Here is a 55,930-nt window from a genome sequence, read left to right as displayed (position 1 = left end):
GACGCGTTGCTGCGCTACGCGCAGCTGCTCTGCGGCGATCGCGAGGATGCCGCCGATCTCGTCCAGGACGCGCTCGTGCGCACCTTCGGTCGCCTGCGCAACGGGTTCTCGATCGAGAGCGCGGAATCCTACGTGCGACGAGCCATCCTGAACGGGGCCGTCGATCGAAGCCGCCGCCGGTCGAGGTGGCGCCGCATCGCCCCCCTCGAGTACCGACCCGATGAACAGGAACCCGACTCGCTGGCGAGCGAGACGCGCCTCGACTTGCACGACGAACTACGCAAGCTGAGCCCGCGCGAACGCGCCTGCATCGTGCTGCGCTACTACGACGATCTCAAGGTCGACGACATCGCCGCCGAACTCGGCATCAGCGCCGGCACCGTCAAGCGCTACCTGAGCGACGGTCTGGCCAAGATGGCGATCACCCTCGCCGACGATGGCACTCGCGCCGACCGTCTGGGCCCCGCGGGAGCGATGCCGCCGCCGGCGTCGCGCTCGCTGACCGACCGTGGAGGACTCCGTGGCAACTGAATCCGACCTTCGCCACCGTTTCCGCGACCCCGACGCTCCGGCCGGCACGGTCGACGTCGAGGCCGTGATCCGTCGGGCCCGCGCCCGGCGCCGCCCGCGCGCGATCGCGGCGGCGGGCGCCTCGACGCTGGCCGCCGTGGCGATCGTCGTCCCGCTCACGCTCGTCGGCATCGGCTCCCTCACCCCGACGGAACCGGACGCGACGCTCGCGGGCGGCGCGGCCGACTCGGCCCTCGGGACCGACGAAGTGCAAGAACGCGCGCCCGTGTCCCGCATCAATCTGTGCGAGGGCACCATCGCCGAGGCCGCCCCGTTCGACAGCGGACTCGCTCTCGCGCTGCCGACCACGGCCGTCGAGGCGGGGGGCGATCCGGTCATGATCGATGTCACGCTCATCAACACGAGCGATGCCGAGATCCGCGGGACCGTCCTCGGCGAGCCCGCCCTCACCCTGAGTGACGAGGGCATCGTCGTCTGGCACAGCAACGGTCCGAGCACCGCCACCGGCGAGGCGCGGCCGTTCGCGCTCGAGCCGGGCGAATCGGCGACCTTTGCGGCGCGCCTCGACCTCGTGCAGTGCTCCATCGAGGACGACGAGGGCGAGGAGTTCCGACCGGATCTCCCGGCGCTGCCGGGGGGCGACTACGCCCTCACCGCACTGCTGGAGATCGACCTCGGCGACGGCGCGGGGCCGATCCTGGTCGGGGCGCCTGCCACAGCGATCCGCGTCGAATGATCGGTCGCGGCCGCCCGGAGTCGCCGAAGAACACGCGTCGAAACGTCACCTTTTCTCGATAGGATTCCTCCCACATGCCATCGGGAGGAGCCCGGATGCTCGGCCGCACCAGCGCTGTCCTTGCCGCCGCGGGAATTATTGTGGCGAGTCCGCTCGCCGCCGCGGCCGCCCCACTGACCGATCCGGTGGATCTGGGCGGAGCCTATGTGTACGACTCCACCGGGGTCGTCGGCACCGACAACGCGGCCGTGACCGCGGCGCTCGACGAGCTTTACGAGTCCACCGAGTCGCAATTGTTCGTCGTCGTGGTCGACACGTTCACCGGCGCCGACGACGCCCAGACCTGGGCCGACGAGACGGCCGCCGTGAGCGGACTCGGCGACGCCGACGCCCTGCTCGCGATCGCCGTCGACGATCGCACGTTCCGCTGGTCGGTCAGCGAGAGTTACCCGGTCAGCGACGCCGCGCTCGACCAGATCGCGAGCGAGCGCCTCATCCCCGAATTGCGCGACGATCGCTGGACCGAGGGCATCATCGCCTTCGCCGAAGGGCTCTCCGACGAGATGACCAGCGGCCCCTCGCTGCTCCTCCCGGTCGTCGGCGGCATCGCGGTGCTCGGCATCGGCACCGCCGTCGTCGTCGGCGTGCGTCGGCGCCGTCGCGGCAGCGCACGGGCACCCGAGGAGCAGAGCCAGGCGCAACTCGATCGCACCGCCGGAAGTCTGCTCGTCGAACTCGACGATGCGCTGCGCGAGAGCGACGAGGAGCTCGGCTTCGCCGAAGCCCAGTTCGGCGCGGCCGCGACCGCCGAGTTCCGTGCCGCGCTGCAGTCGGCGCGCGAGCAGGTGCAGCGCGCCTTCGCGATCCGCCAACGACTCGATGACGCCGAGGCCGAAACCGCCGAGGAGCGCCGCGCCCTGACCGTCGAGCTGATCGAGCTGTGCACCGCGGCGGATGCCGCGCTCGACGCGCACGCGGACGCCTTCGAACAGCTGCGCGACCTGGAGGCGAACGCCGCCGCGGTCGTGACCGACCTCACCGCGGCCCACGCGGCGCTGCCCGCCCGACTCGCCGCGGCCGAGACCACGCGGAGCAGGCTCGCCGAGCGCTTCGGCGACGGCGCCGTCGCCACCGTCGCGAGCGCGGTCGAGCAGGCCCGCGAACTCGAGGCCTTCGCGGCGACATCCCTCGCCGCCGCCCGCGACCAGCTCGCGGCCGGAAGTTCCAGCGAGTCCGCACTCTCGGTGCGCGCGGCGCAGCAGTCGATTGCCCAGGCTGAGCAACTCGCCCAGAGCGTCGAGACCCTCGATGCCGAGCTTCCGAAGATTGTCGAGCGGCGCGACGCCGCGGCGACGGAGCTGCGCACCGACCTGGCCGAGGCGCGGACGCTCGCGGCTGGCAGCAGCGGCTCGGCCGATGCCTCGGCACTCGCGGCCGCGGTCGCCGACGCCGAATCGGCATTGGACGCCGTCGACGACCACGACCCGTCGAGCGCTCTCGCCGCCCTGGACGCGGCGGATGCGGCGCTCACCGCCGCGCTCGCGACGGTACGGGAGCGGCACGAGCGCCAGGCTCGCGCGCAGCAACAACTCGGACGCACGCGCGAGACCGCCCTCGAACAGCTCGCGGCAGCGCAGTCGTTCATCTCGACCAGGCGCGGCGGCATCGGCGCCGCGGCCCGCACGCGCGTCGCGGAGGCCGAACGTCACCTCGATCGCGCCGCGAGCCTCGAGGCCGACGACCCCGAGGCCGCCCTCGCCGAAGCGCGACTCGCGGCCGACAACGCGCGCGAGGCGCTCCGTGTGGCGCGCTCCGACGTTGCCGGATTCACCGGGGCGAGCGGCTCGAGCGCCGCACCCCAGCTCGCCACCGCGGTGCTCGGCGGGCTCCTCGGCGGCAGCCTCTCCGGCTCGGGCGGCGGACGGCGACCGAGTAGTGCGCGCGGCACCTCGCGCGGGGGATTCGGCGGCACGTCCCGACGCGCCTCCGGCTCGACGCCGCGGCGCTCCACCCCGCGTGCCCGCAGTTCCTCCCGCCGCGGAGGCGGCGGCCGTTTCTAGACCCCATCCATCCACTCAGGAAGGCACACCATGGCAAAGCAATCGATTCTGGGCCGCATCTCGCAGCTCATGCGCGCCAACATCCACGCACTGCTGGACCAGGCCGAAGACCCCGAACTCATGCTCGATCAGCTCGTGCGCGACTACACGAACTCCATCGCCGAGGCAGAAAGCGCGGTGGCGCAGACGATCGGCAACCTGCGTCTGATGGAGCAGGACCACGCGGAAGACGTCGCTGCTGCCACCGATTGGGGCCGCAAGGCTCTCGCGGCGAGCACCAAGGCGGACGAGCTGCGCGCGGCCGGCGACACCGGCGACGCCGACAAGTTCGACAAGCTCGCGAAGATCGCCCTCGGCAAGCAGCTGGCGGCGGAGAACGAAGCGAAGTCGGCCGAGCCGACGATCGCCTCGCAGAACGAGGTCGTGGCCAAGCTCAAGGACGGCCTCGACGGCATGCGGTCGCGCCTGGGTGAGCTCACGGCCAAGCGCAACGAACTGGTGGCGCGATCCAAGACGGCGGCCGCGCAGAGCCAGGTCCACGACGCGATCAAGAGCATCGACGTGCTCGACCCGACCAGCGAGCTGGGGCGGTTCGAAGAGAAGGTCCGGCGCGAGGAGGCGAAGGTCCTCGGCCAGCAGGAACTTGCGGCCTCGAGCCTGGATGCGCAGTTCGAAAGCCTCGAGGATCTCGACAAGCAGACCGAGATCGAGGCCCGACTCGCGGCGCTCAAGTCGGGTGGCGCGCTCGAGTCGTAGCAGGATCGAGACGGAGCATGCCGTGACGGCGCACATCCTCGGGGCCCGGCCAGGGTCCCGACGTAGAGTGACGGGGTGAGCGTGCGCTATCTCGTCGTGCCGCAGTGGCAAGGGTCGCCGTCGGATCGAGCAATGACGCTCATCGACGGCGCCCGGGCCATCGCGAACGACCTCCCCTCGTCCGTGACGACGACCCTCGACGTGCCGCTGGAGGCGGGCGACGCCGAGGGCACCGGAATCCATCGCCACAGTTCCCTTCGCCTCGTGCAGGAGCGCTTCGCCCGGGCGCTGCATGACGAGCACTCCCCCGTGATCGTGATCGGCGGCGACTGTGCGGTGAGCTACCCGGCGGTGCGGCACGCCGCTGCGACCGGGGATGCGGGCGACCTCGCCCTCGTCTGGTTCGACGCCCACGGGGATTCGAACTCCGTCGAGTCGTCGGGCTCGAAGGCCTTCGCCGGGATGACGGTCCGCGCGCTCGCCGACGACGGCATCGTCGGAGGCTCCCGCATCGTGCTCGCGGGCACTCGCGCCTGGGACGACGCCGAGCGGGCGTGGGTCGCCGAGGCAGGCGTGAGCGCGATCCAGGCCGACGCGATCGCTGGGACAGGTCCGCTCCTCGATGCCGTCGCCGCGAGCGGGGCTGCGCGCCTGTATCTGCACATCGATGTGGATGTTCTCGACCCCTCCGAAATCACGTCGACGGCCTGGGCCGAACCCTTCGGCGCCAGCCTCGAGGGGCTCCTCGCCGCCGTGCGCGCCCTACGCGAACGCTACGCGCTGGCCGGGGCCACGATCGCGGGATTCTCTCCGCGCGATCCGGAGTCGACCGCGGGCGATCTCGCCACCGTGCTGCGCCTGCTCGGCGCGCTCACCGCGCGCGGAGGTCAGCCAACGGGAACCACCGAGGGCTAGCTTCGACAGATGACAACGCGAGAATTCGACGTCATCGTGATCGGGGCGGGCGCGATCGGTGAGAACGTCGCCGATCGCACCGTGCAGGGGGGCCTTCGCACGGCCATCGTGGAGGCCGAACTCGTCGGCGGCGAGTGCTCGTACTGGGCCTGCATGCCCTCGAAAGCGCTACTGCGCGCGGGAGCGGTCCTGCGCGCCGCGCGCGCCGTGGAGGGCGCGAGCGCCGCCGTCACGGGTGCGCTCGATCCGCGCGGCATTCTGGCGCGCCGCGACCGGATCGTGCACGAGTGGAACGACGACTCCCAGGTGGCCTGGCTGAACGGGGCCGGGATCGAGCTCGTGCGCGGCCACGCCCGACTGACCGGCGAACGCACGGTGGCGGTCACGGCGGCCGACGGCACCGTGACCGAGCTCACGGCTCGCCACGCGGTGGCGATCAGCACGGGCAGCGCCGCGGTGCTGCCGGAGATCCCCGGCCTCGCGGATGCCTCGCCCTGGACGAGTCGCGAGGCGACGAGCGCGAAAAGCGTTCCCGAGCGGCTCGCAATCATCGGCGGCGGTGTCGTCGCCGCGGAGCTCGCGACCGCGTACGTCGATCTCGGTTCGACGGTCACCCTGCTCGCGCGCAGCACGCTGTTGAGCGATCAGGAACCGTTCGCCGGCGACGCGGTCGCCGACGCTCTCCGCGCGCGCGGCGCGACCGTCTCGCTCGGGACCGTGCCGGTCTCGGTCTCGCGCGACGAGGCGGGCGTCCACCTGGAGCTCGATGACGGATCAGTTCTCGACGTCGATGAGGTGATCGTCGCGACTGGCCGCGTGGCGCGCACCGAGGACCTCGGGCTCGAGGCCGTCGGTCTCGCCCCGGGCGACTGGCTCGAGGTCGACGACACGTTGCGCGTGCGCGACTTCGACTGGCTCTACGGCGTCGGCGACGTGAACCACCGTGCGCTGCTGACGCATCAGGGCAAGTATCAGGCCCGTGCGGCCGGGGACGTGATCGTCGCGCGCGCGACGGGCGCCGACGTCGACGACGCCCCGTGGGGCCGCCACGTGGCGACGGCGGATGCCCGGGTCGTGCCCCAGGTGACGTTCACCGATCCGGAGGTGGCCTCGGTCGGGCTGACGGCCGCCGCCGCCGAGCAGGCCGGGATCCGCATCCGCGTTGTCGACTACGACCTCTCCTGGGTGGCCGGCGCCACCGCGCAGTCGGACGACTACCAGGGCCACGCGCGGGCGGTCATCGACGAGGACCGTCAGGTGCTGGTGGGCGTGACCTTCGTCGGGCCCGGCGTGGGCGAGATGCTGCACGCGGCAACGATCGCCATCGCGGCGGAGGTTCCGCTCGAGCGGCTCTGGCACGCGGTTCCGGCGTATCCCACCGTGAGCGAAGTCTGGTTGCGGTTTCTGGAAACCTATGGCCGCTGACGGGCGCCTTCGCCGCGCGGCGCGGGCGGTCGTGTGCTGGCCGCCGATCGCCCTCGCGGGGTTCGCGGTCGCGACGGTGCTCGCCTTCTCGTGGGGGTGTCTGTGGCTCGGGCACTACCAGCACCGCGCCGGAGTGCACTTCTTTCAGAACCTGCCGCGTTGGGCGTTCGGCCGCGGCGGCACCACGATCGGTGCGGTCTACCTGACGCGCACCAACACGAGCGACCGTGTGCTGGAGCATGAGCGCGTGCACGTCGAGCAGTGGCGGCGCTACGGACTCGCGTTCGTCCCGCTCTACCTCGCGGCGGGGCGCGAGGCGACGCGCAATCGATTCGAGATCGAGGCGGGGCTGGAACTCGGCGGCTATCGGCCGCGGCGCGCTACTGGTTCGTGAGGGTGCGGGCCGCGCGGTCGCCGGAGAACCAGGCGTAGACGCGATGGGTGCGCTCGACGTCGGTGGGTAGCATTTCGGCGAGCCAGGCCTCCGCCGCCGCCGCCGCGGTCTGCCCGCGATCGGCGTCGAGCCAGGTCACGCACACCCGACCGGGAGCCCGGAGCGCACGCGGATCGGCGCCCCCGTTGGCCTGCACGAAGACCCGGCCGCGGCTGCGCGGCGGCAACGTCGCGAGCACCGTCTCGACCAGCTCGAGGTCGTCGGCCGTCGCGGCGAGCAACACGACATCGCCGGGAGCGGGGTTCCAGGCGATCGTGGCGGGCAGCAGGTCCGAAAGCAGCATCGCCCTCAGTATAGGTAAGGCTTGGCTAACTTGTCTGGCAGGTGACCGTGACCGCCGCGGGAGTGCCGCCGAGGGATCACCACGGTAGTCACCACTGCGGCGGATGCACGCGGTGCCAGCCGAGCCGGCGCTCCAGTTGCGCACCGATCGCAAGCAGCACATCCTCGCCGCCGGGTCGTCCGATCAGCTGAACCCCCATCGGAATCCCCGCAGCGGTGCGGTGCACGGGAAGGGCGAGAGCAGGAAGGCCCGCCACGTTGACCATGCTCGTGAAGGGACTGACCCGGACCTGCTGGGCGAAGTTGCGCTCGGCATCCGCCGCGTCATACCAGCCGAGTTCGGGAGGCACGACCGCGAGCACCGGCGTGAGCACGGCATCGTACCCGGAGAGCTGGGTGATCAGACGGCGCTCGAACGCGACGGCGAACTGCAGCGCCTCGCCGAGCTGGCGCGCGCTCAGCTCGCGCCCGCGGGCGATCAGCCAGCGGGTGAGAGTCTCCGCGAGCCCCACGGCGTCGCCCTCGAGCGGGACGCCGGCCGCCGCCGCCTGCCACAACCGCAGGAACATCCGCGGATAGTCCGGCTCCGGCTCGAGCCCGAACTCCTCGACGCCGTGCCCGAGCGCGGCGAGTTCGGTCGTCGCGAACGCGAGCGCCGCGCGCGCCTCGGGCTGGAGTCCCACCTCGAATTCCGTCGCCCAGGGCGAATCGGCGGTGACGCCCACCTGGAACCGGCCCTCGCCGCGCACGGCGGCGTTGAGGAACGCTCCCCCCTCCCACGACGGGGCGGCCGTGGCGTGACGATACGGGGCCGCCCCGACGAGCGCGTCGAGCACGAGCGCCGCATCGCCGACGGTGCGAGCGAGCGGGCCGTGCGTGACGAGCCCGCCGAGGGAGGCGAATCCTGCCGCGCTCGGGATGCGTCCGCGTGAGGGCTTGAGTCCGACGAGACCCGTGGCGGCGGCAGGGATGCGGATCGACCCGCCGCCATCGGATCCGGGCGCGAACGGCAGCAGCCCGGCGGCGACCGCGGCCGCCGCTCCCCCGCTCGAGCCGCCCACGCCGAGCGCGAGATCGTAGGGATTCCGCACCGGCCGGCCCGCGAGCGGCTCGGTGTAGCCACTGAGGCCGAACTCGGGGGTCGCGGTCTTGCCGAGACTTACCGCTCCGGCCGCGTCGAAGGCGAGGGCGATCTCGTCGGAGGCCTCGGGCACGACGTCGGCCATCGCGCGCGATCCGAAGCGCGTCGGAACCCCGGCGCGCGCGACGAGATCCTTGTCGGCGAAGGGCAACGCCCACAACGCCGACGCGCGTGAGACCGGCGAGCTCACGCTCTGAAGCCACGCCGCGCGCTCGAGCGCGCGATCCGCCGTCACCTCGACGAAGGCACCGATCTCGGGATCGAGACGGGCGATGCGCTCGAGATAGTGCGCGGTGAGTTCGCCTGGCGTCCAGTCTCCGCGGCGCACGCCGTCGAGTTGCTCGTTCGCGGTGAGGTGATGCAATTCGAACACGGGTCGAGCCTAGGTCGCCGACCGCACCGCCGCCGCACGATGCCCGCACTTGACATCTCCGCGCCAGCCTGATTGGTTAGTTACATGACTAATGAACCCGTGGAGCCTGGGCGCCACGGATCCCGCCGAAGGGAGGGCGCCGATGGATGAAGGCCGACCGATCTTCCTGCAGATCGCTGAGCAGATCGAGAACGACATCATCGCGCGGGCGCTCCCCGAAGAATCACAGGTCCCCTCGACGAACGAACTCGCCGCGTTCTTGCGCATCAACCCGGCCACCGCCGGGAAGGGCGTCAACCTGCTCGTCGACGCCGGGATCCTCTACAAGAAGAGAGGGATCGGCATGTTCGTCGCATCCGGCGCCCGCACTCGGCTCATCGCCGAACGGCGTGAGCGGTTCCGCGACCAGTACCTCGTCCCGCTGTTGGCCGAGGCCGCCAAGCTCGACATTTCGGCCGAGCAGCTCGCGAGCATGATCCGCGACACCCCTCCGACCCCCTGATCCGCACAAAGGACACACCACGATGACCACCATCGCCCGGGTGACGAACGTCACCAAGCGGTTCCGCCACGTCACGGCGGTCGACGACGTGAGCTTCTCCCTCGACGAGGGGAAGATCTACGGCCTGCTCGGTCGCAACGGCGCCGGCAAGACGACGCTCATGTCGCTGCTCACCGGCCAGGAGTTCGCCAGCTCCGGCTCGATCGAGCTCTACGGCGCCTCGCCCGTCGAGAACGCTCGCGTGCTCGAACACATCTCGTTCATCAAGGAGAGCCAGCGCTACCCCGACGACTTCAAGGTCAAGCACGTCTTGCGCAGCGCCCCCTGGTTCTTCACCAACTGGGATGCCGAGTACGCCCGCAGTCTGGCGCACGACTTCCGCGTCCCGGTCGATCGCAGGATCAAGAAGCTCTCCCGCGGACAGCTCTCGGCGGTCGGCGTGATCGTCGGACTCGCGTCGCGCGCTCCCCTCACCTTCTTCGATGAGCCCTACCTCGGGCTCGACGCCGTTGCGCGGCAGCTGTTCTACGACCGCCTGCTCGCCGATGTGGGTGAGCACCCGCGCACCGTCGTGCTGTCGACGCACCTGATCGACGAGGTGAGCGAACTGCTCGAACACGTGCTCGTGATTGACGAGGGCCGCATCCTGATCGATGAAAGCGCCGAGGACCTGCGCGGCTCGGCGACGACCCTCGTCGGCGCTGCCACGGTGGTCGACGGCTTCACGGCGGGCCGCGACGTGATCCACCGCGAGGGCATCGGCGGCCTGGCCTCGGCCACCGTCGGCCGCTTGACGGAGGCCGAGCGCGCCGAGGCGCGCACCGTCGGCCTCGAGCTGGCCCCCGTGTCGCTCCAACAGCTCATCGTCCGCCTCACCAACTCCAGCGAGAAGGAGTACCTCGCATCATGACCGCCCTAGATACCTCGAGCCCGCTCCGCCCGGCGCCGACCGCGCTCCGTCGACTCTGGAACGTGGTGAAACTGCACGTCGCGAATCCGGCAACGGTGATCGTGCTGCCGCTCATCATCCTGGCGACGATCTTCGTGCTCAACATGCTGATCTGGTGGCTGCTTCGCGCGACGCTGCCGGAGGGAGGCGAGCTGGCCGCGACCGACGGCACCGAGTGGAGTGGCGCGAGCTCCTTCGTGTTCGTCTACATGCTCATCGTGGCCGTGCAGGCGATGAATGCGACCTTCCCGCTCGCGCTCGGCTATGGCGCCACGCGACGGGACTTCTACCTCGGCAGCTCCCTGGCCTTCGTCCTGCTCTCGGCCGGCTGGGCCCTGCTCCTCGGCCTCCTCGCGTTCGTCGAGGACGCCACGAACGGCTGGGGCCTCGGCGGAACGATGTTCACGAGCGTCTACTTCGGCGACGGCGGAGCGCTGGAGCGGACGTGGATCTTCTTCGTCCTGCTGGTGTTCTTCTTCTTCACGGGAGCCGCGGTGGCAGCCCTCTACGTCCGATGGAAGCAATACGGGCTGATCGGCTATTTCGTGACCCTTGCCTTCGGTCTTGTCGGAGTGATCGCCCTGATCGTGGTGACGGACAGCGGCGATGCCCTCGTCGAGAGCCTCGTCTCGCTCGGATTCGCGGGGGCCTACGCGCTCTTGCTCGTCCCGACGGCGCTCTCGGCGCTCGCCGGGTTCGCGCTGCTTCGCGGGGCGACTCCGCGCGGCTGATCACCGTTCGCCCGCCGGTTCTCGTCGGCGGGCGAACGACGTAAAACGACTGAAATTCAGTTTCTCCTGGTAGATTCTCCCGCGAAGGGAGACCGATGTCAGCTGTTCGCCTGCGTCGAGCCGCGGTCGCGGTCGCGTTGTCGCTGGCTCTCGGCGGATGCGCGACCGCGCCGGTCTCCGTCGCCGCCCCCGCCTCCCCGATCGCCACCACGACACCGGTCGTTGCCGCGCCGCCCTCGTCGCCGCCCCCGCCGGGCTTCACCCAGCCCCGCGAGTGCGCGGCGATGCTCGCGCCGCAACGGCTCGACGAGTTCGATCGCGACGGTCGTGAGCTCCTCGGCGGTCCCGGCGGTCGCTACGAGGGCGACTATCTGATCGACGAGACCCCCGAAGAGCAGGCGGGCGGCATCACCTGCATCTGGGGTGACGAGAGCGATCCCGCCACCACCATCACGATCTCGGTCGCACCGCTCGGCGCCGACACCCGCCCCGGAGTCGTCGCCGACCTGCGCGCGCAAGGGCTCAACGAGCAGACCCTCGATGACTTCGTGCGCTTCGGCCAGCTCGGCGACACGGTGAGTTCACCCGCGATCCTCAACGTGCTCCGCGAGGACAGCTGGATCTCCATCATCGACGCGCGAGGCGGTGAAACCGTGTTCGACCGTGTCGTCACGATCGCCGACGAGGTCGCCCGTGTCGTCTACGGCGCGTCCTGATCGCCCGGGAGCTCCTCGAAGACCGTCACCTGCATCCCTCCGGGCGCCTCAACGCGAGCGTTGAGGGAGTTCCACGGCGTTCGAGTCGGCGGCGCGACCGGCTCAGCCCCGCCCGCCACGAGCCGCGCGGCGGCCTCCTGCGCATCCGGCACCTCGAATGCCACCCGCACCGTGAGCGGGTACGGATGCGCGACATCCCGCCCGACCTCCACCTCGTCGATGTAGCGGACCTGCGCGGGGTTCGCGAGCTCGAGGGTGGCGGTCGGGATCCCGAGGATCACGACCCGCGCACCACCGTCCGCGTCGTAGGCCTCCAGTTCGGGGAGTCCAACGACGTCGCGATAGAAGGCGAGAGCGGCATCCAGGTCCTCGGTCTCCAGGACCAGGCGGAGTTGTGCGACGGTCATACCCCGAGCCTAGAACTCGGGAACCCACGAGCGCTGGGGTCTACTTGAGGCTCTTCTGCATCAAGACGGTGCCGAGCCAGCGACCGAACTTGAAACCGACCTTGCCCATGTGGCCGATCTCCTTGAACCCGTACGCCTCGTGCAGGCGAATCGAGGCGTCGGCGCCGCGATCCGCGATCACCGCCACGATCTCCTTGATGCCGGCCGCCTTCGAGCGCTCGAGCAGTTCGGCCATCAGTGCCGACCCGAGCCCTTTGCCGGTCGACGCCGGCCCCAGGTAGATCGAGTTCTCGACGGTGAAGCGGTAGGCAGCCTTGGCCTTCCACGGCGAAACCATCGCGTAGCCGAGGATCTCGCCGCGCGGGCTCTCGGCAACGATCCACGGAAAGCCGAGCTTCGAGACGAGTCGGAACTTGGCACGCATCTCCTTGAGCGTCTGCGGGTCCTCGTCGAAGGTCACGGTGGAGTTCGCGACGTAGTGGTTGTAGATCTCCAGCAGGTAGGGGATGTCGCGCTCGGTCGCGTCGCGCAAGGCGTACGCGAACTCCGCGATCGGGGCCTCCCGGCGCTTCTTGGCCCGGCGCAGCGCGACGCGCGGGTTGTACTCCTCGGGGATCATCGCGCCGATCCTACGCCGCGTCGTGCGGACTTGTCAGATCCCAGGCGATCGGCTCGGCCCCCGCAGCCTCGAGGAGCGCATTGGCTCGGCTGAACGGCTGGGACCCGAAGAAACCGCGGCGCGCCGAGAGCGGGCTCGGGTGCGCCGACTCGATGATCGCCCGCTCCGCGAGGAGGGGACGCACCGTCGCCGCATCGCGCCCCCACAGGATCGCGACGAGCGGAGCGTCGCGCCCCGCGAGCGCCCGAATCGCGCACGCCGTGACCGCCTCCCAGCCGCGGCCGCGATGCGAGCCCGGCGATCCGGCCTGCACGGTGAGCACACGGTTCAGCAGCAGGACGCCGCGCTCGGCCCAGCCGCTCAGATCACCGTCCGACAAGCCCGCCCCGACGTCGTCGTGGAGTTCGCGCGCGATGTTCTGCAGACTGCGCGGAAGCGGGCGCACCGAGGCCTCGGTCGAGAAGGCGAGCCCCACCGCATGGCCGGGGGTCGGGTACGGGTCCTGGCCGACGATGAGCACGCGCACCGCCTCGAAGGGCGTCTGAAAGGCACGCAGGATGCGCGGCGCCTCGGGAAGACACGGCCGGCCGGCCTCGGTCTCGGTGCGCGCGAACGCGAGGAGTCGAAGGACGTCATCGGCGACCGGCGCGAGCGCGTCGGCCCAGCCGGGCTCGACCAGCCCGCGCAGCGTCGCGACCGCGCTCATGCCTCGGGGTAGCTGACCGGACCTTCGGAGCTCCAGGGGAACATGATCCACTTGTCGGTGTGGCGCCAGGTGTAGTACGGCTCTTCGACCGTGCCCGGCTTCGCATACAGGCACACCGTGCGCACCTCGCCGCCGCCGGCCTGCAGCAGGCGCACGACGAGCGCGAGCGTGCGACCCGAGTCGGCGACGTCGTCCACCAGCAGAATGCTCTTGCCCTGTAGCGACTCCTGGTCGAGGGTCGGCGGCAACACGACCGGGGTGTCGAGGGTCGTGCCCACCCCGGTGTAGAACTCGACGTTGAGCGAGCCGAGCATCTTGACATCGAGCGCGTAGCCGAGCGCCCCCGCGAGGGTCAGGCCACCACGGGCGATGCCGACGATCGCGTCCGGCCGGAAGCCGTCGTCGGCGATCGTCTGGGCGAGCTCGCGGGCCGCCACGCCGAACAATTCATAGCTGAGAATCTCGCGCGCATCGGTCTCGGTCACCCTCATAACGTAGTCGTTCGCCGCGCCCTCGATCATCACCTCTCACGCCCGCTAGCATGCGGTGATGACCGCAGCGCAGACTCCCGGCACCGCCCGCTCGTTCGGAGCCATCACGGTGTCCCTCGTGGGCTTCCTGTTCATGGTGGAGATCACGAGCGGGATCCTGCAGGGGTTCTACATCCCGCTGATCTCCGACCTCGTCGTCCACCTCGGAATCCGGGATGCGGACTTCAACTGGTTCGAGGCCGCACAGCTGATGCTCTCGGCGCTCGCGGTGCCGCTGCTGGCGAAACTCGGCGACATGGTCGGTCACAAGAAGATCCTGTTGATCTCGACCATCCTGACGGCGGGCGCGAGTTGGTGGCTCGCCTTCGCGGGCGACTTCACGAGCTTCCTGATCGCGTGGGCCCTGCAGGGCTTCTACGTCGTCTGGCTGCCGCTCGAGGTGGCGCTGATCTTCGACCGCGGCCGCCGCAGCAACACCGGCGCCTCACAGACGCGTCGCGCCGCGGGCCTCCTCGTCGTCGGACTCGAGGCCGGCGCGATCATCGGAGCGCTCAGCTCGAGCCTGTTCTTCTCCGCGCTCGGCGAGAACGTCACCCTCACCCTCATGGTGCCGGCCGCGTGCGTCACCGCGGTGTTCTTCGTGATCCTGTTCGGAGTGCCCGAATCCGAGCCGCTGCCGGGCCGCTCCCTCGACCTGATGGGCTTCACGCTCCTCGCGGTTGGACTCCTGCTGATCACCTCGAGCCTGACCTTCCTGCGCATCAACGGCCCCGAGACCTGGTGGGTCTGGGCGCTGCTGGCGGCGGGCATCCTGACCTTCATCCCGTTCGGCCGGTTCGAGCTCCGCCAGAAAGATCCGGCGATCGATCTGCGCGTCATGCGACGCCCCGAGATGTGGCCGGTGCTACTCACCGCCGGACTGTTCGGCATCGCCGTGCTCGGTGCCCAGGCCCCGCTGTCGACCTACGCCGGCACCGATCCGGCGCTCGGCTACGGTCTGGGGCTCGCCGCCGGGATGCGCTCGGTGCTGATCGGCGTCTACCTGATCGCGATGATCGTCGGCGCCCTGCTGTTCCCGCTGCTGGCGCGCCGGACGACGCCGCGAATCTCGCTCATCACCGCCGCCTTCGTGGTCGCCCTCGGCTATCTGCTGTTCCTGCCCTTCCACCTGGAGACCTGGCAGGTCATGACCAACATGGTCATCGCGGGGCTCGGTTCGGGAGCGCTCGTCGCCGCGCTCCCCGCCGCCGCCGCGGCCGCGGCTCCGCGCGGTCAGACCGGCATCGCCGCGGGCCTCACCAACACGACCAAGACGATCGGCGGATCCTTCGCCTCGGCCGTGTTCGGAATCGTGCTCCTCACCGGCGTCACCAGCGCGGTGGGCACGGCCGCGAGCCTCAGCGGCTACATGACCGTCTGGGCGATCTGCGGCGGCGGCGCGCTCGTCGCGGGCTTCATTCTGTTCCTGGTGCCCGCCTCGGCGTTCGGCGACGCGCCCGCCGAGATCGAGGACATCCTCGTCCCGGGCACCGAGCCGAACTAGCTCGCGGCGCCCGAAGGCTTCGGGCTCAGCTCGCCCCGGATGACCTTGTGCGGGGCGGCCTGCGCGACCGGTTTGATCGTCACGAGGTCGAGATTGACGTGCCCGGGGAGCTCGATCGCGTGCACGATCGCCTCGGCGATGTCGTCGGCCACGAGCGGCGCCGCGACGTTCTCGTACACGGCATCGGCCTTCGCTTCGTCGCCCTTGAAGCGCACGAGCGAGAACTCCTCCGTGCGCACCATCCCCGGCGCGACCTCGAGAACACGAATCGGCTCGCCCGCCAGTTCCAGCCGCAGCACCGCCATCAGCGCGTGCGCGGCGAACTTGGCCGCGTTGTAGCCCGCGCCGCGCTCGTACACGGTGTGGCCCGCGATCGACGTGATCGTCAAAATGTCGGCGACCCCCGCATCCCGGGCGCCGTCGCGCAAGAGTGGCAGTAGCTTCTGGATCATCTGCTGCACGGCGACCACGTTGATCTCGAACATCGCGCGCCAGTCGGCCGGGTCGCCGTCCTCGACGGTCGCCATGTCGAAGGCGCCGCCCGCGTTGTTGACCAACGCGTGAATCGGGCCAAGCACCTCGAGCTCGGCGCGCACGCGTTCGACGTCCTCGGCACGCGTCAGATCGGCGACGATGACCTCGGCGCCCGTGTCGGCGGCGAGCGCCTCAAGACGGTCGGCTCGCCGGGCGATCCCGACGACCTGCCAGCCGTGCGCGGCGAACCGCCGGGCGGTCGCCTCCCCGATTCCTGAACTTGCACCTGTCACCACGACGCGCTTCACCATTCCCCCAGTATTGCCGGATTAGATTTCATGCCGATGACACGAGTTCCTCTCTGGGACAACGCCCGGGTTGCGATCATCGCGCTCGTGGTGGTTGGGCACGCGATCCAGCGCCAGACCTACGATTCCAACAACGCCCTCGGCGTGTACTTGGCGATCTATGCGTTCCACATGCCCGCGTTCATGCTGGTGAGCGGCTACTTCTCGCGGTCGGGCCCGCTGGACGCCCGGCGGATGCGCGGCATCGTGGCGGACCTGATCGTGCCGTACCTGATCTTCCAGAGCATCTGGACGATCGTGCAGTGGCTCGTCGAAGGAGCCGACTCGTTCAACCCGACCGCCCCGAAGTGGACGCTGTGGTTCCTGCTCACGCTCGCGATCTTCCGGGTCGCGCTCCCCTATCTCGCGCTCGTGCGCTGGCCGCTCGTGTGGGCGATCGCCGGCTCGGTCGCGGTCGGGTACTGGGGCAATGTGGACTCGACGTTCTCGCTCTCGCGCACCATGGGCATCCTGCCGTTCTTCCTCCTCGGCTGGATGCTCGCCCAGACCCACATCGTCGACCGCTGGCGCCACGCGCCGCGCGCCGTCGTGCTGGGGGCGCGGGCGGCCTCCCTCGGGGTCTGGGGCGCGTGGATCGCCGTCGTGGCGCTCAACATCCAGCTGTTCCGGGAGATGGATCTGCGCCTCTGGTTCTTCTACGACGAGTCCTACCGCGACCTGGACACCTCGGGCCCGCAGGCGGCGCTGCTGCGCCTCGCGATCATGGCGCTGGCGATCGTGCTGACGGCGGCGTTCCTCGTGCTCATCCCGCGGCGCGAGACGGTGGTGTCGCACCTCGGCCGCGCGACCATCTACGTGTACCTGCTGCACAGCTTCGTGCTCTACCCGATCCGCGAGTCGGGAATCCTGCGCGACGAGCACTCCTCCGCGACCTGGCTGCTCGCGATGATCGCGGTCTCGCTGCTGATCACCCTCATCCTGTCGAGTTCGTGGGTGCAGCGCCTGTTCCGGCCGCTCGTGCAACCGCGCGCACGCTGGCTGTTCCGAGAGGCCGACCCCGCACCGAGCCTGCCGCCGCGCCGCTGAGTCGCACGGGCGCCGCGTTACGTCAGATTGCGCCGTGGCTTGAGGCATTCGGCGAGCCCGCCTACTGTCGTCGCGAGCGGCCGAATTGTCGCCGCCCGCAGATGTCACTGAAGGAGCCCTCATGTCGGACTGGAAGTTCGAGACCAAGCAGATCCACTCCGGTGCGGCCCCCGACCCGGTCACCAACGCCCGCGCCACGCCGATCTACAAGACAACGGCCTACGTCTTCAACAACGCCGACCACGCCAAGAACCTCTTCGCGCTGGCCGAATTCGGCAACATTTACACGCGCATCATGAACCCGACTCAGGCGGTCATGGAAGAGCGCATCGCCGCGCTCGAGGGCGGCACGGCGGCCCTCGCGACCGCCTCGGGCATGAGCGCGATCACCTACGCGATCCTCAACCTCGCGAACGCGGGCGACCACGTCGTGTCGAGCTCGTCGATCTATGGCGGCACCTACAACCTCTTCAAGTACACCCTCGCCAAGCTCGGCATCGAGGTCACGTTCGTCGAGAACCAGGACGACGCGGAGGAGTGGCGGGCCGCCATCCGCCCCAACACGAAGGCGTTGTTCGCCGAGTCGGTCGGAAACCCGCGCATCAACGTGCTCGACATCGAGCTCGTCGCCGATGTCGCGCACGAGAACGCGCTCCCGCTCATCGTGGACAACACGATCGCGACGCCGTTCCTCATCCGCCCGATCGAGCACGGCGCCGACATCGTCGTGCACTCGGCGACGAAGTTCCTCGGCGGACACGGCACCGTCGTCGCGGGCGTCATCGTCGACGGCGGAAAGTTCCCCTGGAGCCAGCACGTCGACAAGTTCCCCGGCCTCACCGAGCCGGACCCGTCGTACCACGGTGCGAGCTACACCACCGCGCTCGGCGACGCGATCGCCTACATCATCAAGGCGCGCGTGACGCTGCTGCGCGACACGGGCGCTGCCATTGCCCCGGACACCGCGTTCGCGATCATCCAGGGCGTTGAAACGCTGTCGCTGCGTATCGAGCGTCACGTCGAAAACGCCCAGAAGATCGCCGAATGGCTCGAGGGGCACTCCGACGTGGCGAGCGTCAGCTACGCCGGTCTTCCGTCGAGCCCCTGGCACGCCGCCGGGCAGAAGTACGCGCCGCTCGGGGTCGGCGCGGTGCTGAGCTTCGAGCTCAAGGGCGGGGTCGACGCGGGCCGCGCGCTCGTCGAAAACGTGGCGTTGTTCAGCCACCTCGCCAACATCGGTGACGTGCGCAGCCTCATCATCCACCCCGCGTCGACGACGCACTCGCAGCTCACGCCCGAGCAACAGCTCACCACGGGTGTCACGCCCGGCCTGGTGCGTTTGTCCGTCGGCCTGGAGAACATCGATGACCTCATCGCGGACCTCGAACTCGGCTTCGCCGCCGCACGCAAGGTGAACGCGGCGATCAGCGCGTAACCCGCATCTCCCGCGCGCGACGAAGCCCGGTGGCGTAATACGGCCACCGGGCTTCGTCGTGTACGGAACAATGGGGAACGATGGACTGGCAGACACCGGAAGATGCGGTGCCGTCGGCGTTCGTCACCGAGTCCCACCGACGTGCCTTGTCGGCGAAGCCTCCCGCCTCGGGAGCCTGGCGGGTCGGCGATGATCCCGGGCACCGCCAATTCGCGGCGATCGGGGATCTCACCCTCGAGCGCGGCGGCGTGCTGCCCTCGACCGTCATCGCCTTCGAGACCTGGGGCGAGCTCAACGCCGATGCGAGCAACGCGATTCTCGTCCTGCACGCTCTCACCGGCGACAGTCACGTGGTCGGCCATGCCGGGCCGGGGCACGCCACGGCGGGCTGGTGGTCGGGACTGCTCGGCAGCGAGAAGGCCCTCGACCCCGCGAAGTGGTTCATCGTCGCTCCGAACCTCGTCGGCGGCTGCCAAGGCAGCACCGGCCCCGCCTCGTTCGCCCCCGATGGCGTCGAGTGGGGTGCCCGTTTCCCGTACCTCACGATCCGCGATCAGGCCGCGGCGCAAGCGCGTCTGGCGGACGAACTCGGCATCGCGCGCTTCGCGGCCGTGATCGGCGGTTCGATGGGCGGCATGCACGCCCTCGAGTGGGGAGCCATGTTCCCCGACCGCGTCGACCGCATCGCCGTGCTCGCCGCGCCTCCCGCCGCGAGCGCCGACCAGATCGCGCTCAACTCGGTGCAAAGCGAAGCGATCCGCATGGACCCGGCCTTCGCCGGGGGCGACTACTACGACGCGCCCGACGGCGAGGGACCGCACCGCGGTCTCGCGCTGGCGCGCCGCATCGCCCTGCTCAACTACCGCTCCCCGACCGAGCTCGACGAACGCTTCGAACGGAGCTGGCAGAGCGGGCTCAGCCCGCTCGGCGGCGGCGGCGTGTTCGCCGTGGAGAGCTACCTGGGCTTTCACGGCAACAAGTTCACCCGGCGGTTCGACGCCAACAGCTACCTCGTGCTGATCGATGCGATGAGCTCGCACGATGTGGGGCGCGATCGCGGCGGCGTGGCGGCGGCGCTCGGACGCATCCGCGCGACCGCGCTCGTCCTCGGGATCGAGAGCGACCGGCTGTTCCCGATCTCGGGGCAGGAGACCATCGCGCGGCACCTGCCGAACAACATTGACGGCGACCGACCGCACGTCATCTCTTCGCCCTACGGGCATGATGCCTTCCTGATCGAAGACGACCTCGTCGATGCGCAGCTGCGCCGGCTGTTGTCGACCCCGAGTGCAACCGCGCCCGCGGCTCCGGCGGGTGGATCCGGCACCGAGGTCTCGTGACGGCGACCGCGGCGAAATCGTGGCGCGGAGCTCCCGTCGTCCGGATCGCCGGTGTCGTGCTCGGTGCCACCTGCCTGGCGGCGGCCGTCGCCGGGTGCGCCCCGGATGCGCCCCTCAGCGACCCCGAGGGCGTTTCCGTCGCGCTGTACCAGACGCGGTCCGATGTGGCGGCGGGCGTGCTCGAGATCCAGGTCGTCAACGACGGCCCGACACCGCTCGTGGTGACCCGGGCGGCGTACCGCGGCCCCGAGTTCGTCGAGGTGCTGATCTGGCAGGGCACCGGCTCGACCGTGCATGCCGGGCATCGACTCGATCTCCCGGTGGCGCTCGTCGACGTCTCCTGCGATGAGCGTTCGACGCACGCCGCCACCGTGGAGCTTACGATCGTCCGCGACGGGCGCGAGCACACGGTCACCCGCACGCCGAGCGACCCGTTCGGGCAGGTCGAACGCCTTCGCGAGGAGGGCTGCTTCGCGGCGTCGCTCGCGGAACTCGGCGAACTCCGGATCACGCGGCTCGACCCGCCCGACGCGGCCGGCGACGCCGCCCACCTCGTGTTCGAGGCGGATCCCACCGGCGAATCGGGCTACACGGTCACCGCGGCGCGCAGCACGACGCTCGTTTCTCCCGCGGTCGACGGCGTCGGCCGCGACGAAGCGCCTCTCGCGTGGCGCGTGGCCGCCGGCGCGAACCAGTGGGCGCTGCCGATCGTGCCGACCCGCTGCGATCCTCACGCCGTGCTGGAAGACAAGCAGGGAACGCTCATCCCGCTGAGCGTCGAGCGCGATGACGGCGTCACGGGACGACTCGTCGTGGCCGCCTCCGCCGAGATTCGCGCCCAGATCCTCGACTACGTGGCGAGCTCGTGCGGGTTCTCGTCCTGAGACCGGAGGCGGAACGGGGAAGGGGCCGTGATGTTGTCACGGCCCCCTCGACCCCCCGGTCACCCTCGGGCTCTGCCCCAGGGCAGTGATCACACGGACTGCGATCACCTCGCCGATCGACCGATTTCGCGACCGTTTCGACGGAAATTGTGGCTGTGGCGCTCGCCCGCCTACCCCTCTGTAGGGATGACTGTACCCCGATTTCCCGATGCGCCACCCCGCGTGGCACCCCCAGTTCGCGTGCCACCTTGTGCCACGATCGGTCCGAGCACTCGCCCACCGTTCGAAAGCCCGCACGCCCATGGATCTCATCACTCGCGATCGCGATCGGCTCCTGCAACGCGCCGCCCGGGTCTACGGGCTCAGCTTCACCGTGGTTTCGGCACTGTGTCTCGCGGTCCCGGGCGTCGTCTCGCCGACGACGCTCGCGTGGTCGGCTCCCCTGTATCTGCTGCTCGCGATCGCGCAGTGGCGGTTGGGGGTCTCCGACGCGATCGGCTGGGTCTTGCTCTCACTCGTCGCCGGAACCGCGATCCTCGTCGTCGTGGTCACGCTCGACTCGGCAACCGGCGCCGCGGCCCTGCCCGCGCTGCTGCACATCAGCGCCGCATCCCTCGCCTCGGTCGGCCTCGTGCTCACCCGTTCGGCGCACCGCATCGCGCTCCTCGTGCTCTCGTTCTTGCTGATCACCGTCACGACGGTGCTGTTGACCGCGACCTACCAGGAGCCGCTGCGCACCGCGATCGTGCTGCTGCTGGGCTGGATTCTCGCCGCGATCATCGGGGTGTGGATCGGTGCCAGCGTCCCGCAGGTCGCCAAGCGCATCGCGAGCATCGGCCGCGCGCACCGCGCCGAACGGCAGGCGAGCGAGTTGGAGGCCCAGCGCCGCCAGTCCGCCCGACTGCTCCATGACACCGTCTTGGCCACGTTGACGCTCTTGGCGCACTCCGGCGTCGGGGTCAGCACGGATGCGCTCCGCGCACAGGCCGCCGACGACGCGCGCCTGCTGCGTCAGTTGCGCCTCGGCACGGTCGGCGGCACCGCCGAGCAGGCGAGTTCTCCGGTCGCCACCGATGAGACGGTGCTCGGGACCACCCTCGAGTCGGTCAAGCAGCGCTTCGGGCGGATCGGCCTCGAGGTGAGTTGGCACGGCACCGGCCAGGTGCTCCTGCCCAGCGACGTGCTCGACGCCTTCCTGCTCGCCCTCGCGGAGTGTCTGGAGAACGTTCGACGGCACTCCGGCGTCACGCAGGCCCACGTCACGATCACGGAAGACACCACCACGGTGCGAGCGCTGGTGACCGACTCCGGGGTCGGCTTCGACATTGCCGACATCGACGAGGCCAAGCTCGGGTTCACCGAGTCGGTGGTCGCGCGTCTGCGGGACGTCGGCGGAAACGCGCGACTGTTTTCGGCGCCCGGAGCCGGCACGACGGTGGCATTGGAGGTCCCGCGGTGAGCTTCCTGCAACTGGAAGAGAACACGCTCGGCGTCATCGTCGGGCACGCCAAGCGCGCCGCGAGCTCCACGGCGCGCTGGATGGGGCGCTCGAGCGCGGCACATCACGCCAGTCTCGGCACCGCGTTCCTCGGCCTCGGCGCCGCCATCATCGTCGGTCTGCGTGCGGTCTACGGCTTCAGCTGGTTCGTCGCTCTCTGGAACAGCTACCCGCTGGCGATCGTGAGCCTGCTGGCCTGGATTCTGCTTGCCGCGACGCTCGCCGCGACGATCCTCAGCACGCGCGTCGCGGGCGATCGACTGCGCGACTGGATGTTCGTCGTGTTCCTGCTCGGGATCGCGGGAACCGTCGCGCTCGACGTCGTCGCCGTGTGGGAGCTCCACGATCTCGGCCGGGACGCGACCGCGGCGCTGGTGACCGGCATGGCGCTGCTCGTGGTGGTCACCTTCCGCGACAAGTGGGAGGTGCTGGGCGCCGCGGGCGTTCTCGGCGTGTCCTTCACGATCCTGGTCTTCTTGAACCTCGAGCCGGGGGCGGAGTTGGATCCGCGTTGGGTGGCGGCCCAACTGACCGCGATCGCCCTGCTGGTGCTGCCCGCCCTCATCGGCGTGGTGATTGTCGAGTCCTTCCGCCGCCTGGTGCAGGTGGAGCTCGATCGGGTGCTCGTGCAGAGCACGGTTTCGGCCCCGCGATTCGCCGTCGGCATGCTCGCCTCCGAAGAACTGGCGCGCCTCGACTTCGCCGCCGAGGAGCTCCTCGACTCGATCGCGACGGGCACGACTCCCCTGCCGCTGACCCCGAAGACCGCCTCGGTGGCCGCATCGCTGGCAACCGAACTACGGCTGCACCTCATCGAGGGCCGTCGCGAGACCTGGCTGTACCACGCCGTGAGCGAGTCCGAAATGCTCGGTCGCTCGGTCACGCTCGTCGACAAGTCGAGCCTGGCGGGCCTCCTCGACCCCACGCAGCGCGACGGCCTCCTGGCGACGGCGTGGCTGCTGTTGAGTGACACGGCGAAGGCGAACGCGCACCGGTCCATGACGCTGCAGGTCGGTCCGCTCGACCCGGCGGCCACCGGGGTGCCCGAGCGCAAGATCCTCGTCCCGATCTCGATCACGACGACGGGCGCCCCGCGCAACCGGGTCGACCCCGCCGTCTGGGATGCGATCGAACGCGTCGGAAAGTACACCGACACCACCCAGGATTCCAGCCTGCGCATCGACATCGAGTGCCTCGTCGACAACCCGGCGGACACATGACATTCCCACCCGACCTCACCCCCACCCAGAAAGGATCGTGCAGGTGACGCCCTCCCCGATTCGCCTCGCTCTCGTTGACGACCACCGGATGCTGCTCGGCGCCCTGACCGAATGGATCCGCAACGCCGCCGACGACATCTCGATGGTCGCGGCGGTCGCCTCGTGGCCCGAGCTCACGCTGCATCCCGAGTTCCCGGTCGACGTCGTCCTGCTCGACCTCGATCTGAAAGACAACATCCCGGTCGCCCTGAAGATCAACACCCTGCGCTCCGCCGGAGTGCGCGTCGTGCTGATGAGCACCTACTCCGAACCCAACGTGGTCCGCGAAGCACTCGCCTCCGGAGCGCTCGGCTACCTCGTCAAGAGCGAGGACGCTGAGATGATCGTCGAGGCCATTCGTGCCGCCTCGAAGGGGGAAAGCTTCATCTCGGCCGAGCTCGACCTCGCGCTCAACGCCTCCGACATCGGCGGGGCGCCCAAGCTCTCCGCCCAAGAGCGCCGCGTGATGGCGCTGTACGGCGGCGGCGAGCCGGTCAAGAGCGTCGCCTACGAACTCGGCATCTCCGAGGAGACCGCCAAGAGCTATCTCAAGCGGATTCGCGAGAAGTACCGCGTGGCCGGCATCGACGTCGGCACCAAGGTGGCGCTACGACGTCGCGCCATCCAGGACGGAATCCTCATCCAGGACGGGCCCGCCGGAAGCTTCTGAGCCGCGCGGGCTGTGACCGCTGATCGGGCGCGCGCCCGGTCGACGGTCGGCGGCGGCCCCGGCGAGCGCGAACGCGATCCCCGGCACGCACAGCGCCAACCCCACCCAGACCGGGGCGACGTATCCCCACTGCGCGGCGATCACGACGCCGCCGAGGGCGGCGCCGAGGCTGTTGCCGAGGTTGAGCGAGGCGTGGTTGCCGGCGGCGGCGAGCGTCTGGCTCTCGCCCGCCACATCCATCAACCGGGTCTGGATCGCCGGCGAGAGCGCCGCCGCCGAGGCGGTCACCAGGAACATCCCGCCGAACAGCCCGAGCGGGCTCGCGGCCGTGAGCGCGAGCAGGACGAGGGAGGCGGTGAAGGCGCCGAAGCACCAGTAGATCGCCCGCAACGGCCCATGGTCGGCGAGACGGCCGCCCGCCAGATTGCCGATCGTCATGCCGACGCCCGCCACTACGAGCACCCACGGCACCGCCGAGGCATCCAGCCCGGTGACCTCCGTCGAGAGCGGCGCCACGTAGGTGTACACCGCGAAGAACCCGCCGAAGCCGATCGCGCCGGTCATCAGCGCCAGCCACACGCGACCGCGCGCGAAGCCGGAGAGCTCACGCCGCACCGTCGCGTGCGCATCGCCCGCCTGCGCCGGCACGACGAGACGAATCGCGACGACGGTGACCGCGAAGATCGCCCCGACCGCGAGGTAGGCGATCCGCCAGCCCGCCGCCTGGCCGAGGGCCGTGATGAGCGGCACGCCGACGACGTTGGCCACGGTGAGTCCCGAGAGCACGAGCGCGACGCCGCGCCCGCGGTTGCCGGGCCCCATCAGCGAGGCGGCGACGAGCGCCGCGACGCCGAAGTAGGCGCCGTGCGGCAGCGCCGCGACGAACCGGGCGGCGACGACGAGTTCGAAGGTGGGTGCGAAGGCCGAGGCGAACGTTCCGGCGGTGAACGCCACCGCGAGCCCCACCAGCAGCCCGCGCCGCGGCAGCCGCGCCGCGAAGACCGCGATCGTCGGGGCGCCGAGCACGACGCCCGCCGCGTAGGCCGAGATCAGCAGACCGGCTTGACCGATCGCGTCCTCCGGCGAGGCGGCGTACACCGCGGGCAAGAGATCGCGCGCGAGCTCGGGCAAGAGGCCCATCGCGACGAACTCGGTCGCACCGATCCCGAACCCCCCGAGCGCGAGCGCGAGCAGCGCGAGGTTGGTGCGAGCGCGAGAGAGCTGAGGCATGGCGAGCGACCGATCTGAGAAGACAACGAAACGACGGCTCGCCGTTGAGCCGCATTCAGCCTAGAGCGCGCGGGGCGACTCGCGCTCGGAACGCTCCAGCGCCGCCTCGAGACGCTCCACCTTGCCGGTCAGCTCGCCCGTGCGTCCCGGGCGGATGTCGGCCTTCAGCACGAGCGACACGCGAGTACCGTAGGCGGCGACCGCCTCGGTCGCGCGCTTGACGACATCGAAGACCTCGTCCCACTCCCCCTCGATCTCGGTGAACATCGAACTCGTGTGATTCGGCAACCCCGACTCGCGGACGACGCGCACCGCCGCCGCGACCGCATCGTGCACGGAGTCGGCTTCGGTTCCGGCGGGGCCGCCGCTCGGGGCGACGGAAAAGGCGACGATCATGACGACCATCCTGCCGTGTTCGCACTTCTCGCGTCGGCGCGCGGCGCCCGGACCGCGGTCACCAGGCCCGCCAAGGTCCACACCGCCCAGCCGAACAGCACCAGATAGAGCAGATTGCGGGCTGTGAGGACGACGAGCGGCACGACGCCGAGCGCGACCAGGTCGTCGTAGAGGAACGGATAGATCGCCTGCGTCAGCACCGCGATCAGCAGCGTCAGCACGGCCGGCACCCGAAAGCTCGACCCCTCACCGCGAACCGCGGAGACCAGCCCCCAGATCACCGGAACCGCGAGCCAGGAGACGAATTGCGGGGAGCCGACCTTGTTGAACACGATGAGCGCCGTCGTGATCGCCAGGGCGAGCACCGGCAGCAGCTCCGCGCTCGCCACCCCGCGCCGCAGGGCGACGACGGCGGCCACGAGCAGCACCGCAACGGCCACGGCGAGCAGCGGGGTCGCGATCGCCGCCGCCGCGGCGACCCCGTCCCCGCGCAGCTGAAAGGTGAGAATCGACGTGTCGTAGTACACGGCACTCGCTCCCGCGGGATGGATGGCGGCATCCCACATCCACGCCGTCGCGCTGATCGCCTCGATCTGCAGGCCGCGCCCGGTCTGCTCGGTGATGAAGCTGAAGACGGTGCCGCCGGCGCCGGCGGCGAGCGCCACCGCGAGCACCACCACGGTCGTGGCCGCCGCCGCCACCGCCACCCGGATGCGTGACCGATCGACGAGCACGATCGCGGCCACCAGCGCCGCGGGCCACACCTTGATCCACGCGGCGACCGTCAGCAGGATCCCGGCGGCGCGCGGCGCGAGCTGGAGCACCACGACGCCGGCGAGCGCGACCGCGACCGTCACGGTGTCGATGCGCCCGAGCGCGACCGGGCCCAGCAGCACGAGGAACGCGATCCACCACCAGGCGACCGGCGCGATGCGCCGTGCGCCGTGGGGCCTCGCCCCGAGCGACAGCAGCACCGCGAACGCCGCCGCATTGACGAGCATCATGAGGCTCAACCAGGTGCTGACGTAGAGGTCGAGGCCGAGCACCGTCGCCGCCAGCATCGGGACGAGCGCGAGGATCGGATAGACCCAGACGGTGTCGATGCCGACCCACTGCCCGGTCGTCTGGCCGTACTCCATCCAGAACCGGTAGACGAATCCGACATCGCCCAGCGGGTTCCCCGGCGCGTAGAGGCCGAGCATCCCGAGCCAGAGATGCGCGAGGACGAAACCCAGCCACAGCGCGATCGGGTGGGAGGCGGCGTCACGGATCCGACGGCCACGCGTGGCAGGCGGCATGCGCCCAGCGTAATCGCGCGCGCGTCACGAAACGCAACACCGCACCACGGCAGCCGTGCGCACACCCGAGAATGGGACCACAGCACCACGGTTCGCCCGTCTCCCCACGACCTGGAGGTCTTTTCGATGCCCCGTTCCGCCCCGCCGCGTCGCACCGCGCGCGCACTCGCGCTGCTCGCCGCAGCCTCGCTTACCGTCGGCCTGAGCGCCTGCCAAAGCACCGAGGCGACGTCCGACTACGTCACCGAAGGCAAGCTCACGATCGGCACCGGCGAGCCCGCCTACTACCCGTACGTGATCGACGACGCGCCCGAGTCCGGCGACGGCTTCGAGGCCGCCATCGCCTACGCCATCGCGGCCGAACTCGGCTTCGACGCGGCCGATGTCGTCTGGGTGCGCACGACCTTCGAGGAAGCCATCGCGCCGGGCCCGAAGGACTTCGACTTCAACCTTCAGCAGTACACGATCACGAGCGATCGCGCCGAGAACGTCGACTTCTCGTCCCCGTACTACGCGACGCCGCAGGCGGTCGTGACGGTGGACGGAACCGCGTACGCCGGGGCGACCACCGTCGCGGAACTGTCCGACGCGCTCGTCGGCGCCGCATCCGGCACGACGAGCCTCGCGGCCGCCGAGAGCGCGATCGCGCCGACCGCCGGCGTGCAGGTGTTCAACAGCAACGACGACGCCGTGCTCGCGCTGCAGACCGGCCAGATCGACGCGCTCGTCGTCGACCTGCCGACCGCGTTCTACCTCGTCGGGGTCGTGCTCGAGGGCGGAGTCCTGCTCGGACAACTGCCGGCCGACGACGGCGTCAGCGACGAGTGGGGTCTCGTGCTGCCGAAGGGCAGCGCGCTGACCGCCGAGGTGACCGCCGCCGTGGATGCGCTGCGCGACGCCGGAACCCTCGATGAGATCGCGGCGACCTGGCTCGGCGAGGACGCGGGCGCCCCCGTCCTGCAGTAGCGGGAACGCCTCGACGAATCGCTCCCGTAGGCTTTCGTCGTGACTGACACGAAGGCCCGGCACCCCAGCTCGATCGAGCTGGAGCGCCGGGCCTTCCGTCGTCAGCAATCGGTGCGGTCGGTGCTGATCGCCGCGATCTCGACCATCGCGTTCGCCGTGGTGGTCTGGCTCACGATCATCAACACCCCCGGCTGGTCGGTCGTGCAGCAGAGCTTCTTCGATCCCGAAAGCTGGGTGGCCGCCTGGCCGCGGGTGTTCGACGGCTTCCTGCTCAACCTGCGCGTGCTCGCCGTCGCCGCGATCGCCGTCGCGATCCTCGGCACGCTCATCGCCGCGATCCGTACCCTGCGCGGCCCGGTGTTCTTCCCTCTCCGCGCGCTCGCCGCCGGATACACGGATCTGTTCCGCGGTCTTCCACTGATCATCGTGCTCTACCTGGTCGGCTTCGGGGTGCCCGGGCTCGGACTGACCGCCGAGCGCATCCCCGCCGAAGTGCTCGGAACGGTCGCCCTCACGCTGACCTATTCGGCGTACGTCTCGGAGGTGATCCGGGCCGGCATTGAGGCGGTGCACCCCTCGCAGCGGCTCGCCGCGCGCGCCCTGGGCCTGTCCAACGCCCGCACGATGCGGCTCGTGGTGCTGCCCCAGGCCTTCCGCAAGGTCACCCCGGCGCTCATGAACGATTTCGTCGCCATGCAGAAGGACGTCGGGCTAATTTCGGTGCTCGGCGCCGTGGACGCGGTGCGCGCGGCGCAGATCGAGACCGCGAAGGCCTTCGACTTCACCCCGTACGTGGTTGCGGGGGTGCTGTTCGTGCTGCTGGCGCTCCCGATGATCCGCCTCACCGACTGGTACACCGCCCGTGTGCGGCAGCGCGAGCAGGCGGGAGCGATCGTATGAGCGCCGTGTTGCGGGCGCGCGGCCTGCACAAGTCCTTCGACGACACTCCGGTGCTCCGAGGAATCGACCTCGATCTCGCCGAACACGAGGTCGTCGCCCTCATCGGCGCGAGCGGGTCCGGCAAGTCGACGCTGTTGCGCTGCCTCAACCTGTTGGAGCGGGTCGACGACGGACAGATCTGGCTCGGCGACACCGACATCAGCGACCCGCGCATCCGACCCGACGCCGTGCGCGCCCGGTTCGGCGTGGTGTTCCAGAGCTACAACCTGTTTCCGCACCTCTCGGTGCTCGACAACGTCACGCTCGCCGCACGCCACGTCCACGGCGCCCGCCGCGCCGACGCGGAGGCCGTCGGGATGCGACTCCTGGAGCGCATCGGCCTCGCCGAGAAGGCGCACGCCCACCCCGATCGACTCTCCGGCGGTCAACAGCAGCGCGCCGCGATCGCGCGGGCGCTCGCGACCGACCCCGAGGTGCTGCTGCTCGACGAGATCACGAGCGCCCTCGACCCCGAACTCGTCGGCGAAGTGCTCGAACTGGTGCGGGAACTGGGCCGCGACGGCGCGACGATCCTGATGGCGACGCATGAGATGGCGTTCGCCCGCGACGTCGCCGACCGGGTGTTGTTCCTCGACGGGGGCGTCGTCGTCGAGGAGGGTCCGCCCGCGCAGGTGTTCGGCGCGCCGCGCGAGGCGCGCACGCGCGAGTTCCTCGCCCGCTTGGCCCCCTGACCCCGGACGCGCGGAGACGTCTCAGCCGTAGACGAGCAGCGCCCGCACGACGTGCGGGATCTCGGCGCACAGATCCAGGATCGTGAACGGGCCGCCGGCGCTGGCCCGCTCGGCGGCGAGACCGTGGATGACCGCCGCGGTCGCCGCGAGCGGAAGGAGGGCACGCGCATCCGAGGCGAGTCGCTCGTGGTGCGTCGCGATGAGCGCCCCGAGCACGCCCGCGAGGGCGTCGCCCGCGCCGGCGGTCGCAAGCCAGGTGGGCGCCGAGCGCACGCGCAGCAGTTGGCCACCCGGATCCGCGACGTGCGTCGTGTGGCCCTTGAGCAGCACGACCGCGCCGACTCGGTCGGCGGCCGAGACCGTGGCGGCGGCCGGGGCGGCGAGAATCGTGTCGACGCTCTCCCCCGTCAGGCGCGCCAGCTCTCGAGCATGCGGGGTGAGCACGAGCGGACCGCGGGCCCGGCCGGAAAGATCGAGGGCGCCGCCGTCAAGCACGGTCGGCAGCCCCTGTTCGATCGCGTCACGCAGGCGCTGCGCCTCCGCCTCGTCGCGTGCCTGCGCGTCCTGCCCCGACCCGAGCACCCAGGCCTGCACGCGCCCGAGGTCGGCCACGGCCTCGGGACGCCGCGCGAGGACGAGCCCCGCCACGGCATCCGGACCGACGAAGCGCGCCATCCCGACGCCCGTGCGCAACGCCGCCTCGATGCCGAGCACCGCGGCCCCCGGGTATCGTGTCGACCCGGTGACGAAGCCGACCACGCCGCGCGAGTACTTGTCGTCGGCGACCTCGGGCACCGCGACCCAGGAGGCGGCATCCGCCGCACCGAACAGCTCCTCGCTCACACCCCCACGCTAGCGGGCGGCGTCGATCCGGGGCGGATGCGCGGAATTCGGAATCTTTGCCCGCTCGCACGAGTTGTCCCCAATATCCGATCCGAAAGGACCCCATGGCCGCGCTGTTCGACCCGATCTCGCTCCGAGGACTCACCGCCCGCAACCGCATCTGGGTTGCCCCGATGTGCCAGTACTCGGCCGAGGACGGAGTGCCGAACGACTGGCACCTCGTGCACTTGGGGGCGCTGGCCCGCGGCGGAGCGGGGGTCGTGATCGCCGAGGCATCGGCGGTCGTGCCGGAGGGCCGAATCACCCCCGCCGACACCGGGATCTGGAACGACGAGCAGGTCCACGCCTGGAGGCGCGTCACCGATTTCGTGCGCTCCCAGGGCGCACTCTCCGGAATCCAGCTCGCCCACGCGGGCCGCAAGGCCTCGACGTTTCGCCCCTTCGACCCCGAACACGGCTCGGTACCGATGACTCGCGGCGGCTGGCAGACGGTCGCCCCGTCGGCAATCGCGTTCCCCGACCATGCCGAGCCGCGCGCGCTCGAGGCCTCCGAACTCCCTGCCCTCGTGCAAGCCTTCGCCGACGGTGCCCGACGCGCCATCGACGCCGGTTTCGACCTCGTCGAGGTGCACGCCGCGCACGGCTACCTCCTGCACCAGTTCCTCTCGCCGCTCACGAACCACCGCGACGACGAGTTCGGGGGCTCCCTGGAGAATCGCGCGCGCCTGACCCTCGAGGTCATCCGCGCGGTGCGCGAGGCGATCGGCGACCGCCCCCTGCTGGTGCGGTTCTCGGCCACCGACTACGCCGACGGCGGCTGGGACCTCGAGCAGACCGTGACGGTCGCGGACTGGGCGGCGAACGCCGGAGCCGACTTCGTCGATGTCTCCAGCGGCGGGCTCATCACGGGCGTGACGATCCCGGTCGGCCCGGGATATCAGGTTCCCTTCGCCGAGCGCGTCAAGCGGTCGACCGGTATGCCGACCTCGGCCGTGGGCCTCATCACGGAGCCCGCACAGGCCGCCGGAATCGTCGAGAGCGGCCAGGCCGATGTCGTCATGCTGGGGCGCGAAGTGCTGCGCGACCCGCACTTCCCGCTTCGCGCCGCGCGCGAACTCGGGGTCGAGCTCGACTACTGGCCCGCGCCGTACGCGCGCGCGAAGCTCTAGTCGGTCGCCACGCGGCGCACCCGGCTAGATGTACTGACCTCGACCGTTGTTGATTCGGTCGATGGGGGTTTTGCCTCCGATGCCGAGGTGGCGCCTGTCTAGGTTGTAGTAGTCGATCCAGGCCGTCAAACCGGCAGCGCGGTCGTCGTTGGATGTCCAGGGGTGGGCGTAGGCCCATTCGGTTGCGAGGGTGCGGTTCAGGCGTTCGACTTTCCCGTTTGTCCAGGGGCAGTGCGGGCGGATGAACTTCTGGCTGATGCCGTGCGTGTCGATCACGTGCCTGAAGGCGGCCGAGTGCCGGTAGGCGAACGCGTTGTCGCTGATGACGCGTTCGACCCTGACCCCGAGCGTCGCGTAGAAGCCGATGGCCCGCTCAAGGACGCCGGCCGCTGTCGCGCCGTTCTCGTCGTCGTGGATCTCCGCGTAGGCGACCCTGGAGTGGTCGTCGATGACGGTGTGGACGTAGTCGTATCCCGGGCCCCGCTTGCGGTTCGGGCGTTCGCCGCGACCGTGCAGACGCCACCCGCCGCCGTCTGGGATGCGACCGAGTTTCTTTACGTCGATGTGAATCAGCGAACCCGGATGCTCGTGCTCGTAGCGTCTCGCGGACCGGCGGGTCGCGCGGATCACCGTGCCGGTGACCGGATCCAGCTCTCGCAGCAGCGGAACCCCGTGCCGACGCAGCACACGCCCCACGGTCGAAGCCTGCAGGCCGAGCTTGTCGGCGATGAACACCGGGCCGCGGCGGGTGAGGTGACGCATGATCCGTACCCGCGTCTCCACGCACGCCGCCGTCCGGCGAGGGTGCAAGCGGGCAACGCTCGAGCGATCGACGAGGCCAGCAGGGCCATGTTCGCGGAACCGGCGCCACCACCGCCACGCCGTCGTGCGCGAAATGCCCATCTCCGCCGCAACATGCGCAACCGCACGCCCCGATCCGATGCGCTGAACCATGATCAACCTGCCAGCGGGCGTCAGCCGGGCATTAGCGTGAGACACGAGAGACCTCCGTGGACTCGAGGGAACCTAGACAGCTCCAACTCGACCCCGGAGGTCTCTCCTACGTCAACAACGATCCGGGTCAGTACAGCTAGATCCGCCGGGTCGCGTCGCGCACCTCACCGACGAGCACCTCGATGATGTCTTCGAGGAACAGCACGCCCGAGATCTCCCCCGACTCGTCGAAGGAGCGCGCGAGGTGCACGCCGGAACGGCGCATCATCGCGAGCGCGTCCTCGAGTTCGCTGTCCCGGAACACCGAGATGAGCTGTCGGATGCGCTTCGGCGGCACCGGATCGGCGCGCTCGTCCTCGTTGAGGTCGATCACGTCCTTGAGGTGCAGGTATCCGGTCGGCTGGCCGGCCTCGTCGAGCAGCACGTAGCGACTGAAGCCGTGCTGCGCGACCGCGCGCTCCAGGTCGTCGGCGGAGGCATCCTCGGGCAGCGTGACGAGCCCGGACATCGGAATCGCGACGTCACGCACCCGCTTCTCGGTGAACTCGAACGTGTTGCCGAGCGTCCCCGTCGTGTCAGCGAGCAGACCTTCGCGCGTCGAGGTGCGGATGATGGTCTGCACCTCCTCGAGCGTGAACGCACTCGTCGCCTCGTTCTTCGGTTCGACGCCGAACAGCCGCAGCACACCGTTGGCCACCGCGTTGAGCGACACGATCACCGGACGGAACACCGTCGCCACGGCCACGAGCGGCGGGGCGAGAAGCAGCACGGCGCGCTCGGGCAGCGAGAACGAAATGTTCTTGGGAACCATCTCGCCGAGCACCACGTGCAGATACGAGACGACGACGAGCGCGACTCCGAACGCGACCCCGTAGACGACTTCCTCACTCCAGCCGGTGAGCGCGAGCGGCACCTCGAGGAGGTGATGGATCGACGGTTCGGAGACGTTCAGGATCAACAGGGAACACACCGTGATGCCCAATTGACTGGTCGCGAGCATGAGCGTGGCGTGCTCCATCGCCCACAGCGCCGTCTTGGCGGCGCGCGACCCGGCCTCGGCGCGCGGCTCGATCTGCGAACGGCGCGCCGAAATGACGGCGAACTCCGCCCCGACGAAGAAGGCGTTGAACCCCAGGAGGACGACGAGCCAGACGATGCCCCACCAATCGGAACTCATCGTTCGACCTCCTCGGTCACGGGCGCGGGCGTGAATCGGATGCGGTCGATGCGCCGCCCGTCCATCCGCTCGACCCGGAACACGCCCGCCTCGGTCTCGACCGTGTCGCCCGTGTGCGCGAGGGTTCCGCGCACGCTCAAGAACCACCCGGCCACGGTCTCGTAGGGGCCGTCGTTCGGCACGACGACGGCGGCGCGCTCGTGCAACTCGTCGGGTCGAAGAGCCCCGGGGAAGGTCACCCAGTCGCGGCTGCGCACCACGTCGGCGCGCGAACGGTCGTGTTCGTCGGTGACTTCGCCGACGATCTCTTCGACGAGATCTTCGAGCGTGGCCACCCCGGCGGTGCCGCCGTACTCGTCGACGATGACCGCCATCTGGTAGCCGCGGGCGCGCAGCTCACCGAGCAGCACGTCGAGGTGCATGGTCTCGGGAACCCGCAGCGCTTCGGTCTGGATCGCCGACACGGGGACGTCGGCGCGGCGTTCACGGGGCACCGCGACCGCCTGCTTGACGTGCACGACCCCGACGATGTCGTCGAGATCGTCGCCGATGACGGGGAAGCGCGAGAAGCCGGTGGACCGGGCGAGCGTGATGACGGCGCTCGCGTTCTCGGTGCGCGAGATGGCCGCGACCCGCGGCCTGGGCGTCATGACCTCGGTCGCATCGCGATCCGCGAAGGCGAGCGTGCGCGCGAGCAGGGTCGCCGTGTCGTGGTCGAGGGAGCCTTCGCTCGCCGATCGTCGCACCAGGCTGCGCAGCTCCTCCGCCGTGCGAGCCGAGCTGATCTCTTCCTTGGGCTCGACACCGACGCTGCGCAGGATCGCGTTGGCGGTGCCGTTGAGCACCGAAATGAAGGGGCGGAACACCGCCGTGAACCCCGCCTGGAACGGGATCACGATTTTCGCCGTCTGGCGCGGCAGCGCGAGCGCGAAGTTCTTGGGCACGAGCTCGCCGACGATCATCGAGAGCAGCGTCGCGAGCACGATCGCCGTGATCGTCGCGACGATCGGGATCGCGCCCTCGGGCAGCCCGATCGCCACGAGTCCGGGCGAGAGGTAGGTGCTGAGCGCCGGCTCGAGGGTGAACCCGGCGAGCAGCGTGGTGAGCGTGATGCCGAGTTGCGCGCTCGACAGGTGCGTCGAGGTGATCTTGAGCGCACGAATGGTCGGGCCGAGCATCGTCTCGCCGCGCTCCTGGCGCGCCTCGAGCTCGGCACGATCGAGGTTGACGAGCGCGAACTCGCTCGCCACGAAGAGGCCGGTGCCGATCGTCAGGACGAGGCCGATGAGGAGGAACAGAAGCTCTTGGCTCATGATGTCTCACCGCCTCGAAAACCGGTCACCGGCGAGGGTCTATGAGAAGGCTCCGAGTCGGTGGGCGACGCGGGTGTGCACGACGGAGGGTCATCCATGGTCGGATGAGTATATCCCGGCGTACGGGCAGGAATGCTGACCATCACCAGCTGACCGGAAGCGCCTTGCCTTCCTCGTATCCGGCGGCGCTCTGCAAGCCCACGACCGCGCGGTCGCGGAAGCTCGCCAGATCGCTCGCGCCCGCGTAGGTGAAGGAGCTGCGCACCCCCGCGGTGATCATGTCGATCAGATCCTCGACCGAGGGGCGCAGCGGGTCGAGGTAGATCGACGAGCTCGAGATCCCCTCGGCGAACAGTTCCTTGCGGGCGAGATCGTAGGCATCCATGCGGCCGAAACGCGCGTGCACCGCCTTGGTGGATGCCATCCCCCAGCTCTGCTTGAACAGGCGGCCGTTCTCGTCGGTCTCGAGTTCGCCCGGGGCCTCGAGCGTTCCCGCGAACCACGAGCCGATCATCACCGACGAAGCTCCGGCCGCGAGCGCCAGCGCCACGTCACGCGGGTAGCGCACCCCGCCGTCCGCCCAGACCGAGGCTCCGATCTCGCGCGCCGCCTGCGCCGTCTCGAGCACCGCGGAGAACTGCGGGCGACCCACGGCGGTCATCATGCGCGTCGTGCACATCGCTCCCGGTCCGACGCCGACCTTGAGGATGCCGGCCCCCGCCTCCACGAGATCGCGCACCCCGTCGGGCGTGACGATGTTGCCGGCGACCAGCGGGATGCCGAGCCGGAGCGCCGCGACCGTGCGCAGCGCCTCGAGCATGCCCTCCTGATGACCGTGCGCCGTGTCGAGGACGAGCACATCGACCCCGGCCTCGGCCAGCGCCTTCGCCTTCGCGGCGACATCGCCGTTGATGCCGACGGCGGCGGCGACGCGCAGGCGCCCCTCGCCATCGAGCGCGGGCGAGTAGAGCGTCCCGCGGAGCGCGCTCTTGCGGCTCACGGTGCCGACCAGGTGCCCGTGGTGACGGACCAGCGCGAAGTCGAGCTCGGCGTCGGCGAGCACGTCGAAGGCGCCGCGCGGGCCGTCGACATCGTCGGCGTCGATCGAGGTGATCGGCTCGTGCACGAGGTCGCCGAGCCGCGCGTCGGGGAGAGCATGGGCCAGACGGGTCGCGAGCAGGCAGCCCGCTTCGTCCCCGTTGGCGTCGCGCAGCACGATGCCGTGACCGGGGAGGGCGGGGGTGAGGCGCAGCGCGTCGGCGGCCGTCGCATCCGCCGACAGTTCGAGGGGCGCATCCCAAATGACGGGCTGTGACTTCACCTGGCGCACCGCCGCGGCGAGTTCCTGCAGCGGCAGGTCCTGAGGCAGAACCCCGAGACCGCCGCGCCGCGCGAGCGTTGACGCGAGGCGCGGCCCGGTGACCGAGTTCATGTTCGCCGCCACGAGCGGAAGCGTCGCACCGGTGCCGTCGATCGGGGCGAGGTCGACGTCGAGGCGGCTCGTCACCGCCGAACGGCTCGGCACCAGGAACACATCGGAGTAGGTCAGATCGTGGCTCGGCAGCGTGCCCAAGAATCGCATGATTCAACGCTACGGCTATTCGCCCAGGTTTTTCCGAGCCAGTTCGGCCGTCGGGGTCGGTATCTCGACGCCGAAGCACTTAAGATTGGTGGTGTGCGGCCGAGGATGCCGTGCGTTCGGATCCTTGAGTGAGAGTGGGCGGTCGGCCGTGTCAAGCCCCGTGACCGGAGTGACTCCCGAGGGCTTTGCCTCGGGCGAGTTCGGAGCCAACGAATGGCTCGTCGACGAAATGTACGAGCGTTATCGCGTCGACAAGCACTCGGTCGACAAGAGCTGGTGGCCGATCCTCGAGAATTACCAGCCCGGAGCGAGCGACACCGTCGCCGCGCCTGCGGCCGACGCCCCGGCCACCGAGACCCCGGCAGCACCCGCTCCGGCGGCACCGGCTCCGGCAGCACCGGCTCCGGCAGCACCGTCCGCCGAGACTCCCGCCCCCGCCGCCCCCGCCGCCGGCAATGGCACGACGCCGGTCGCGCGCACCACCGGGGTTCCCGCGAAGCCGCAGCCGATTCCCGCCGAGGCGCCGACGACGGCCAGCGTTCCGGTCGTCAAGGACGCCGACATCGATCCGCCGGACGACGTCGTAACGCCGTTGCGCGGAATGAGCAAGGCGCTCGCGACCAACATGGACCAGAGCCTCTCGGTTCCGACCGCGACGAGCGTGCGCACCGTTCCGGCGAAGCTCATGATCGACAACCGCATCGTGATCAACAACCACATGCGTCGCGCCCGGGGTGGCAAGGTCTCCTTCACGCACCTGATCGGCTGGGCGCTCGTCCAGACGCTCAAGGACTTCCCGAGCCAGAACGTCTCCTACGACGAGGTCGACGGCAAGCCGAGCATCATCGCCCACGCCCACGTCAACCTCGGCATCGCGATCGATCTGCCGAAGCCCGACGGCACGCGTTCGCTCCTGGTGCCGAACATCAAGCGCGTCGACACCATGACCTTCGCCGAGTACCTCGCGGCGTACGAAGACATCGTCGCGCGCGCCCGCGGCAATAAGCTCACCGCCGAAGACTTCGCCGGCACCACGATCTCGCTGACGAATCCCGGCGGCATCGGCACCGAGCACTCCGTGCCGCGCCTCATGCGCGGCCAGGGATCGATCATCGGCGCGGGCGCGCTCGAGTACCCCGCCGCCTTCCAGGGCTCGTCGCCGCGCACGCTGCACGAGCTCGGCATCGGCAAGACGATCACCCTCACGAGCACCTACGACCACCGCGTCATTCAGGGCGCCGGCTCGGGTGAGTTCCTCAAGAAGGTCCACGAGCTGCTGATCGGCGAGCGCGGCTTCTACGAAGGCATCTTCGCCGCGCTGCGCATCCCCTACGACCCGATCCACTGGGCCGAGGACATCAACGTCGACCTCTCCGAGCGCATCAGCAAGACCTCGCGCGTGCAGGAGCTCATCAACGCCTTCCGCGTCCGCGGTCACCTGATGGCCGACATCGACCCGCTCGAGTACGTCCAACGCTCGCACCCCGACCTCGACCTCTCCAGCCACGGCCTCACGTTCTGGGATCTCGACCGCGAGTTCGTGCTCGGCGGCTTCGCGGGTCGTCGGGCGGCACTGCTGCGCGACGTGCTCGGCGTGCTGCGCGATTCGTACTGCCGCACCGTCGGCGTCGAGTACATGCACATCCAGGATCCGGCGCAGCGCGCGTGGTTCCAGGAGCGCCTGGAGCGCCCCTACGAGAAGCCGACCCATGACGACCAGCTGCGCATCATGGCGAAGCTCAACGAGGCGGAGGCCTTCGAGACCTTCCTGCAGACCAAGTACGTCGGCCAGAAGCGCTTCAGCCTGGAGGGCGGCGAGTCGGTCATCGCGCTGCTCGACGAGATCCTGCAGGGCGCCGCGGAGGAGGAGCTCTCCGAGGTCGCCATCGGCATGGCGCACCGCGGTCGCCTCAACGTGCTGACCAACATCGCGGGCAAGACCTACGGCCAGATCTTCCGCGAGTTCGAGGGAACGCAGGACCCGCGCACCGTGCAGGGCTCGGGTGATGTGAAGTACCACCTGGGCACCGAGGGCAGCTTCACGAGCGCCTCCGGCAAGGAGGTCCCCGTCTACCTCGCGGCCAACCCCTCGCACCTGGAAGCCGTCAACGGCGTCCTGGAGGGCATCACGCGCGCCAAGCAGGACCGCACGGGCGATGGCCTGTTCTCGACCCTGCCGATCCTGGTGCACGGTGACGCCTCGATGGCCGGTCAGGGCGTCGTCGTCGAGACCCTGCAGATGTCGCAGCTGCGCGCCTACAAGACCGGCGGCACCATCCACGTCGTCATCAACAACCAGGTCGGTTTCACGACGCCGCCGAGCGAGGCGCGCACCTCGGTGTACTCCACCGACGTCGCCAAGACCATCCAGGCGCCGATCTTCCACGTCAACGGCGATGACCCCGAAGCGGTCGTCCGCGTCGCGCAGCACGCCTTCGCCTACCGGCAGGAATTCAAGTCGGATGTCGTCATCGACCTGGTCTGCTACCGGCGGCGCGGCCACAATGAGGGCGACGATCCCTCGATGACCCAGCCGCTCATGTACAACCTGATCGAGGCCAAGCGCAGCGTCCGCACGCTCTACACCGAGGCGCTCGTCGGTCGTGGCGACATCACGCCCGAAGAGTTCGAGGCCGCGCAGCGCGACTTCCAGGAGCGCCTGGAGCGCGCCTTCGCCGAGACGCACGCGGCGCAGACCGGCGCGATGCCGGTCGTCTCGGCCGACGCGGCCGCGGCGGCGGACGTGGCGCGCGATACGAGCGCGGGCGAGCCCGAGTCCACCTCGGTGACCGAGAGCGTCCTCACCCTCATCGGTGACGCGCACGACAACCCCCCCGAGGGATTCACGGTTCACCCGAAGCTGCAGCAGTTGCTCAAGAAGCGCGTCGAGATGAGCCGCAAGGGCTCGATCGACTGGGGCTTCGGCGAACTCATCGCGCTCGGCTCGCTGCTAGTCGAGGGCACGCCGGTGCGCGTCGTCGGTCAGGACGCGCGCCGCGGCACCTTCGTGTCACGGCACGCCGTGTTCCACGACCGTGAGAACGGGCAGGAGTGGTTGCCGCTCGCGAACCTGTCGGATTCGCAGGCGCGCTTCCAGATCTTCGATTCGCTGCTGTCCGAATACGCCGCACTCGCCTTCGAGTACGGTTACTCGGTCGAGCGCCCGGACGCCCTCGTGCTCTGGGAAGCCCAGTTCGGCGACTTCGCCAACGGCGCACAGACCGTCATCGACGAGTTCATCTCGAGCGCCGAGCAGAAGTGGGGTCAGCGCTCCAGCGTTGTCATGCTGCTGCCGCACGGCTACGAGGGCCAGGGGCCGGACCATTCCTCGGCACGCATCGAGCGCTTCCTGCAGCTCGCGGCGGAAGACAACATGACGATCGCGCGGCCGTCCACGCCCGCCTCGTACTTCCACCTGCTGCGCCGCCAGGCCTACGCCCGCCCGCGCCGACCGCTCATCGTCTTCACCCCGAAGTCGATGCTGCGTCTGCGCGGCGCGACGAGCGAGGTCGCCGACTTCACCACCGGCAAGTTCGAGCCGGTGCTCGACGACGCCCGCATCACCGACCCGACGAGCGTCAAGCGCGTGCTGCTGCACGCGGGCAAGCTGCACTACGACCTGAAGAACGAGCTCGACAAGCGCGAGGACGCCACGTCTTTCGCCCTGGTGCGGCTCGAGCAGTACCACCCGCTGCCGACGGCGCAGCTGGACGCGGTGTTCGAGCGCTACCCGAACGCCGAACTCATGTGGGTGCAGGAGGAGCCGGCGAACCAGGGAGCCTGGCCGTTCCTCAGCATCGAGCTGGGCCGACACCTGGGCGAGCGACCGCTGCTCGTCTCCTCGCGCACCGCATCCGCGTCGCCCGCGACCGGCTCGACCAAGCGCAGCAACCAGGAGCAGGCCGACCTGATCTCGGCGGCACTCCACCTCGGCTAACGGGCGTCGCCGCGGCGTCTAGTGCGTCGCGGCGCCGTCCAGTCGGTCCAGGATCGCCTGCCGCAACGAGTCGGGCGCCTTCTCCTGGCAGGAGCGCTGCAGTTTCTGGAGCAGGGTCAGCCCCACCAGGTGCTCGCCGTTGCAGTCGGGGCAGTTCTCCAGGTGATCGGAGACGTCGCGGAAGTCTTCATCGCTCAATTCGCGATGCAGATACTCCTCGAGTTCGGCCTTGGCTTTCTCGCAGCCGCAATCGGTCATGAGGTGCTCCCGGTGTTCGTAGTGGTGTAGCCGCGCTCGGCGGCGTAGTCGGCGAGGCGCTCGCGCAGGAGTCGGCGGCCGCGATGCAGTCGACTCATGACGGTCCCCACCGGGGTCTTCATGATGTCGGCGACCTCCTGGTAGGAGAAGCCTTCGACATCGGCGAGGTAGACGGCGAGCCGGAAGTCCTCGGGGATCGAGCCCAAGGCCTCCTTCACGTCGCTGTCGGGCAGGTGATCGATCGCCTCCGCCTCGGCCGAACGCGTGACCCGCCCCTGGGTGAGCGACTCGGCGGAGCCGAGCTGCCAGTCCTCGAGCTCGTCGATCGCCCCCTGATAGGGCGTGCGCTGGTTCTTGCGGTAGGTGTTGATGAAGGTGTTGGTGAGGATGCGGTACAGCCACGCCTTCAGGTTCGTGCCCTGTTCGAAGCGCGCGAACGCGGAGTAAGCCTTCACGAAGGTCTCCTGCACGAGGTCGCTCGCATCCGCGGGGTTGCGCGTCATCCGCAGCGCGGCAGCGTAGAGCTGATCCATGAAGGGGATGGCCTGATCTTCGAACTGGGACCGCAGCTCGGCCGAGGCGTCGTCGTCACTCATCGGGGCCGAGTCTACGTCCGTCAGATCCGACGGGGCTTCAAGAACTGTCACCGCCGCCTCCGTTCTGCTCGCGAGCGATACTCTTGTCAACCAATGGGATTCATCAGCTATTCCGGCCGCGACGAGCAACTTTCCCCGGTGACGGACTCCGCCCCGGGGCCCTGGGGCGCGCCGCTCGCCGACGGCCCCCTCGACGTCACGCTCACCCTGCCGGGCTCCAAGAGCCTCACCAATCGCGAATTGGTGCTGGCGGCCCTCGCCGACGGCCCGTCGCTGCTGCGCCGCCCGCTGCATTCGCGCGACTCGGCGCTCATGATCGAGGCGCTGCGCCAGCTCGGCGTCGGCATCGAGGAGCGACCGGGCGAGGGCGAGTTCGGTCCCGATCTGCTGGTCACCCCCGCAGAGCTGCGCGGCGCGATCGCGATCGACTGCGGCCTGGCCGGCACCGTGATGCGCTTCGTGCCGCCGCTTGCGGCCCTCGCGCTCGGACCGGTATCGCTCGACGGCGACCCGCACGCCCGCGCACGCCCGATGCGCACCACCATTCAGGCCCTGCGCGATCTCGGCGTCGAGGTCAGCGATGACGGGCGCGGCTCACTCCCCTTCACGATCCACGCGACCGGACGCGCCACGGGCGGCGAACTCGCGATCGACGCCTCGGCGTCGAGCCAGTTCGTCTCGGGACTGCTGCTGGCCGCCCCGCGGTTCGATGCCGGCCTCACGCTCCGGCACACCGGCGAGCGGCTGCCGAGCATGCCGCACATCGAGATGACGATTCACACGCTCGCCGAGCGTGGCGTCGCCGTCGACTCCCCCGAACCGGGAGTCTGGGTGGTCCCGCCGGGCCCCATCGCGGCGCGCGACGTCACCATCGAACCGGACCTCTCGAACGCCGGGCCGTTTCTGGCCGCCGCGCTGGTCGCGGGCGGCCGCGTCGCGATCGCCGGGTGGCCCCGCCAGACGACGCAGGTCGGCGACGAATTGCCGCGGCTCCTCGCCGGGTTCGGGGCGACGATCTCGCGCGAGAGCGACGGAATCCCCGACGCCGAGGGCGGCACGGACACCGTGACCGTCGACGGCGGCGCGGGGGTGCGCGGGGGCGCCGCCCTCACGGCGAGCGACCTCGATCTCACCATCGGCGGCGAGCTGGCGCCCACGGTCGCGGGCCTCGCCGCCCTCGCCGACGCCCCGATGGAGCTGAGCGGCATCGGGCACCTTCGCGGGCACGAGACCGATCGTCTCGCCGCCCTCGCCGACGACCTCACCGCGCTCGGCGGCGCGGTCACCGTGCTCGAGGACGGGCTTCGGATCACGCCGCAGCCGATGCACGCGGGGCCGTGGCGCGCCTTCGCCGATCACCGCATGGCGACGACCGGAGCGCTCCTCGGGCTCGTCATCGACGGGGTCGAGGTCGACGACATCGCCTCGACCGCGAAGACCCTGCCCGAGTTCCCCGAGTTGTGGGCGAAGCTGGTCGCGAGTTCCCGGGGCGCCACGGCATGAGCTGGCTGCCCCCGGACGACGACGACGAAGACGACTGGGACGAGCACGCCTTCCGCGCCAGGCCCAACCCGAAGGCGAACCGCCCCCGCACCAAGACGCGCCCCGACCATGACGATGCCGTCGTCGCGCGGGTGCTCTCGGTCGACCGCGGACGCTACACCGTCCTCGTCGACGAGAACGCGGGCGACGACCGCGTCGTCACCGCCACCCGCGCGCGCGAGCTGCGCGATCAGGCGATCGTGACGGGCGACCTCGTCGACGTCGTCGGCGACACCACCGGCGACGAGGGCACCCTCGCCCGCATCGTGCGCATCCGCGAGCGCGAGACGTTGCTGCGCCGCAGCGCCGACGACACCGACGCGGTCGAACGCATCATCGTCGCCAACGCCGACCAGCTGCTCATCGTCGTCGCGGCCGCCAACCCCGAACCCCGTCCCCGACTCGTCGACCGCTACCTGGTCGCCGCCTACGACGCGGGCATCGCGCCGCTCATGGTCATCACCAAGACCGACCTGGCCGACCCGGAGCCGTTCCTGGCACTGTTCGAGGGGCTCGGCATCCCCGTCTTCCGCAGCGCCGAGGGCCACTTCCCGATCGACGAGCTCTCCCCCGTGCTCGCCGGGCACCGCACGGTCGCGGTCGGACACTCGGGGGTCGGCAAATCGACCCTTGTCAACGCCCTCGTCCCGGGAACCGACCGGGCCACCGGCATCGTCAACGCGGTGACCGGGCGCGGGCGGCACACCTCCAGCTCGACCGTGTCGCTGCGGGTGCCGACCGGCGGGTGGATCATCGACACCCCCGGCGTGCGCTCCTTCGGACTCGGCCACGTCAACCCCGACAACATCGCACGCTCCTTCGCCGACCTCGGCCGAATCGTCGCCGAGTGTCCGCGCGGCTGCACCCACCTCGAGGGCGCCCCCGACTGCGCGCTCGACGACGCCATCGAGGCGGGCACGGCGAGCGCTGCGCGCGTGGACTCGCTCCGCCGGCTCCTCGCTACGCTGGGAACGTGACCGACTACTCGCTCGCCGACGATCTCGCCCTCGCCCTCACCCTCGCGGGCGAAGCCGACCTGATCGCGCTCGACCGCTACCGCGCCCAAGACCTCGACGTTCAGCTGAAGCCCGACCGCAGCCAGGTCACCGACGCCGACACCCGCGTCGAACAGCTCGTGCGCGAACACATCGAGTCGGCGCGGCCGGACGACGCGATCCTCGGCGAAGAGTTCGGCACCAGCGGCACCGGTTCGCGCACCTGGATCATCGACCCGATCGACGGCACCTCCAACTTCGTTCGCGGCGTGCCCAACTGGGGGCTCCTGCTCGCCCTCGTGGTCGACGGAGTGCCCGAGGTCGGCGTCGTCAGCGCCCCCGCCCTCGGCCGGCGCTGGTGGGCCGCCACCGGCCACGGCGCCTGGATGCAGGAGGACGGTGGCGAGGCGCGCCGCATCCACGTCAGCGGCATCGACGAGCTCTCCGCCGCGAGCCTCAGCTACAACAGCCTGAAAGGCTGGGACGAGGCGGGCCGCCTCGACCAGCTCATCGAACTCAGCCGCGCCGTCGAGCGCACCCGCGCCTACGGCGACCTGTGGTCGTACATGCTCGTCGCCGAGGGCGCCGTGGATGCGGCGGGCGAATTCGACGTCAAGCCCTGGGACGTCGCGCCGATGTTTCCGATCGTCCGGGAGGCCGGCGGCACGGTCACGACGATCGACGGCGGGACCGACCTCGACGCGCGTAGCCTGCTCGTCAGCAACGGTCTGATTCATGAGGATCTGCTCAGGATTCTCGCAACTCGCTAGGCTGGGCGCGTCGGAGGTGAACCGAGACGACCTCCGGCTCCCAACCCGAATGTGAGGCCCCCATGAGCACCACGACATCCCGCGCGCTCCGCATCCTTGCCGGAGCCACGATCCTCGCCGCGGGCCTTGCGCTCAGCGGCTGCAGCATCCTCGACACGCTGACCGGCGGTGTGCAGCGCGACGACGACGGTAATGTCACGCAAGGCAACGACAACGCCGACGTCTTCTCGATCGCGGTCGGCGACTGCCTGAACGACGCCGACGTCAGCGGCGAGGTCCAGACCGTGCCGATCGTCTCCTGCGACGAGCCGCACGACAGCGAGGCCTACTACAGCTACATCGTGGCCGACGGCGCATTCCCCGGCGACGACGCCATCGCGGACGAAGCGGGCTTCGCGTGCGTCTCGGCCTTCGACACCTTCGTCGGGGTGCTGTACGAGGATTCGGAGCTGGACGCGACCTACTACTCGCCGACGGCGGAGAGCTGGGCGGGCGGCGACCGTGAGATCCTGTGCATCATCTACGACCCCGCCGGTCCGGTCACCGGCTCGCTGGAGGGCGCTCAGCGCTAACCGGCTACTCGTTCGTCCCGCGGCGGGGACCTTCTTCGGGAGGTTCCCGCCGCGTTTGTCGTGCGGCATCCGAAAATGCCGGTTGTCCGCATCGTCACACTCCCGTAATCCGCCCGAGACAATCGCGGCTTAGCGTCAGGACATGATCGATCGTGTCGATCCGTTCATCGGAACCGAGGTAACGGCGCTTCCACCCCAGAGCGGGCTCGCCGCGACCTGGTGGTGGCCGAAACCACAGGTCGGCAACACGCACCCGGGCGCCACCTACCCGCTCGGCATGGTGTCCACGTGCGCCTACTCCGGCGCCTACCCCACCGGCTACGGCCGCTACGACCTCAACACGGAGGGCGTGCCGACCACGATCCACGATGAGGCGGTCGTCTCCGGCTTCACCCACTTCCAGCAGTCCGGCACCGGCGCGATCCGCAAGTACTACAACTACTTCCGGGTGACGCCGATGCTCGAACCGCTCGACGTGCTCGGTCGGCACTGGAACCTCTCCGACGAGGAGGCCTCGCCCGGCTACTACGCCGCCACACTCGACTCGGGGATCCGCGCCGAACTCACCGTCGGGCCCAAGAGCGCGGTGCACCGCTACCGGTTCCCGAAGCACGCCACGGCGCGCCTGGTCGTCGACCTCTCGCTCGGTGGTCTCGCCATCCCGCACTCGGCCACGACACCGCTGCGCGCACACCTGGAGCTCGTCAGCCCGGGCGTGGCGCAGGGCACGATCGTCGTCGAGGGGGCACCGCTGTCGATCTACGTCGAGTGCGATGCCGACAGCTGGCGGCAGATGCTCTGGTACGACCGGCGACTCATGCCGGGCGGCACCCGGCTCGACTTCGACCACATCCGCCCCACCACGCTGCGCCCCTTCGGCCTGATGTGGGCCGGGGCGAGCACCGAAGACCAGACCGTCGAGCTGCGGATCGGATTCTCGCTGCGCGGCGTCGAACAGGCCAAGCGCAACCTGCACACCGACTGCGGCACCAGTACCGGGCGCTTCGGCTCCCGCCGCGAGCGCACCCAGAAGGCGTGGCAACGGCACCTCGACGCGATCACGATCGAGACGCCGAGCGCCGAACGCGAGACGGTGTTCGCCACCGCGCTGTACCACTCCCTCATCAAGCCCTGCCTCGCGCCCGGCGAGAGCCCGTTCTGGCCGAGCGACGGCCCCTTCGTCTTCGACATCAGCACGATGTGGGACATCTACCGCACCCAGCTTCCGCTCCTGGGCGCGCTCTACCCCGAGCGCGCCGTCGAACTCGCGAACGCACTGCTGACCATCGCCGAAGAGGAAGGCAACTTCCCGATCGGCTACCGGATGGCCGTCGGCAGCGACCGGTTCTCGCGGCAGGGCAGCGCCCTGGCGCACACCTTCCTCGCGGACCTGTGCCAGCGCGGCGTGACCGGCATCGACTGGGAGTGGGCGCTCGTCCACATGCACAACGACCTGCGGCGCACCTACGGTGAGGATTTCCTCCTGCGCGGGGAAGCACATCCGATCAGTCACACCCTCGACATTGCCTTCGCCTACTGGTGCACCGCGAAGGTCGCGCGCGTGGTCGGCGATGAGGCGCTCGTCGAGGAGTTCACCCGACTCGCCGAACGCTGGTCGAACGCCTACGACGCCGAGACCGGGCTGCTGCGCGACTCGACCTTCTACGAAGGCAGCAAGCACAACTACTCGTTCCGCGTGCAGCACGACATGGCCGGCCGCATCGCGCTCGCGGGGGGCGATGCGGGCTACCTCGCCCTCGCGGATGCCTTCTTCGGCTACGGCGCCGAGCCCGTCACGCAGCCGGGCGTCTCCCCCGGCGCCGAGGAGCTGGAGGCCGGCTACGCGCTCGGGCGCTTCGAAGGGCTCAACAACGAGCCCGACATGGAGGCGCCGTGGACCTACCACTACGCCGGGCGCCCCGACCGAACCGCCGAGATCGTCCACCACGTCGTCCACCAGCAGTTCGGCACCGGGCGCGGCGGGCTACCCGGCAACGACGACTCCGGGGGCCTCAGCTCTTGGTACGTCTGGGCCTCGCTCGGCGTCTTCCCGGCGGCCGGGCAGAACCTGTTCTTCGTCAACGCCCCGTCCTTCCGGCGCTCCGAGCTGGCCGTGTCCGGCGGACGTTTCGTCATCGAGACCGAGAACTTCCGCGAACCCGAACCGGGCGGCCCGGTGCAGTACGTGCGCTCGGCGGAGCTCAACGGGCATCCGCTCGAACGGAGCTGGATCACGGGAGAGGAGTTCCACCGCGGTGGCGAACTGCTCCTGCGGCTCGGTGCCGAACCCTCCGACTGGGGCCGCCAGGATCGTCCCCCCTCCCACCCGATCGCCTGACCCGAACGACGCGCCCGCTCCGACCCACACGCACCCGGCTCATACGCACCGTCTCGCACAAAGGAACCGCTCATGGATACGAAACCTCGCAACCGCCTCGTCATCGTCAACCGGGCCGACCCGGTCATCTGCGGTCACTCCGTCGAAGGGCGCAATCTCGCCGAGGCCGCCCTCACGCGCGGTTTCGATGAGGTGCGCATCGTCACCTGGCCGCTGGACCGGCTCGAGACGAGCGGGCTGCCGTTGAAGCCGCTCGACAGCGTCCTGCCCTACAGCCCCGGCATCCACGTCGAACGCCCCGACCCGGTGGGCGACTACAAGGTGCCGGACGGCCGCTACCTCGCCGGCATCACCGGGCGCCTCGTCGAACTGTTCACCGACGGCGTGCCGACCACCGCCCTCTCGCTGTACCTCAGCCCCCACACGCTCGCCGTCTCGGATGCGGTGCGCATCGCCGAGGCGACCGGGCTTCCCGTCGACGTGACCACGATCGCCGAGGCGGTCGGCAGCGACATCACCAACGTGGTGCGCTCGAGCCTCGACCAGGATGCCTACGGGGCCGCCGCACAGATCTTCAGCGCCTACCTCAGCCAAGATCGCTGCGTCGCCGTCTCGGAGTACACGCGCGAGATGATCGTCGAGGCGGCCGCCGAGCTCGATGTGCGCCACGGCACGCGCTTCGCCGAGCAGTGCCGCGAGCGCATCACCATCTCCTACCCGGCGATCGACGCCTCCGCCTACCTCGACCTCGACCCGGCGGAGACCGACGCGGTGCTCGGCCGTCGCGGGCTGCGCCGCAACCGCTACGTGCTCTTCCTCTCGCGGTTGCAGGCGGCCAAGGGCGTCGACGACCTGATCGAGGGCTTCGAGCGCGCGGGCCTCGACGACGACATCGAGTTGATCATCGCCGGCCGCGGGCCGGACGCCGAGCGCCTGCACGGGCTGGCCGCGGCCTCGCCGCTCGCCGACCGCATCCGGTTCCTGGACGATGTCGGCGACGCGGAGAAGCCGCACCTGATGGAGGCGTGCGCCGTCTATGCGCTGCCAAGCAAGCCGAGCCCCGACTTCGTGGAGACCTTCGGGATCGCGCTCGCCGAGAAGATGCTCGCGGGCGGCGGACCCGTGATCACGACCCTCGCCGGCGGCATCGGCGAAGCGGTCGGCGATCACGCCATGATCGTGCCCGTTGAGGACCCGGGCGCGATCGCCGCCGCGCTCGGCGCCGCGCTCGCCCTCGGCCCCGACGAGCTCGCCGCCAACGCCGCGGCCGCGCGCGCCTACGCGCTCCAGTTCGACCGCACCGCCGTGTTCGACAACCTCTTCACCCCCCATCCCGTCCCCGCCTGACCCGCCCGCCGGCGGCGCGGGGCGGTTAGGCGAGGCCGGGGGTGGTGGCGAGCTCGCCGGTGTGCTGAGACTCGCTCGTGGAGCTCGCCACCGGGGCGACGGGGCTCGTCACCGACTCGCGGATGATCTCCAGCGGCTCGCAGTGCTCCCCGTGGCCGAACTGCGACCAATAGCGTGCGCTCGCGAGCACGAAGTCCGGTGCGAGGTACGTGGGCCGCGCGCCGCGGGACGCGAAGTGCGAGAGCATCTCCAGTTTGCGCTCCATCACGGCATCCACCGGCACGAACCGTGTGGGTTTGAATGACGTGGTTCCGGTCGTGCCCTGGAAGCACGCGACCGTCGCGATCTCTTCACTCGCCGCGACAGCGGCCTCGTGAACGAGGCGGTGATCCTGGCGGCGGTCCTGCTTGCTGTGGGTGTACACGATCGTCGGATTCCGAGCCGCCACATGCGGCGTGATCGCAGCGAGCAGGGCGCTGAAGTTCATTTCGCGGTCTTCGAACAGGAGCTCGGCACCGATGACCGCAGCGGAGGATGACGCCTCCGTCCACGCCAACTCGACGCCGCCCTCGCGACGCCCCTTCGACAGGGTGAGGATCGTCACGGAGTCTCCCGCCGCACGGTGCGCGGCGAGAATTCCCCCGACACCCGCCTCGACGTCATCGGGGTGCGCGCCGATCGCGAGAACGCGTTGCGCCGCGCGGGCACGCGCCGCATCCGCGCGGTGGTCTTCGGCGAGTCGGCGCAGGTGCGCGGCGAATTCGGAGAACGTGATGCGCGCATCCAACAGGTCGTGGGCGCCGAAGCGCATCGCGCGAAGCGCCTCAGAGAGCGTCGGCTCCGGGGAGAGCACGGCGACGCGAACGGAGGGCGACGCCGCGCGCAGTCCGACCGCGGATTCGAGCGTGAGCGCGTCGACGACGACCACTTCGGCGCGTGCCGACGCGGCGGTCGAAATCAGGGCGGACGCCGAGGACAGCGTGACGGTGGCGGAGAGCTCGACCTGAAGCGACCGGGCGCGCGCGTGCGCGGCGGACGGGTCGGAGAGTGCGATGACGACGCGGTAGGACTCGGGCACAACAAACCTCCATGGACGGATGGAGCAGGGGTGGGCAACCAGCACCGTCGGTGGTTTCCCACAATGTAGGGCCCCGGGTTCGCGAGTCGCGCTCCCCAGTACTGGGGGGCGGCGCGCAATCTGGCGGAAACGCACCGGCAATGCCCGCGACCCCGCACGCGGGAATACTGGGGCGGTGCTTCTTGTCACTCGCGCTCGCCTCATTCCCATTGCCGCCTCGGGCCCCGATCTTCTCGATGACGCCTGGATGCTCGTCGGCGACGACGGGCGCATCGCCTCGATCGGCACCGGCACCCCGCCCGCCGTCGCCCCCGGCACCGAGGTACTCGACGTCGCCGGCGCGTTCGTCGCCCCCGGCTTCGTCTCGGCGCACTCGCACCTGTTCACCGGCCCCACCCGCGGCCTCGGCGTCGACCAGACCCTCTACGGCTGGTGCGATTCGATGCTCGGCTTCTTCAGCCACATGCCGCCCGAGCTCATGTACTGGTGCACCCTGCATGGCTCGCTCGACTTCCTCAGCAACGGCGTCACGACCGCGTTCGACTTCTGCGACCCGCGTCTGCCGTGGGAGCCGATGATCGAGGGGGCGCGTAGCGGCGCGGGCGAGCTGCGACCGGTCGAGTACCTGACGCGCCAGTCCGATGCCAAGGCGGATGCGGGCATCCGCTTCGTCAACGCCGTCGGCATGGACGTGACGGTCGGCTCCGATGACGAGATCTTCGGGCGGCTCGCCGAGGCCGTCGCCCACGACGACACCCTCGACCCGGCGCTGCGGCTGGGCAGTGCGGTCTTCGGCGCCGTCCAGTGGTCGCCGCGTCGCGACGCGGCCGAGCTCGAGCTGGAGGCGATGCGGCGCTTCGGCCTCATCAACCAGGCGCACTTCCTCGAGACCCGCGCCGAGGTGGAGCTGCAGCGCTCCAAGTTCGAGTGGTACGCCGAGGCCGGCGCGCTGGGGCCCGACCTGATCTTCGGCCACTTCATTCAGACCACCCCCGAGATCATCGATCGCGCGGCGGCCGCGGGCTCCGGCATGAGCTGGCAGCCGGCCTCCAACGGGCGCTTGGCGAGCGGGATCGCGGACCTTCAGCGGATGCGCGAACGCGGCATGACGATCGGCGTCGGTCTCGATGACCAGGCCTGCACCGATGTCAGCGACCCATGGCAGAACATGCGGATCGGCATCTTCCAGCAGCGCGCGGCCACCGGAGACCCGCGCAGCATGATGCCCGCCGAGATGCTGCGCCTGCACACCCGCGGCTCGGCCGAGGTGCTCGGCATCGCCGACCGCGTCGGATCACTGGAGCCCGGCAAGTTCGCGGACTTCCTCGTTGTCGACCCGCGCTCCCCCGACATCGGGCCGCTCTGGCATCCGATCGACAACTATGTGCTGTCGATGACGACCCGCAACCTGAAGGCCGTCTACACCGGCGGCAGGCTCGCGAGCGCCGAGGGGGTCTCCACCAACCCGCTCGCGGCCGAGGCGAGCGCCAAGGTTCATGAGGCGCTCCCCCGGCTCGCGGCGGAGAACGGCTGGCCTGCCTAGGCGTACTGCGTGAGGCAGATGAAGTTGCCTTCGCTGTCGCGGAACCAGGCCGTCATCGACCCGTCGTCCATGGTCGCGATGCCGTCCTTCGTCATCATTCCGGGGACGTCGTACTCCTCGAACACGACGCCATGGTCGCGGAGTTCGCGGACATCCGTGGCGAGATCGTCGGTGACCCAGCACATCTGCGTGTTCTTGGCCGACCCGGCGTTCTCGGTTTCATAGATGTCGAAGCTCGACCCGCCCGCCGAGTAGCTGAGCATTCCCTCATGCTCTTCGGCAGGATCGAGACCGAGCTTGTCGTGGTAGAACGTCCGCGCCCGCGTCAGGTCTTTCGCGGGCAGGACCGTGTGTATTTGCTTCAGCATGCGTCCACTTCCTTGTCTCTTCGGAAACGGCGCGGGAGGCGACGGCGAGACGGCGGGTGGCTGAGTCACGGCGCGAGACTCGGGGTGGATCCCTCGCGTGAGGGCGAGCGTACGCCTCCGACCCTCGGGCGCGCTGGGAGTTCGCGCGGCGGCGAGCTCGAGACGGGCAACAATCCCACGACGCGCGACAACGACACGACATCGATGACGAGCACCGATGTTGCTGGTGGAGATGGGGGGAATTGAACCCCCGTCCATCGCTGAGGACCTGCGCCTTCTCCGGGCGCAGTCTGTGGAGACGTTCTACTCGGCTCCGACCTTTGTCACAGACACCTAGGTCGACGAGCCCAGTTCCAGTGCAAGTCCCGCGTGACCCTGAAACGCAATCACGCAGCAAGCCCTCTAGATGACGCCAGGGTCCGGGGCGAAGGCGAACCCGGTCTGACGGACTTCCTTACTCTGCCTTAGGCGGCGAGAGCGAAGTCGGTGCGCTTGGAATCGGCACCTATGGTTTGCGGAGGGCGTTAACGAGATAACCCCGCATCCTCGGCCCGCTTCTCGCAGCTTCACAGACGATGTCGAAACCGATCATCCCCATACTGCGCCCTCGAGATCGAGGGCGGGTCGTTGTCGCGCGCTGTGGAGTTGCCAAACCGCATCGGAATCCGACGCAGCACACCAGAATACAACACCACGGAGCTCCCGGCTATGCCCCGGCGCGCGGAACCGCCGGCGAACGCTCAGTCGTGGATGACCGCATCCAGCTCAATCTCGACCAGCAGGTCGGGCGCGGCGAGCGCCCCGACCTCGACCGCGGTCGCCGCGGGCCGGATGTCACCGAAGAACTCGCCGTGCACGCGACCGACGGCGTCGAAGTCGGCCATCGAGGTCAGGTAGATGCGGCTGCGCACCACGTGGTCGAGTCGCGCACCGGCCTGCTCGAGCACGGCGACGAGTCGGGTCAGGATTTCACGCGTCTGCTCGGCGGCCGTCTCCCCCACCGCGCCGTCGGGCGAACTCGCCGTCGTCCCCGCGATGAACACCTGTGCGCCGACGCGCACCGCGCGCGAATACCCGACGACGGGCTCCCAGACCGAGCCGGACGAGAACAGCTGACGCGAAGTCGACATGGTGCTCCTTGGTGACGGGCAGGCCAGAATATCGGTCACCAGTGCGATGATGGCGCCATGAGCGAGACCGTCATCACGGTCCGCGGCGAGCACACCGCGGAATTCACCCCCGAGCACGCGATCGTCTCGTCGACGGTCGCCTTCGACGGTCGCGAACGCGACCACGTATTCGCCCGCGCGAGCGAGGTCGCGTCATTGCTCGAGAGCCAGTTGGCCGAACTGCACGATCCCACGCAGGGGCCCGTCACGCGCTGGTCGGCCGAGCGCGCGCGGGTCTGGTCGCAGCGCCCGTGGAACGACCAAGGACGGCAACTGCCCGCCGTGTTCCACGCCCAACTGCAGGTGAGCGCCACGTTCGTCGACACGGAGGCGCTCGCGCGCTGGGTGGAACACCTCGCCACCACCGACGGGGTCAACGTCGACGGCATCGCGTGGGGGCTCTCGGATGCGCGCGAGAAGGCGGCGCTCGTCGAGGTGCGCCGCGGCGCCGTCACCGACGCGGTCGAGCGGGCGCAAGCCTTCGCCGCGGCCCTCGGACTCAGCGGCCTGACCCCGATCGCCCTCGCCGATCCCGGGATGCTCGGAGATCAGCCGGGAGGGGCCGAGAGCAGCATGATCGAGGTCGCCTCGATGCGTGCCATGAAGGATGCCGGGGGCGAGCTCGCCTTCACCCCGCGCGACATCGAACTGAGCGCCGCGGTCGACGCACGGTTCGTGGCGAGCGCGTAACGCGTCCGCGCGTCGGCGCCGGGTCCCGCATCCGCGGCCCGCAGCGGGCCGTTACTCGCCGAGGTGTCGACGACTCGAGATGGCGCGATCGGCCTCGCGCTTGTCCTGGCGCTCGCGGAGGGTCTGACGCTTGTCGTACTCGCGCTTGCCCTTCGCGACCGCGATCTCGACCTTGGCGCGCCCCTCGGTGAAATAAATCTGCAGGGGGACGAGCGTGTAGCCGCCCTCCTTGGTCTTGTGCGAGATCTTCACGATCTGCGCCTTGTGCAGCAGCAGCTTGCGCTTGCGTCGAGGCGAGTGGTTGTTCCAGGTGCCTTCGGTGTACTCGGGGATGTGCACGGCGTCGAGCCAGGCCTCCCCCTTCTCGATGAAGGCGTAGCCATCGACCAGGCTCGCGCGACCCTCGCGCAGCGACTTCACCTCGGTGCCGGTGAGCACGAGGCCCGCCTCGTAGGTGTCCTCGATGAGGTAGTCGTGCCGCGCCTTGCGGTTGGTCGCGACGACCCCGCTTCCACGTTCCTTCTTCGCCATGATCGTCACTCCTCTCGCTGATCGGCGTCGGCCGGCGCACGCGCACCGGCCAGCCGTTCAGCATACCTGAGCGGGTCAGAACCTGGGCGCGTCAGATCTTGAGGTACCGGCGGATCGCAAAGCTCGCCGAGAGCGCCGCCAGCAGCCCGCCCACCGCCAGCAGGATCGGGGCGACGAGCAACGCATCCTCGACTCCCACGAAGTTCGTGGTCGGGAACGAGGCGGCAAGGTAGCCGCCGACGAAGAAGTGCACGATCGCGGTGATCGCGCCGCCGGCGAGCGCGGCGCCGATCGCGGCGGCGAGCACACCCTCGAGCACGAACGGGGTCTCGATGAACCGGTTGGATGCCCCCACCAGCCGCATGATGCCGAGCTCGCGCCGACGCGAGAAGGCGCTCAACCGGATCGTGGTCGCAATCAGCAGCACCGCGGCGACGAGCATGAGCGCAGCGATTCCGATCGCGGTGTAGGAGGCCGCGTTCATGATCGCGAAGATCGGTTCGAGCACGGCCCGCTGATCCTCGACGTTCTCGACGCCGGGGGCGCCACTCAACTGGTCGACGATGATCTCCGCCTGATCGGGGTCGATCATGTTGACGTAGAACGTCTCGCCGAAGAACTCCGGGTCGGCGATGTCGGCGAAGGCGGTGCCCTCCCACTGCGCGACGAAGTTGTCGTAGGCCTGCTGCTTGGTCTCGAATTCGACGCGCTCGATGTACGGCGCGAGCGTCGAGCCTTCGAGCTCGGCGCGCACCGCCTCGACCTGCTCAGGGCTCGCGTCGCTCGCGTTGCAGCCGGGCACCGGCGAGATCTCGGTGCACAGATACACCGCCACCTCGGCCCGGTCGTACCAGTAGCCCTTCAGCTCGCCGATCTGCATCTGCAGCAAAATCGCGGCGCCGAAAAAGGTGAGTGAGATGAAGGTGACGAGGATCACCGACACCACCATCGAGAGGTTGCGCCGGAAGCCCTGGCCGACCTCCGACATGATCAGTCCGAAGTTCACCGACGGACCTCCGGCTCATTCAGCGGCGGCGGCGAACCCGGGTCGCTCGGCGGCGGCGAGGGAATCAACGGCGGCGCGGATCCCAGCGGATCGGCTTCCTCGGGCGCCGTCGGTGGCGCGGTTTCGGAGGCATCCGCCCCCTCATCGCGCGCCTCGGCTCTGCTGCCGCTCCCGGTCGTGCTCCCGGCCCCGGCCGCGCTCGCGGCCCCGGCCCCGGCCCCGGCGCCGACTCCGGCACCGGGCCGTTTTTCACCAAATGCAGGAGATTCTGCCGACGTGGCGTTCGCCGACCCCGCGGATGCGGGAGAGGCCGTGCGATCCTCCTGCATTTCGTGAGTCG

The 55,930-nt window shown here is 69.9% G+C and carries 54 protein-coding genes and 1 other RNA gene (1 of these 55 cut by a window edge); 32 read left to right on the top strand and 23 right to left on the bottom strand.

The genetic code is table 11. The annotated features are described in order from the left end of the window. From QZ258_RS08300 to QZ258_RS08270, 7 genes are all read left to right on the top strand, one after another. On the top strand, positions 1 to 531 hold the 3' portion of the coding sequence (locus QZ258_RS08300) for a sigma-70 family RNA polymerase sigma factor (protein ID WP_294180475.1). 63 nt of this gene lie to the left of the window's left edge; the window shows 531 of its 594 coding nt (coding positions 64–594); its start codon lies beyond the left edge, outside the window; its stop codon occupies positions 529 to 531. After that, entirely contained in the window at positions 521 to 1,267 is a 747-nt protein-coding gene (locus QZ258_RS08295) for a hypothetical protein (protein WP_294180474.1), read from the top strand. Before QZ258_RS08300 ends, QZ258_RS08295 begins: the two co-directional genes overlap by 11 nt. Positions 1,268 to 1,341: 74 nt before the next feature. After that, positions 1,342 to 3,327, top strand: coding sequence for a TPM domain-containing protein (locus QZ258_RS08290; RefSeq protein WP_294180472.1), 1,986 nt, complete (start codon positions 1,342 to 1,344; stop codon positions 3,325 to 3,327). 30 nt (positions 3,328 to 3,357) lie between these two features. Continuing rightward, the gene (locus QZ258_RS08285) at positions 3,358 to 4,083 is read left to right on the top strand and encodes a PspA/IM30 family protein (RefSeq protein WP_294180469.1); all 726 of its coding nucleotides are present in this window, start codon (positions 3,358 to 3,360) and stop codon (positions 4,081 to 4,083) included. A 75-nt stretch (positions 4,084 to 4,158) separates the two neighbouring features. Continuing rightward, complete coding sequence (locus tag QZ258_RS08280; RefSeq protein ID WP_294180467.1) at positions 4,159 to 4,998, top strand: arginase family protein; 840 nt, start codon at positions 4,159 to 4,161, stop codon at positions 4,996 to 4,998. 9 nt (positions 4,999 to 5,007) lie between these two features. Next, positions 5,008 to 6,423, top strand: coding sequence for an NAD(P)/FAD-dependent oxidoreductase (locus tag QZ258_RS08275; protein WP_294180466.1), 1,416 nt, complete (start codon positions 5,008 to 5,010; stop codon positions 6,421 to 6,423). After that, positions 6,413 to 6,817 carry a Fe-S oxidoreductase gene (locus QZ258_RS08270; protein WP_294180464.1) on the top strand — a complete coding sequence of 135 codons (405 nt, stop codon included), beginning with the start codon at positions 6,413 to 6,415 and terminating at the stop codon, positions 6,815 to 6,817. The genes QZ258_RS08275 and QZ258_RS08270 overlap by 11 nt, the downstream gene beginning before the upstream one ends. On the opposite strand, the gene QZ258_RS08265 is transcribed toward QZ258_RS08270, so the two are convergent. Both QZ258_RS08265 and QZ258_RS08260 read right to left on the bottom strand, forming a co-directional pair. Continuing rightward, positions 6,804 to 7,160 carry an SIP domain-containing protein gene (locus QZ258_RS08265; protein WP_294180462.1) on the bottom strand — a complete coding sequence of 119 codons (357 nt, stop codon included), beginning with the start codon at positions 7,158 to 7,160 and terminating at the stop codon, positions 6,804 to 6,806. The two genes, QZ258_RS08270 and QZ258_RS08265, sit on opposite strands and share 14 nt — an antisense overlap. Before the next feature lie 88 nt (positions 7,161 to 7,248). Continuing rightward, positions 7,249 to 8,673, bottom strand: a complete 1,425-nt coding sequence (locus QZ258_RS08260) for an amidase (RefSeq protein ID WP_294180461.1) — start codon at positions 8,671 to 8,673, stop codon at positions 7,249 to 7,251. Positions 8,674 to 8,815: 142 nt separating this feature from the next. Between QZ258_RS08260 and QZ258_RS08255 the strand changes: the two genes are divergently transcribed. The 4 genes from QZ258_RS08255 (at position 8,816) to QZ258_RS08240 (ending at position 11,571) form a co-directional block, all read left to right on the top strand. After that, positions 8,816 to 9,175 (top strand): GntR family transcriptional regulator, encoded by a 360-nt coding sequence (locus tag QZ258_RS08255; RefSeq protein WP_294180458.1) that lies wholly within the window; start codon positions 8,816 to 8,818, stop codon positions 9,173 to 9,175. 22 nt (positions 9,176 to 9,197) lie between these two features. Beyond that, positions 9,198 to 10,085, top strand: a complete 888-nt coding sequence (locus QZ258_RS08250) for an ABC transporter ATP-binding protein (protein WP_294180456.1) — start codon at positions 9,198 to 9,200, stop codon at positions 10,083 to 10,085. Further along, complete coding sequence (locus QZ258_RS08245) at positions 10,082 to 10,855, top strand: ABC transporter permease (RefSeq protein ID WP_294180453.1); 774 nt, start codon at positions 10,082 to 10,084, stop codon at positions 10,853 to 10,855. The genes QZ258_RS08250 and QZ258_RS08245 overlap by 4 nt, the downstream gene beginning before the upstream one ends. Before the next feature lie 95 nt (positions 10,856 to 10,950). Beyond that, on the top strand, positions 10,951 to 11,571 hold the full coding sequence (locus QZ258_RS08240; protein ID WP_294180450.1) for a hypothetical protein: 621 nt from the start codon (positions 10,951 to 10,953) through the stop codon (positions 11,569 to 11,571). Here QZ258_RS08240 and QZ258_RS08235 read toward each other — a convergent pair. The 4 genes from QZ258_RS08235 to QZ258_RS08220 are packed head-to-tail and all read right to left on the bottom strand — an operon-like array spanning position 11,556 to position 13,788. Next, complete coding sequence (locus QZ258_RS08235) at positions 11,556 to 11,978, bottom strand: VOC family protein (protein ID WP_294180449.1); 423 nt, start codon at positions 11,976 to 11,978, stop codon at positions 11,556 to 11,558. The genes QZ258_RS08240 and QZ258_RS08235 overlap by 16 nt on opposite strands. 40 nt (positions 11,979 to 12,018) lie before the next feature. Beyond that, complete coding sequence (locus QZ258_RS08230) at positions 12,019 to 12,597, bottom strand: GNAT family N-acetyltransferase (protein ID WP_294180447.1); 579 nt, start codon at positions 12,595 to 12,597, stop codon at positions 12,019 to 12,021. A gap of 10 nt (positions 12,598 to 12,607) precedes the next feature. Next, positions 12,608 to 13,303, bottom strand: coding sequence for a uracil-DNA glycosylase (locus tag QZ258_RS08225; protein ID WP_294180445.1), 696 nt, complete (start codon positions 13,301 to 13,303; stop codon positions 12,608 to 12,610). After that, a complete protein-coding gene (locus QZ258_RS08220) occupies positions 13,300 to 13,788 on the bottom strand; it encodes a phosphoribosyltransferase (protein ID WP_363182234.1) in 489 nt (162 codons plus the stop codon). The genes QZ258_RS08225 and QZ258_RS08220 overlap by 4 nt, the downstream gene beginning before the upstream one ends. Before the next feature lie 64 nt (positions 13,789 to 13,852). Here QZ258_RS08220 and QZ258_RS08215 point away from each other — a divergent pair, with 64 nt between their 5' ends. Next, positions 13,853 to 15,337 carry an MFS transporter gene (locus QZ258_RS08215; RefSeq protein WP_294180441.1) on the top strand — a complete coding sequence of 495 codons (1,485 nt, stop codon included), beginning with the start codon at positions 13,853 to 13,855 and terminating at the stop codon, positions 15,335 to 15,337. Here the strand turns inward: QZ258_RS08215 and QZ258_RS08210 are convergent. After that, the gene (locus tag QZ258_RS08210) at positions 15,334 to 16,122 is read right to left on the bottom strand and encodes an SDR family NAD(P)-dependent oxidoreductase (RefSeq protein WP_294180439.1); all 789 of its coding nucleotides are present in this window, start codon (positions 16,120 to 16,122) and stop codon (positions 15,334 to 15,336) included. The two genes, QZ258_RS08215 and QZ258_RS08210, sit on opposite strands and share 4 nt — an antisense overlap. 33 nt (positions 16,123 to 16,155) lie before the next feature. Between QZ258_RS08210 and QZ258_RS08205 the strand changes: the two genes are divergently transcribed. The 7 genes from QZ258_RS08205 to QZ258_RS08175 all read left to right on the top strand — a co-directional run bounded on the left by QZ258_RS08205 (position 16,156) and on the right by QZ258_RS08175 (position 24,291). After that, positions 16,156 to 17,205, top strand: a complete 1,050-nt coding sequence (locus tag QZ258_RS08205) for an acyltransferase family protein (protein ID WP_294180438.1) — start codon at positions 16,156 to 16,158, stop codon at positions 17,203 to 17,205. A 121-nt stretch (positions 17,206 to 17,326) separates the two neighbouring features. Continuing rightward, positions 17,327 to 18,640 (top strand): bifunctional o-acetylhomoserine/o-acetylserine sulfhydrylase, encoded by a 1,314-nt coding sequence (locus tag QZ258_RS08200; RefSeq protein ID WP_294180435.1) that lies wholly within the window; start codon positions 17,327 to 17,329, stop codon positions 18,638 to 18,640. Between the two features lie 80 nt (positions 18,641 to 18,720). Further along, positions 18,721 to 19,980 (top strand): homoserine O-acetyltransferase, encoded by a 1,260-nt coding sequence (locus QZ258_RS08195; RefSeq protein WP_294180434.1) that lies wholly within the window; start codon positions 18,721 to 18,723, stop codon positions 19,978 to 19,980. Then, entirely contained in the window at positions 19,977 to 20,864 is an 888-nt protein-coding gene (locus QZ258_RS08190; RefSeq protein WP_294180428.1) for a hypothetical protein, read from the top strand. Before QZ258_RS08195 ends, QZ258_RS08190 begins: the two co-directional genes overlap by 4 nt. Positions 20,865 to 21,165: 301 nt before the next feature. Beyond that, complete coding sequence (locus tag QZ258_RS08185; RefSeq protein WP_294180425.1) at positions 21,166 to 22,323, top strand: sensor histidine kinase; 1,158 nt, start codon at positions 21,166 to 21,168, stop codon at positions 22,321 to 22,323. Beyond that, positions 22,320 to 23,582: a hypothetical protein gene (locus tag QZ258_RS08180; protein WP_294180423.1), complete on the top strand. Its 1,263-nt coding sequence runs from the start codon at positions 22,320 to 22,322 to the stop codon at positions 23,580 to 23,582. The genes QZ258_RS08185 and QZ258_RS08180 overlap by 4 nt, the downstream gene beginning before the upstream one ends. A gap of 43 nt (positions 23,583 to 23,625) precedes the next feature. Further along, positions 23,626 to 24,291: a response regulator transcription factor gene (locus tag QZ258_RS08175; protein ID WP_294180422.1), complete on the top strand. Its 666-nt coding sequence runs from the start codon at positions 23,626 to 23,628 to the stop codon at positions 24,289 to 24,291. Here QZ258_RS08175 and QZ258_RS08170 read toward each other — a convergent pair. Genes QZ258_RS08170 through QZ258_RS08160 form a run of 3 tightly spaced genes read right to left on the bottom strand, consistent with a single transcriptional unit; the run spans position 24,229 to position 27,215 of the window. After that, entirely contained in the window at positions 24,229 to 25,521 is a 1,293-nt protein-coding gene (locus QZ258_RS08170) for an MFS transporter (RefSeq protein ID WP_294180420.1), read from the bottom strand. The genes QZ258_RS08175 and QZ258_RS08170 overlap by 63 nt on opposite strands. 60 nt (positions 25,522 to 25,581) lie before the next feature. Beyond that, positions 25,582 to 25,917 carry a thiamine-binding protein gene (locus QZ258_RS08165; RefSeq protein ID WP_294180418.1) on the bottom strand — a complete coding sequence of 112 codons (336 nt, stop codon included), beginning with the start codon at positions 25,915 to 25,917 and terminating at the stop codon, positions 25,582 to 25,584. Beyond that, positions 25,914 to 27,215, bottom strand: coding sequence for a glycosyltransferase 87 family protein (locus tag QZ258_RS08160; RefSeq protein ID WP_294180415.1), 1,302 nt, complete (start codon positions 27,213 to 27,215; stop codon positions 25,914 to 25,916). Before QZ258_RS08160 ends, QZ258_RS08165 begins: the two co-directional genes overlap by 4 nt. A 126-nt stretch (positions 27,216 to 27,341) precedes the next feature. Between QZ258_RS08160 and QZ258_RS08155 the strand changes: the two genes are divergently transcribed. Genes QZ258_RS08155 through QZ258_RS08145 form a run of 3 tightly spaced genes read left to right on the top strand, consistent with a single transcriptional unit; the run spans position 27,342 to position 29,812 of the window. Next, complete coding sequence (locus QZ258_RS08155; protein WP_294180413.1) at positions 27,342 to 28,181, top strand: ABC transporter substrate-binding protein; 840 nt, start codon at positions 27,342 to 27,344, stop codon at positions 28,179 to 28,181. A gap of 39 nt (positions 28,182 to 28,220) precedes the next feature. Continuing rightward, positions 28,221 to 29,081 (top strand): amino acid ABC transporter permease, encoded by an 861-nt coding sequence (locus QZ258_RS08150; RefSeq protein WP_294180412.1) that lies wholly within the window; start codon positions 28,221 to 28,223, stop codon positions 29,079 to 29,081. Next, complete coding sequence (locus QZ258_RS08145) at positions 29,078 to 29,812, top strand: amino acid ABC transporter ATP-binding protein (protein WP_294180410.1); 735 nt, start codon at positions 29,078 to 29,080, stop codon at positions 29,810 to 29,812. The genes QZ258_RS08150 and QZ258_RS08145 overlap by 4 nt, the downstream gene beginning before the upstream one ends. A gap of 21 nt (positions 29,813 to 29,833) precedes the next feature. On the opposite strand, the gene QZ258_RS08140 is transcribed toward QZ258_RS08145, so the two are convergent. Further along, positions 29,834 to 30,655 carry an ADP/ATP-dependent (S)-NAD(P)H-hydrate dehydratase gene (locus QZ258_RS08140; RefSeq protein ID WP_294180408.1) on the bottom strand — a complete coding sequence of 274 codons (822 nt, stop codon included), beginning with the start codon at positions 30,653 to 30,655 and terminating at the stop codon, positions 29,834 to 29,836. A gap of 104 nt (positions 30,656 to 30,759) precedes the next feature. Between QZ258_RS08140 and QZ258_RS08135 the strand changes: the two genes are divergently transcribed. Then, the gene (locus QZ258_RS08135) at positions 30,760 to 31,824 is read left to right on the top strand and encodes an NADH:flavin oxidoreductase/NADH oxidase (RefSeq protein WP_294180406.1); all 1,065 of its coding nucleotides are present in this window, start codon (positions 30,760 to 30,762) and stop codon (positions 31,822 to 31,824) included. Between the two features lie 24 nt (positions 31,825 to 31,848). On the opposite strand, the gene QZ258_RS08130 is transcribed toward QZ258_RS08135, so the two are convergent. The 4 genes from QZ258_RS08130 to QZ258_RS08115 all read right to left on the bottom strand — a co-directional run bounded on the left by QZ258_RS08130 (position 31,849) and on the right by QZ258_RS08115 (position 36,850). After that, the gene (locus QZ258_RS08130; protein ID WP_294180404.1) at positions 31,849 to 32,823 is read right to left on the bottom strand and encodes an IS481 family transposase; all 975 of its coding nucleotides are present in this window, start codon (positions 32,821 to 32,823) and stop codon (positions 31,849 to 31,851) included. A gap of 91 nt (positions 32,824 to 32,914) precedes the next feature. Next, the gene (locus QZ258_RS08125) at positions 32,915 to 33,955 is read right to left on the bottom strand and encodes a hemolysin family protein (protein ID WP_294180402.1); all 1,041 of its coding nucleotides are present in this window, start codon (positions 33,953 to 33,955) and stop codon (positions 32,915 to 32,917) included. Next, entirely contained in the window at positions 33,952 to 35,268 is a 1,317-nt protein-coding gene (locus tag QZ258_RS08120; RefSeq protein WP_294180400.1) for a hemolysin family protein, read from the bottom strand. Before QZ258_RS08120 ends, QZ258_RS08125 begins: the two co-directional genes overlap by 4 nt. A 142-nt stretch (positions 35,269 to 35,410) precedes the next feature. Then, positions 35,411 to 36,850 carry a GuaB1 family IMP dehydrogenase-related protein gene (locus QZ258_RS08115; RefSeq protein ID WP_294180398.1) on the bottom strand — a complete coding sequence of 480 codons (1,440 nt, stop codon included), beginning with the start codon at positions 36,848 to 36,850 and terminating at the stop codon, positions 35,411 to 35,413. A gap of 148 nt (positions 36,851 to 36,998) precedes the next feature. Between QZ258_RS08115 and QZ258_RS08110 the strand changes: the two genes are divergently transcribed. After that, positions 36,999 to 40,787: a multifunctional oxoglutarate decarboxylase/oxoglutarate dehydrogenase thiamine pyrophosphate-binding subunit/dihydrolipoyllysine-residue succinyltransferase subunit gene (locus QZ258_RS08110; RefSeq protein WP_294180396.1), complete on the top strand. Its 3,789-nt coding sequence runs from the start codon at positions 36,999 to 37,001 to the stop codon at positions 40,785 to 40,787. A gap of 18 nt (positions 40,788 to 40,805) precedes the next feature. Here QZ258_RS08110 and QZ258_RS08105 read toward each other — a convergent pair whose 3' ends face one another. Next, the gene (locus tag QZ258_RS08105) at positions 40,806 to 41,045 is read right to left on the bottom strand and encodes a zf-HC2 domain-containing protein (RefSeq protein WP_294180394.1); all 240 of its coding nucleotides are present in this window, start codon (positions 41,043 to 41,045) and stop codon (positions 40,806 to 40,808) included. Next, the gene (locus QZ258_RS08100) at positions 41,042 to 41,641 is read right to left on the bottom strand and encodes a sigma-70 family RNA polymerase sigma factor (RefSeq protein ID WP_294180392.1); all 600 of its coding nucleotides are present in this window, start codon (positions 41,639 to 41,641) and stop codon (positions 41,042 to 41,044) included. Before QZ258_RS08100 ends, QZ258_RS08105 begins: the two co-directional genes overlap by 4 nt. Before the next feature lie 93 nt (positions 41,642 to 41,734). Here QZ258_RS08100 and aroA point away from each other — a divergent pair, with 93 nt between their 5' ends. From aroA to QZ258_RS08070, 6 genes are all read left to right on the top strand, one after another. Next, complete coding sequence (gene aroA / locus QZ258_RS08095) at positions 41,735 to 43,144, top strand: 3-phosphoshikimate 1-carboxyvinyltransferase (protein ID WP_294180390.1); 1,410 nt, start codon at positions 41,735 to 41,737, stop codon at positions 43,142 to 43,144. Beyond that, entirely contained in the window at positions 43,141 to 44,160 is a 1,020-nt protein-coding gene (gene rsgA, locus QZ258_RS08090) for a ribosome small subunit-dependent GTPase A (protein ID WP_294180384.1), read from the top strand. Before aroA ends, rsgA begins: the two co-directional genes overlap by 4 nt. Then, a complete protein-coding gene (locus QZ258_RS08085) occupies positions 44,157 to 44,948 on the top strand; it encodes an inositol monophosphatase family protein (RefSeq protein ID WP_294180380.1) in 792 nt (263 codons plus the stop codon). Before rsgA ends, QZ258_RS08085 begins: the two co-directional genes overlap by 4 nt. 62 nt (positions 44,949 to 45,010) lie before the next feature. After that, the gene (locus QZ258_RS08080; protein WP_294180378.1) at positions 45,011 to 45,520 is read left to right on the top strand and encodes a septum formation family protein; all 510 of its coding nucleotides are present in this window, start codon (positions 45,011 to 45,013) and stop codon (positions 45,518 to 45,520) included. A gap of 142 nt (positions 45,521 to 45,662) precedes the next feature. Further along, entirely contained in the window at positions 45,663 to 47,858 is a 2,196-nt protein-coding gene (locus QZ258_RS08075; protein WP_294180375.1) for a glycoside hydrolase domain-containing protein, read from the top strand. Between the two features lie 72 nt (positions 47,859 to 47,930). Next, positions 47,931 to 49,205, top strand: a complete 1,275-nt coding sequence (locus QZ258_RS08070; RefSeq protein ID WP_294180374.1) for a glycosyltransferase — start codon at positions 47,931 to 47,933, stop codon at positions 49,203 to 49,205. Between the two features lie 25 nt (positions 49,206 to 49,230). On the opposite strand, the gene QZ258_RS08065 is transcribed toward QZ258_RS08070, so the two are convergent. Continuing rightward, positions 49,231 to 50,283 carry a PIG-L family deacetylase gene (locus tag QZ258_RS08065; protein WP_294180373.1) on the bottom strand — a complete coding sequence of 351 codons (1,053 nt, stop codon included), beginning with the start codon at positions 50,281 to 50,283 and terminating at the stop codon, positions 49,231 to 49,233. A 175-nt stretch (positions 50,284 to 50,458) separates the two neighbouring features. Here QZ258_RS08065 and QZ258_RS08060 point away from each other — a divergent pair, with 175 nt between their 5' ends. Next, positions 50,459 to 51,826 (top strand): amidohydrolase family protein, encoded by a 1,368-nt coding sequence (locus QZ258_RS08060; protein WP_294180371.1) that lies wholly within the window; start codon positions 50,459 to 50,461, stop codon positions 51,824 to 51,826. On the opposite strand, the gene QZ258_RS08055 is transcribed toward QZ258_RS08060, so the two are convergent. The 3 genes from QZ258_RS08055 to QZ258_RS08045 form a co-directional block, all read right to left on the bottom strand. Then, the gene (locus QZ258_RS08055) at positions 51,823 to 52,194 is read right to left on the bottom strand and encodes a VOC family protein (RefSeq protein WP_294180370.1); all 372 of its coding nucleotides are present in this window, start codon (positions 52,192 to 52,194) and stop codon (positions 51,823 to 51,825) included. The genes QZ258_RS08060 and QZ258_RS08055 overlap by 4 nt on opposite strands. A gap of 224 nt (positions 52,195 to 52,418) precedes the next feature. Beyond that, positions 52,419 to 52,790, bottom strand: a transfer-messenger RNA (tmRNA) gene (gene ssrA, locus QZ258_RS08050). A 144-nt stretch (positions 52,791 to 52,934) separates the two neighbouring features. After that, on the bottom strand, positions 52,935 to 53,324 hold the full coding sequence (locus QZ258_RS08045) for a RidA family protein (protein WP_294180368.1): 390 nt from the start codon (positions 53,322 to 53,324) through the stop codon (positions 52,935 to 52,937). Positions 53,325 to 53,381: 57 nt separating this feature from the next. On the opposite strand from QZ258_RS08045, the gene QZ258_RS08040 reads away from it, so the two are divergent. Then, the gene (locus QZ258_RS08040) at positions 53,382 to 54,053 is read left to right on the top strand and encodes an SIMPL domain-containing protein (protein WP_294180367.1); all 672 of its coding nucleotides are present in this window, start codon (positions 53,382 to 53,384) and stop codon (positions 54,051 to 54,053) included. Between the two features lie 51 nt (positions 54,054 to 54,104). Here the strand turns inward: QZ258_RS08040 and smpB are convergent, their stop codons facing one another. Both smpB and ftsX read right to left on the bottom strand, forming a co-directional pair. Further along, complete coding sequence (smpB, locus tag QZ258_RS08035) at positions 54,105 to 54,584, bottom strand: SsrA-binding protein SmpB (RefSeq protein WP_294180365.1); 480 nt, start codon at positions 54,582 to 54,584, stop codon at positions 54,105 to 54,107. A 91-nt stretch (positions 54,585 to 54,675) separates the two neighbouring features. Next, positions 54,676 to 55,590 (bottom strand): permease-like cell division protein FtsX, encoded by a 915-nt coding sequence (gene ftsX / locus QZ258_RS08030; RefSeq protein WP_294180362.1) that lies wholly within the window; start codon positions 55,588 to 55,590, stop codon positions 54,676 to 54,678. Between the last annotated feature and the right edge of the window lie 340 nt (positions 55,591 to 55,930).

This window comes from uncultured Schumannella sp. (assembly GCF_905479755.1).
Classification (GTDB): Bacteria; Actinomycetota; Actinomycetes; order Actinomycetales; family Microbacteriaceae; genus DCRR01.
This window is presented reverse-complemented; position numbering and strand designations above follow the sequence as displayed.

Excerpts from the sequence above, each read along its gene's own strand:
- QZ258_RS08290 (WP_294180472.1), top strand. The coding sequence starts at position 1,342 with ATGCCATCGGGAGGAGCCCGGATGCTCGGCCGCACCAGCGCTGTCCTT.
- QZ258_RS08285 (WP_294180469.1), top strand. The coding sequence starts at position 3,358 with ATGGCAAAGCAATCGATTCTGGGCCGCATCTCGCAGCTCATGCGCGCC.
- QZ258_RS08275 (WP_294180466.1), top strand. The coding sequence starts at position 5,008 with ATGACAACGCGAGAATTCGACGTCATCGTGATCGGGGCGGGCGCGATC.
- QZ258_RS08270 (WP_294180464.1), top strand. The coding sequence starts at position 6,413 with ATGGCCGCTGACGGGCGCCTTCGCCGCGCGGCGCGGGCGGTCGTGTGC.
- QZ258_RS08265 (WP_294180462.1), bottom strand. The coding sequence starts at position 7,160 with ATGCTGCTTTCGGACCTGCTGCCCGCCACGATCGCCTGGAACCCCGCT.
- QZ258_RS08255 (WP_294180458.1), top strand. The coding sequence starts at position 8,816 with ATGGATGAAGGCCGACCGATCTTCCTGCAGATCGCTGAGCAGATCGAG.
- QZ258_RS08250 (WP_294180456.1), top strand. The coding sequence starts at position 9,198 with ATGACCACCATCGCCCGGGTGACGAACGTCACCAAGCGGTTCCGCCAC.
- QZ258_RS08245 (WP_294180453.1), top strand. The coding sequence starts at position 10,082 with ATGACCGCCCTAGATACCTCGAGCCCGCTCCGCCCGGCGCCGACCGCG.
- QZ258_RS08240 (WP_294180450.1), top strand. The coding sequence starts at position 10,951 with ATGTCAGCTGTTCGCCTGCGTCGAGCCGCGGTCGCGGTCGCGTTGTCG.
- QZ258_RS08235 (WP_294180449.1), bottom strand. The coding sequence starts at position 11,978 with ATGACCGTCGCACAACTCCGCCTGGTCCTGGAGACCGAGGACCTGGAT.
- QZ258_RS08230 (WP_294180447.1), bottom strand. The coding sequence starts at position 12,597 with ATGATCCCCGAGGAGTACAACCCGCGCGTCGCGCTGCGCCGGGCCAAG.
- QZ258_RS08225 (WP_294180445.1), bottom strand. The coding sequence starts at position 13,303 with ATGAGCGCGGTCGCGACGCTGCGCGGGCTGGTCGAGCCCGGCTGGGCC.
- QZ258_RS08215 (WP_294180441.1), top strand. The coding sequence starts at position 13,853 with ATGACCGCAGCGCAGACTCCCGGCACCGCCCGCTCGTTCGGAGCCATC.
- QZ258_RS08210 (WP_294180439.1), bottom strand. The coding sequence starts at position 16,122 with ATGGTGAAGCGCGTCGTGGTGACAGGTGCAAGTTCAGGAATCGGGGAG.
- QZ258_RS08205 (WP_294180438.1), top strand. The coding sequence starts at position 16,156 with ATGACACGAGTTCCTCTCTGGGACAACGCCCGGGTTGCGATCATCGCG.
- QZ258_RS08200 (WP_294180435.1), top strand. The coding sequence starts at position 17,327 with ATGTCGGACTGGAAGTTCGAGACCAAGCAGATCCACTCCGGTGCGGCC.
- QZ258_RS08195 (WP_294180434.1), top strand. The coding sequence starts at position 18,721 with ATGGACTGGCAGACACCGGAAGATGCGGTGCCGTCGGCGTTCGTCACC.
- QZ258_RS08185 (WP_294180425.1), top strand. The coding sequence starts at position 21,166 with ATGGATCTCATCACTCGCGATCGCGATCGGCTCCTGCAACGCGCCGCC.
- QZ258_RS08170 (WP_294180420.1), bottom strand. The coding sequence starts at position 25,521 with ATGCCTCAGCTCTCTCGCGCTCGCACCAACCTCGCGCTGCTCGCGCTC.
- QZ258_RS08165 (WP_294180418.1), bottom strand. The coding sequence starts at position 25,917 with ATGATCGTCGCCTTTTCCGTCGCCCCGAGCGGCGGCCCCGCCGGAACC.
- QZ258_RS08160 (WP_294180415.1), bottom strand. The coding sequence starts at position 27,215 with ATGCCGCCTGCCACGCGTGGCCGTCGGATCCGTGACGCCGCCTCCCAC.
- QZ258_RS08155 (WP_294180413.1), top strand. The coding sequence starts at position 27,342 with ATGCCCCGTTCCGCCCCGCCGCGTCGCACCGCGCGCGCACTCGCGCTG.
- QZ258_RS08145 (WP_294180410.1), top strand. The coding sequence starts at position 29,078 with ATGAGCGCCGTGTTGCGGGCGCGCGGCCTGCACAAGTCCTTCGACGAC.
- QZ258_RS08135 (WP_294180406.1), top strand. The coding sequence starts at position 30,760 with ATGGCCGCGCTGTTCGACCCGATCTCGCTCCGAGGACTCACCGCCCGC.
- QZ258_RS08125 (WP_294180402.1), bottom strand. The coding sequence starts at position 33,955 with ATGAGTTCCGATTGGTGGGGCATCGTCTGGCTCGTCGTCCTCCTGGGG.
- QZ258_RS08120 (WP_294180400.1), bottom strand. The coding sequence starts at position 35,268 with ATGAGCCAAGAGCTTCTGTTCCTCCTCATCGGCCTCGTCCTGACGATC.
- QZ258_RS08115 (WP_294180398.1), bottom strand. The coding sequence starts at position 36,850 with ATGCGATTCTTGGGCACGCTGCCGAGCCACGATCTGACCTACTCCGAT.
- QZ258_RS08105 (WP_294180394.1), bottom strand. The coding sequence starts at position 41,045 with ATGACCGATTGCGGCTGCGAGAAAGCCAAGGCCGAACTCGAGGAGTAT.
- QZ258_RS08100 (WP_294180392.1), bottom strand. The coding sequence starts at position 41,641 with ATGAGTGACGACGACGCCTCGGCCGAGCTGCGGTCCCAGTTCGAAGAT.
- aroA (WP_294180390.1), top strand. The coding sequence starts at position 41,735 with ATGGGATTCATCAGCTATTCCGGCCGCGACGAGCAACTTTCCCCGGTG.
- rsgA (WP_294180384.1), top strand. The coding sequence starts at position 43,141 with ATGAGCTGGCTGCCCCCGGACGACGACGACGAAGACGACTGGGACGAG.
- QZ258_RS08080 (WP_294180378.1), top strand. The coding sequence starts at position 45,011 with ATGAGCACCACGACATCCCGCGCGCTCCGCATCCTTGCCGGAGCCACG.
- QZ258_RS08075 (WP_294180375.1), top strand. The coding sequence starts at position 45,663 with ATGATCGATCGTGTCGATCCGTTCATCGGAACCGAGGTAACGGCGCTT.
- QZ258_RS08070 (WP_294180374.1), top strand. The coding sequence starts at position 47,931 with ATGGATACGAAACCTCGCAACCGCCTCGTCATCGTCAACCGGGCCGAC.
- QZ258_RS08055 (WP_294180370.1), bottom strand. The coding sequence starts at position 52,194 with ATGCTGAAGCAAATACACACGGTCCTGCCCGCGAAAGACCTGACGCGG.
- QZ258_RS08045 (WP_294180368.1), bottom strand. The coding sequence starts at position 53,324 with ATGTCGACTTCGCGTCAGCTGTTCTCGTCCGGCTCGGTCTGGGAGCCC.
- QZ258_RS08040 (WP_294180367.1), top strand. The coding sequence starts at position 53,382 with ATGAGCGAGACCGTCATCACGGTCCGCGGCGAGCACACCGCGGAATTC.
- smpB (WP_294180365.1), bottom strand. The coding sequence starts at position 54,584 with ATGGCGAAGAAGGAACGTGGAAGCGGGGTCGTCGCGACCAACCGCAAG.